Here is a 56603-nt window from a genome sequence, read left to right as displayed (position 1 = left end):
CGCAAAACGGCGGCGATCCATCAGGCTCCAACCGAGCGCCTTCACCGTCTAGGGCATGCCGACATCTCGAAGGATCGCACGCTCGATGAACTCCGCGCTATCAGAAAGGGAATAACACGCCTTCCGGAACCGGAAAAACGCAGCGACGAAGAGATCGTCGGTTTCGATGAACACGGCATTCCGAACTGATGGTCATCGATACATCGGCCATTGTTGCAATCCGGGCGCGACGAGCCGCAGGCGGAACGTCTGGAGAAAGCCTCGTCGCCAACCCTATCCGGTTGCTCCCAGTGACCTGCGTACTCGAAACCCGTATGGTCATGGTCAGTCGGCGCGGCGAACATGCCCTGGCCGAGATCGATCTTTGGCTTTCCAAGATTGGAGCTAAGATCATCCCTGTCGATGTAGAGCTGGTCGATCTGGCGACCCAAGCCTGGCTGACCTATGGGAAGGGCCGACATCCGGCCGGACTTAATTTTGCGGACTGCTTTTCTTACGCACTGGCGAAACGTGCCGATGATGCCCTGCTATTTATCGGCGAAGATTTTAGACAGACGGACATCGAGACGGCTTGATGATAACCGAAGGAACGCTCGTCGAAGGCGTCACGGACATCGCCCCTCCCTTGCCTCACCACCGGCGGCCGTGGCGGGCAATCTACAGGATCTCACCGATCGAGCCCGCGGCTATGTAGAGGCGGTCAGTTCCAAACACAAAAAAGGCCTATGCTTCAGACTGGACGTGGTGTGCGAGATTGGACTCATGGGAGTGCTTCATCTCCGGCCAGAATGTTTCCTCACGTAGTTTCATCAAGTACTCGTCAAGCGGCTAGGGGCCCGAGCTCAAAGGCCAAGAGTGAGCTGAATTTCTTCGCGCGATCCGACGGCGGCGGCCGGCGGGCCAAAATGCCTGCTTCGCAATTGTGTCGGCCTTGATTTGCCGGGAGGGGCAGGCTCCAACACGAATGGAAGACGGTGATATCAGCGACCGCGTCCAACCGCGCAGTTGGCGCAGGCCAAAGACCGCCACACCCTCCCAAGAAAGCTCCAATGATGCGTCGGAGATCACTTACTCACTGCTATATTACAGGTTAGGTTCTGCTAACCTCACACCCACCGGAGGAATTCCGAACTGAGCTTTGAACGCTCGGCTGAAGGCTGCTTCCGATTCGTAACCGACCTTTCTCGCCACATCGCTCACACGCGCATTGGCCTGCCGCATGAACCCATGCGCAAGCGTGAGCCGCCACCGATTGTGGTAGGACAAAGGTGCTTCCTTGACCAGGGCCGAGAACCTTTCGGCGAAACTGGACCTCGACATTCCAACCGCATTCGCGAGATCGGCCACACTCCATTTACGGAACGGTTCGTCATGAATGGCCTTGAGCGCGCGGCTGATGCGAGGATCCGCTAACGCCCCCAGCCATCCGGTATCGCTCGCGTTCCTGGTCTGCGCCCAAGTTCGAATGACGCGGATGATCAGCACGTCGATCAGGCGGGAGATCATGACGGAGGAGCCCGGAAGTACCGTCTGGGCTTCCATCATCATGAAATGCGCCAGTCCCTCGAGCCATCCTCCGGTCTGGCCGCCCGATTTTTCAATATGGATCACGGCCGGCAGCGCCGAGACGACCCAGGGCACGGATGCGCTCTCGAAATGAAAGACCCCGCCGATGGTCTTGGTGTGCTCGCCATTGCCCCCATGGCGCAGTCGCAACTGCTCGGTCGTGAATTGCTCTTGCATCAGGTCGCCGGCATTCGCCGCAATCGCATCACTGCCATCACCCAGGATATGCCCGACGCCGCGCGGCAGCATGACCAGGTCACCGGCAATCGCCCGCACTGGTGCTTCCCCGGCCACCCGAACGATCAGGCTGCCATCCAGAACCACGAAGAAATAGGCCGATCCGGGCTCGAAGCGCAGGGCCCAGGGATGGTTCAGCTCCGCGGAGAACACGAGCTCTCCGCGCAGTCTTACCAAATCGAGCATCTGGGACAGCAGATCGACCCGAGACGCCAGCATGGGGCCGATTCCGGACGATAGGGCATGTCTTGTGGGGTTCCAATCATGGTCATCCATTGCGCCGAGCCGTAGGTTATGGGGGTATTCAGGTACGAATTACGAAACGAAACAAGGCGTTACAGAGAACACCGGGTTCCGTTGGATCAAACAAGTACCGCATGAAGCATTGCAGATTGTCTACCCCGAAATCAACCCGGCCATGCGCCGCAAGTGGAGCCTCCCAATGAAAACCCTTCTTATGTCCGCCCTCATGCTTTCCACCACCATCCTGGGCGCCGCCCCGGCCTTCGCCCAGACCGCTCTGCCCGCACAGACCATCAAGAACATCGTGCTGGTGCATGGCGCCTTCGTCGATGAGACCAGCTGGAGCGGCGTTGCCGCCATCCTCGCCGCCAAGGGCTACAAGGTCACGGCCGTCAAGAACCCGCTGACCTCGCTTGCCGACGATGTGGCCGCAACCAACGCTGTCCTCGATGCGCAGGATGGTCCGGCCGTGCTGGTCGGTCACTCCTGGGGTGGCGTGGTCATCGGGGAAGCCGGCAACAATTCGAAAGTGGCGTCGCTGGTTTATGTTTCGGCCTTCGCGCCGGACAAGGGCGAGACGATTTCTGCGCTGGCAGCGAGTGGCCCGGCCACACCCGGCGTCAAGGCGATCCGGCCCGACGCCAAGGGATATCTCACCATCGACCCCGCCGTCTTCCCAAGCGCCGTCGCCGGCGATCTGCCCAAGGAAATCGGCGCGCACCTGGCGGCACACCAGATGCCGATCAACCACACGGCCTTCGACGCTGCGGCCGAAGTCGCCGCCTGGCACGACAAGCCGAGCTGGTACGTGTTGAGCTCGAAGGATCTGGTTCTCGACCCCCATGCCCAGGCTTTCTTTGCCGAGCGGATCAAGGCCAAGGTGACGACGGTTGACGGCAGCCACGCTTCGCTGGCGTCCCATGCCGCAGAGGTTGCGGCCGTCATTGAGGCTGCAACGGGGGCCAAGTAATCGCGTGCTTCGACGACGCCACCGACGCTTCTGATAACGTCGTCATGTGAATATCGTGTAACCCTGAGCTTCTGAAAAAGGCGATGGGGTACACGACGTTTCGATCCACCACTCATTTATGCAGGGACCACTTGATATCACCGGTTGACGCCGACTTTTCGGGCCGGCGTTCCATGCCGGACGGCTCGATGAAGCAGGACCGTCTTCAACAATACTCATTTCTAGTTCTCCTTAGGCCAATATTGGCCGATGGGAAAACGCGTGAGCTCGGGGATTGACCTGCTTTCCCATCGGCAATGCCCTCGCACTACGCCGCCGCGATCCGTTGAACAAAATCCAGAAAAGCCCGTACCTTTGCAGGCGGCATGTGGCGTGACGGATGATAGGCGTAAAGCGGAAACCGCTCGCCGGACCATTCCGTCAGGATCGTCGTGAGCGCCCCGCTCTCAAGCCACTCGTCGAGACCGATGGCAACGCTCTGGAATATGCCTTGCCCCGCGAGACAGGCCGCAACGGCAGCGGAGGGATCGTCCATGACCAACCGCCCTGCTACCTTGATCTCGATGGCACCGTTATCGCCCTGGAATTCCCAGGTGAACGGTCGCCCGGTCTGCGGGTCGCGAAAGAGGATGCAATCGTGGTGCATCAGGTCGTGGGGCGTGGCTGGAACTCCGTGACGGTCGAGATAGCCTGGGGCGGCGCAGGTCAGCACCGGTACGTCCAGCAGCTTGCGCGTGATCAGCGACGATTCGTCCGGCGGACCAAACCGCACGGCGACATCCGCGCCGCTCATCATTTCTTCGCGATAGTTGCTGGTGGTCAGATCGAGTGTCAGAGCGGGATAGCGCGCCAGAAATTCACCGATCCTTGGCGCCAACACCATGCGCGCGAACCAGGGATCGATCGAAACCCTGAGCCGCCCGCCGACGAATGCCGCCGAACCGGCGGCTTCGGAGGCCGCCTCCTCCAGCCCGGCCAGCAACGGCATTATTCTTGCGTGGAAACGGGCGCCCTCTTCCGTCAGCGTAACCTCACGCGGATTGCGGTCGAACAATCTGACGCCGACGCGTTGTTCGAGCCGCGCTACCGCACGACTGACCCCCGATGGCGTGAGGCCGAGAACATCCGCGGCCCGCACGAAATTGCCCGCTTCCATCACCGCCCCGAAAACGCCGACCCCGGTCAGCAGCCGCGTGTCGAAACTCATGCCCTCTCTCCGTCGCAAGGTCGGTCTTGGCCGACCGTCTCGTCATGATGATTTGAAGTCATCTTATCTTTGATTTTAATGCGCGTGAATCATCTTTCTGCGTCCCGTAGATACTTCCTCAGCGCCCGGCGGCATGTCGGGACCGCGCAAATCTCCGGCCTCGCAGAGAAGGAATTCATCCATGAATGCGATCTCACGCAGAAGCCTGTTGGCGCGCGGCGGCCTCTTGCTGGCAGCCGGTACAGCCGCTGCGAATACGCCGGTTCATGCGCTGGCAGCCAAACCGCAAGCGCGGTCCGGAAATTTCAAACCGATCGATATGGCGATGGAGCAGGCCGTTCGCGACGGGACCGTGGCAGGAGTCGTCGCCACAGCCGCAGGACCGGACGGCGTGATCTACGAAGGGACCTTCGGAAAGGCCAATACAGTTACCGGAGCGACGATGCGCGCCGATACGTTGTTCTGGCTGTTGTCCATGACGAAGGCCTTCACCGCCACGGCCTGCATGCAACTCATCGAGCAGGGCAGGATCGATCCCGAGGACGATGCGGCGAAATATCTGCCGGAACTCGCCAATCCGATGGTGTTGGAGGGTTTCGACGGCGACGGCCAGCCACGCCTGCGGCCGGCCAAGCGTGCCATCAAGGTGCGTCACCTGCTCACCCACACCTCCGGCTATACCTATTCGATCTGGAGCGATGCGCTGACGCGCTACGAGCAGATCACAGGAATGCCGGACATAGCTACCTGCAAAAACGGTGCTTTCCTGGCACCGCTCGAATTCGATCCCGGCGATCGCTGGCAATACGGCATCAGCATGGACTGGGTCGGAAAGCTGGTGGAAGCGGTCAGCGACCAGTCGCTGGAGGTCTATTTCCGCGAGAACATCTTCGCCCCGCTCGGCATGACCGATTCAGGCTTCCTGATCGGCAGCAAGCAGAAGGCCAGGGTCGCCACCTTCCACAACAGGAGCGCGGACGGCGGACTGACACCCGCACCCTTCGAAATGCCACAACGGCCCGAATTCTTCATGGGTGGCGGCGGCGCCTTCAGCACGCCACGCGACTACATGGCCTTCCTGCAGATGCTGCTGAACGGCGGCTCCCACAAGGGCGGGCGCGTGCTGAAGCCGGAAACGGTCGCGTCGATGATGCGAAACCAGATCGGCGATCTCGACGTGCACGCCATGACGACGGCCCAGTCCGGTTATTCGCGCAGCTTCGACCAGTTTCCCGGCGAGCCCCACAAGTGGGGATATTCGTTCGACATCAACACGCTGCCCGGTCCGAACGGTCGGTCGGCGGGCAGCATTTCATGGGCTGGCCTGCTCAACTGCTATTTCTGGCTCGACCCGGTCAGGAAGGTGATCGGTGCCATCTTCACCCAGCTTCTGCCCTTCTACGACGAAAAGGTCGTGAAGCTCTACGGCACATTCGAGCGCCGTCTCTACGACGGCCTCGCCTGATCGATTCCCGACCTCAACACCAGGAGACATATCATGTATGCGATTACAGGAATTACCGGCAAGGTCGGCGGCGCGCTGGCGAAAACCCTGATCGAAGCCGGAGAACCGGTCCGTGCGGTGCTGCGCGATCCCGCCAAGGCGGAAATCTGGCGCAAGCGGGGTTGCGAGATCGCCTTTGCCGACATGGGCGACGCAACGCGGCTTGCCGCCGCGTTCAAGGGCGCCAAGGGCGTCTTCATCCTGCCGCCGTCGGAATTTGATCCGGCGCCCGGCTATCCGGAAGCAGCGAAGCTGAATGAGGTGCTGACGACCGCTCTCCTTGCCGCCCGTCCCGAAAGGGTCGTCTGCCTCTCCACCATCGGCGCCGATGCGGACGTGGACAATCTGTTGAGCCAACGGACGATGCTGGAAGAAGCCCTCGGCGAGCTCGATCTTCCCGTCACCTTCCTGCGGCCCGGCTGGTTCATGGAAAATGCGGCCTGGGACATCGCCTCGGCCCGCGACGAAGGCGTGCTGCACAGCTTCCTCCAGCCTGCCGACAAGACCTTCGCCATGGTCGCGACGCAGGATATCGGCCGGCTTGCCGCAGATCTGATCCGCGAGCGATGGATCGGCAAGCGGGTGGTGGAACTGGAAGGCCCGGCTCGGGTCTCACCCAACGATCTCGCCAATGCCTTCGCGTCGGTGCTCGGGCATCCGGTTCGGGTGGAGATCGTTCCGCGGGCAAGCTGGGAGGACCTGTTCCGTGCCCAGGGTACGCGTCACCCGCAGCCGCGCATGCGTATGCTCGACGGTTTCAGAAGGCTGGATCGACTTCAAGGCCAATAGCGGAAACCGTGTCAGGGGCACGACCTCACTTGCGCAGGTGATCGAAGCGCTGGTCCGGCAGGCGGCGGCGAGCGAGACCGCCTGAGCCCGCCGGGAGGACGGGCGGTGGACGGCTTCTGCCTCTGCCGCCGCGTCCCTCGCAACTCGAAAGGAACGATCATGGAAACGATTGAGACTCACGGTGTCGCTATCCCCCGGTTAGGACTGGGGACTTTCCGGATGCCGGGCGATTCCGCCCGACCGATGGTCGAAAGCGGGCTTGCCCTCGGCTTCCGCCACATCGATACCGCCGCCATGTACGACAATGAGGCCGCCATCGGCGCGGCGCTCGCGGCCTCCGGCATAAACCGCGCTGACCTCTTCGTCACCACCAAGGTCTGGCACGACAAGCTCTCCCCCGATGCCCTGCGCCGGTCCTTCGACACGAGCCTCGACAAGCTTCGCCTCGACCATATCGATCTCTTTCTCGTGCATTGGCCATCGGCGGACATGAACGTGGCTGCGACGCTGGACGCAATCACAAAACTGAAGGAGGAAGGGTTGGCGCGCGCCATCGGCCTCTGCAACTTCAACCTGCCCATGATCCGGCACGCGGTCGAGGAAATCGGCGCCCCCATCGCCGTTCATCAAGTGGAATACCATCCGTTCCTGTCGCAGACGCCGATGCTGGATTACCTTCGCCGCAAGGGTATTGCGATGACCGCCTATGCGCCGCTTGCGCAAGGCCGGGCCGCAAAGGATTCCGTTCTCGCCAGGATCGGTGAGAAGTACAGCGCCACCGCCGCCCAGATCGCCATAGCCTGGCTTCTGGATCAGGAAAACGTCATCGCCATTCCCAAAGCCGCTCGCCCCTCCAGCCAGCGAGCCAATCTCGATGCGCTCAACATTTACCTCGACGAGGAGGACCGCGCGGCGATCGCGGCTCTGCCGAAGAACCTACGCTACGTTGACCCACCTTTTGCTCCAGACTGGGACGCTGCAACGATCTGAAATACAGGTTCTCCAATTTCGAATTCCGCTCAGGATACAACTCGATTCAGCCAAGCAACGTCTGCTTGTTGGAGCCAGGGCTATTGGCGGGAACGACCGAAATGCGGGCGCATAGCAGTCGTTCCACAGATCGGTCTCGATGACGGATTACGAACATCATCCCTCATCGAAAGTCCCGCGTCTTCACCCTGATCTGCTCAATATGACCATAGGGATCGACGATGTCCCGGATCTTCGGCATGCCGCGCCGATCCGGCGCCGGGCTGCCGTGATGGAATTCATCGCCACGGCCATGAGGTAACGGGAAGGCCCCGTCGCGATCGCCCACGCTGGCAAGCTCGACCGCCAGGTCCGTGAGGCGATGAGCGACCAGATGGACCACCTGCCCCTCGCGCTGGATCTTGCCATAGACGCCGACCATGCCGGCGCCGAGAACGACACGGCGGTACTTTTCGAAGGTCTTGACCCAGACCACAAGGTTGGCGATGCCGGTCTCATCCTCGATGGTGATGAACATGACGCCTTTGGCCGAGCCGGGCCGCTGGCGGACCAATACGAGACCGGCGGCTTCGAGCCATTTGCCGTCCCGCGCGTTCATCGCCTCCTCGCATGTGACGATGCGGCGCTTGGCGAGATCTTTCCGCAGGAAAGTCAAAGGGTGTTCGCGCAGGCTCAGACCAACATGGCCGTAGTCCTCGACCACTTCACGGCCCTGGGTCATCGGTTTCAGTTCGACGGCAGGTTCGATTGCCTCCGGGATTACCGCCTGTTCACGAGCTGCTGCGGCGACAAACAGCGGCAAGGGTTCATCCCGTAGCGCTTCGATGGCCCACAATGCGCCGCGACGCGCCAGCTTGAGCGCGGGCTGGAAGGCATCGGCCTCCGCCAGCTTGACCAGGGACGCCGACGGCACGCCGGCGCGTCGCCAGAGGTCATCAACCGACTGAAACGGCTCGTCCTCTCGGGAAGCGACGATGGCGGCGCCGTCCTTGTTGGCCAGGCCTTTCGCCATCCGCATGCCGAGCCGGACGGCAAGCCTCCCCTCCCCCGTCTCTTCGAGCGTGCAGTCCCAGCGCGAGGCATTGACGCAGACCGGCCGAACCTCGACGCCATGCTGCCGGGCGTCGCGGACGATCTGCGCCGGGGCATAGAAGCCCATCGGCTGGGCGTTCAGGAGAGCGGTGCAGAAAACCTCCGGATGCCAGCATTTGAGCCAGGAGGAGGCATAGGCGATCAGGGCGAAACTCGCCGCATGGCTTTCCGGGAAACCGTAGGAGCCGAAACCCTCCAGCTGCGAGAAGGTCTTGAGCGCGAACTCGCGCTCATAGCCCCTGGCAACCATGCCCTCGATGAGCTTGGTTCCGAACTTCGAGACCCCGCCGGTATGTTTGAACGTTGCCATGGCGCGGCGAAGCTGGTCGGCCTCACCGGCGGTAAAACCGGCGCATTCGATCGCCACCCGCATGGCCTGTTCCTGGAAGAGCGGCACGCCAAGCGTCTTGCCGAGCACATTCTGCAGTTCCGGCCTCGGATATTCGACCTTTTCCTTGCCTTCGCGGCGTCGCAGGTAGGGATGCACCATATCGCCCTGGATCGGACCGGGGCGCACGATGGCGACCTCGATGACAAGGTCGTAAAAGGTCTCCGGCTTCAGGCGCGGCAGCATAGACATCTGCGCCCGGCTTTCAATCTGGAAGGTGCCGAGCGTGTCGGCGCGCCGGATCATTGCGTAGGTGCGTGGATCCTCGGCCGGGATGGTTGCGAGATCCATCCTGATGCCCTTGTGCTCTTCAAGCAGGTCGAACCCGCGTTTCATGCAGGAAAGCATGCCCAGCGCCAACACATCCATCTTCATGAATTTCAGAATATCGATATCGTCCTTGTCCCATTCGATGATCTGCCGGCCCGCCATAGCGGCCGGTTCGATGGGAACCAGTTCGTCGAGCCGGTCCTGGGTCAGTACGAAGCCGCCCGGATGCTGGGAATGGTGCCGGGGCGTGCCGATGAGCTGCCGGGAAAGGTCCAGCGCGAGCTTCAGGCGGCGGTCGGTGGCGTTGAGATTGAGCTGCTTGGCATCCTTTTCGCCGATCTCCTCGCTGAAGCCCCAGACGTTCGACGAGAGCATCTTGGTCAGGTCTTCCGGCAGGCCCAAGGCCTTGCCGACGTCGCGGAGTGCACCCTTGGCGCGATAGCAGGTGACGACCGAGCAAAGCGCGGCCCGTTGCCGGCCGTAGGTCTCATAGACCCATTGGATTACCTGCTCCCGGCGCTCGTGCTCGAAATCCACGTCGATGTCCGGCGGTTCCCGTCGTTCCTCCGACACGAAGCGCTCGAACAGCAGGTCGTTGCGGGACGGATCGATCGAGGTGATGCCAAGCACATAACACACTGCTGAATTGGCAGCCGAGCCCCTGCCCTGGCACAGGATATCCTTGGAGCGGGCAAACCGGACAATCGAGTTCACGGTCAGGAAGTATGGCGCATAGTCGAGCTTGGCGATCAGGGCGAGTTCGTGCTTGAGGACGGCTTCCACATCGTCGGGCAGCTCTTCCGGATAGCGGCTGGGGACGGCCTCCCAGACAAGCTTTTCGAGAGCCTGCTGTGCCGTCAGGCCGGGCATCATGATTTCTTCGGGATATTGATAGGCGAGCTGATCGAGCGAAAACTTGCAGCGCCTCGTAATCTCCAGGGTCCGCGCCAGGGCTTCCGGATATCGCCTGAACAGGCGGTGCATCTCCTCCGGCGGCTTCAGATAACGGTCTGCGAAGCGCTGTTTCCGATGGCCGAGCTTGTCGATCGTCGTGTTGTGGCGGATGCAGGTGACGATGTCCTGCAGCATGCGGCGATCGCGGTCATGGTAGAGCACATCATTGGTGACGACCGTCGGCACGCCGGCTTGGGCGGCGAGATTGGAAAGCTGATGCAGCCGCAGTTGGTCGTTGGGCCGCCGTCGCAGCGTCAGAGCCAGATAGGCGCGGTCCGCAAAGTCCGCTTTCAGGCGGCGCAACCGGATGGCGCAGAGATCGTCGGCGAGATCGGGAAGCAGGACGACCAGCAGGCCCTCGCCATAGGCAACCAGGTCATCCCAGCCAAGATCGCATTTGCCCTTGCCCGCCCGGACCTTGCCGATTGACAGCAGGCGGCAGAGCCGGGAATAGGCCGGTCGATCGGTCGGATAGACGAGAACCGAGACATCGTCGCGCAGGTCAAGACGGCAGCCGACGATCAGCTTGATGCCGGTATCCTTCGCCGCCTGATGGGCGCGAACGATACCGGCCAAGCTGTTGTGATCTGTCACAGCCAGAGCCTCGATACCAAGGGCGGCAGCCGTGGCAAACAGCTCGTCGCAGGAACTGGCCCCGCGCAGGAAAGAAAAGTGAGAGGTCATCTGCAGTTCAGCGTATTGAGGCCCATCACTCATCCGAACATCCCCTGGATGAACCAGCTTCCGGAGCCGCTGTCGGCATGTTCGCCATCGCCCTGGCGGTAGATCCAGAACCGCTCGCCGGCCGCATTCTCCACCGAGAAATAGTCTCTGACCGCGACCAGTTCCTTGTCGCGTTTCCACCATTCCCCGAACACTCGTTCCGGCCCATCGGCCCGCTTGACCACATGGCGGATGCCGCGCCAGGTAAACCGCACCGGCGGATGGTCGGGCAGCGGTGCGATGCACTGGATCGGCTCGGGCTGCAGGAAAAGCCGTGACGGCCGCGGCCAGTGCATCGGCCAGCCCACCTCGTCGTCTTCGGCGAGCGGCGGGACCAGCATGAACGACCGTTCCGGGACGTCGCTCTCCACCGCGGCGATGCGATAGATGCGATGGCCGCGATTGGCGATGACATCGACCAGGCCGCTGACATCCGCCACCGACTCTTCGATCAGCGACGAGACCGACTGGACCGCGTCGAGCGGTTCGGCGCGGCTGGCCGACAGGACCAGGATTTCGATGCCAAAGCCGGGGTCGATGGTGTCGATCCGGTCGCAGAGCAGGCGGGTCAGCCGCTGGACGTCGCGCACCGGCTTGGCGGTCCCTGCCCTCACCACCTGCACGCCACTATCGACACGATGACAGAGGAGGTCGAGGCGCCGAACGCCGAGGCCCCGTTCCTCCAGCAGGCCGCAGATGGCCTTCACCAGCTTCCCCACATAACGGGCAATGGTTTCGGCCGCGGAAATCGGCTCGGCGAAGGCGCGGCGCACCTCGATAACCTCAGATGGGCGGATCGGATCAATCGGCTCGACGGCCCTGCAGAGGATCTGGTCGAGCCTTCGGCCGATCTCCGGGCCAAAACGCAGGGCAAGCGGTGCGCGCGGGGTGGCCTCCAGCTCGCGGATCCGCTCGAAGCCGAGTGTGCGCAAGGACGCCACGAGCCCGGCCTCCAGGCGCAGCGCTGCGATAGGTAGATCGAGCACCGCGGCCGGGGTGCCGCCTTCCGATATCACCAGAAACGGATCGGCACGGTATCTGGCGAGCGCATGCGAAGCGCCCCGGCTGTCGGCGATCGCCGCGCGGGCGGCAAAACCCATGGCCCGCAGCCGGTTGATCATGCCGGTGAGCATCAGGGTCTCATTGCCGTGCAGATGGTCGGCGCCGGTTGTTTCGATAACGATCCCGTCCGGCGGATCGACGGCGACGATCGGCGCATAATTGCCGAGGAACCAGAGGGCCAGGCGGTCCAGTTCACGCCGGTCCTCGTCGGGACGCAGGTCTTCGATGAGCAGATTGCTGACCAGCGCCTGTGTCTTGGCAGCCGTCATGCCGACCCGGAGCCCGGCTGCCAGTGCCGCGGCATCTGCGGCCATGATGAGGCGCCGGCCCCCTTCCCGGCCGACCATGACCAGGGGCGTTTCAGCGGTTGGCGCTTGCGGCCCAAGCATCTTGCGATGGCGATCGGTTGGCCAGGTCGGCAGATAGACCGAGACGACCCTGGGCATCGCAGGCTTCGACCACATAATCAGCACTTTCCGCGGCACGACAACGAAGGAGTTCGAGATACCACCGAGGGCGGCCGATACCGGGGACCGGCAAGGGTTCGGAGGGAACGACGGAAATCCGCCATCGCGTCACCGCGGCGGTCGGATGACCGTAGTCGGAAGCCTCCGACTGGCGGCGCCAGCGGCGGATTGCGATGCCGGTCACGCCGGTGGTTTCGGCAGCAAGCTGCAGGCGGCGGGAGCTGGTCATCGTCATGCGGGCGACCTCGCCCACCACGGCGCCGAGCCCGCCGCAGCGCAATCCCTCCTCGAAACAGTCGAGGACGCCTTTTTCATCCAAGGATTCGACCATCAGCACCCGATTGTGGGAAAGCCCGGCCTGTACCAGCCCCGGCATGAACAGGTCCCGCCGCGTCAGGCACCACAGGATCTTGCCGTGTATTCGGGCCGCGATGCCAGCGACAAACAGTGCCGCGGCCGCGCCGTCGAGCGCACCATTGCCGCCCCCGGCAACCTCGTGCAGCGCGCCGAGTGCCAGACCACCGCCCGGCAGGTGCCGGTCGATCGATGCGATCCCGAAGGGAAGCACCTCCCGTTTCCGCAAACCTGAGCCACCGAGGCTTTCGATGCGCTCGCGAAGTTCTTCGATACCAACGTTTGGTGCGCGGTTTTGCATGCTGTTGACGATTCCAAGATGAGACCTTTTCAACGGGCGGGGATGAGACTATGTTCCTCTTTTGTTCTTATTTGTTTAATGAGTCAATCGGCATAAGCGCATGGGCGGCCAAGTGGCTTCCGGATGCTGGCGGGCCGGCCAGGGATTCGAAAGGGAGATCAAAGGCATGGGAAATGAGTTACAGGCCGGGAAAAATTTGGAGCTAAATCCCAGAGCCGATGGCCCACCAGGTTACTCTTCGCGGCATCAAGGCGGCTACGATCGAGGTCGAATGCCGCCGGTGCCATCGACATGGCCTTCTCGACCGGAAGAAGCTGGTGCGTCTTCATGGCTCCATCCCGTCACTTGAGCAGCTGCGCCGGCGCCTGGCGATGGGATGCGAAAGGATTAGTGAGGAAGCGGCCGACCGACCCTGCGAGCTGGCGTTTCCCGGTCTCTTGAAAGTGGCGCAATCGGCTGATTGAGTGGGCCAAGTCCTGAGCGTGCAACCATGATTGAACCACCCTCCTCTGGCGACAGCCGACCGCGCAAGATCATCCATATCGACATGGATGCCTTCTATGCGTCAGTGGAACAGCGGGATAATCCCGAGCTGCGCGGCAAACCGGTGGCGGTCGGGCATGGAGAGGCCCGCGGAGTGGTCGCGGCCGCCAGCTACGAGGCGCGGACATTCGGGGTTCATTCGGCAATGGCGTCTGTCACCGCCAAGCGGAAATGTCCGGAGTTGATCTTCGTGCGGCCCCGTTTCGACGCCTATAAGGCGATCTCGCTGCAGATCAGGGAGATTTTTGCCGAGTACACCCCGCTGATCGAGCCGTTGTCCCTTGACGAAGCCTATCTCGACGTGACCGAGAACTTGAAGGGCATGGTGATCGCGACCGAGATTGCCGAGGAAATCCGTACCAGGATCAAGACGCTTACGGGCCTCAATGCCTCCGCCGGGATTTCCTACAACAAGTTTCTGGCGAAGATGGCGAGCGACTTGAACAAGCCCAATGGGCAAGCGGTAATCACGCCGAAAAACGGCCCGGCATTTGTCGAAGCCCTCCCCGTCAAGAAATTCCACGGTGTCGGCCCGGCGACCGCCGAGCGCATGAAGCGCTACGGCATTGAAACCGGCGCCGATCTGAAGGAGAAATCGCTGGCCTTCCTGCAGGAGCATTTCGGGAAGTCCGGCCCGTATTTCCACGGGATCGCCCGGCGTATCGACAATCGGGAGGTCAAGTCGGACCGCGTGCGCAAGTCTGTGGGTGCGGAAGATACGTTCCGGGACGACATCCATCGCCTAGACGAGGCCATGAACGGGATTGCACCGCTGGTCGACAAGGTCTGGCGATATTGTGAAGCGAACGATATCTGGGCACGGACGGCGACCGTGAAGATCAAATATGCCGACTTCAAGCAGGTCACCCGCAGCCGATCCACCACAATGCCTATCGGCGGTGCGGACGAGCTTGCGAAGCTCTGCAATGTCATCCTGTCAGGCGAGTTTCCGACGCAGAAAGGCGTGCGCCTGCTTGGCGTAACCCTATCATCGCTAGAGAGCAGCAGCAACGATGACGATCGGCAGTTCGCGCTGGATCTTTGAGCAGATCGACCTGTTGAACTCGGCAACACCCAAAGGTAGCGTTGCGCCAATTCCCGACATACAAACGTTGTGGCCCATCGCCAATATTCGCGGCCCAATAACCTCAAGGTCCGGTGCCATGCTGCATTATCCCCGACCTGAAAGATCGGGGACGATGACGTCAGCGGTTTTAACCGCCTACTCCACCTCGGTATCCTCCACCGTGATACCGGACTGAAATGTCAGAAAGCCGGGAATATTGGAGAACCCCTTGACGACCTTACGCAAGCCGAAACTCTGGTCGCGCCACATCAGGTAGACGAAGGGCGATTGCTCCAGTGCCCGATCGACAAATTGGCCATAGATCTTCTCGCGTTCACCCGCCTCGAGCGTGATGCGCCCCTTGTCCAGAAGTTCGTTGATAACCGGGTCGTTGAAATGGGCCGAATTGTTGAGCCGGACCAGTTGCTGACCGCCGTAGAAGAAATTGCTGAGCCAATCGGGATCGGCGATGTCGCCTGCAGTACCCGCGACAAGAAAATCATAATCGCCAGCGTTGTTCTTGGCGATGCGGCCGGACCAGTCCGGAAGATCGAGTTTCGCCTTGATGCCGATCTTGGCGAGCTCCGCCTGCACCGCGACCGCGGTATTGTTATGGAAGCCGTATTGGGCGGTCGACAACAGCCGTGCCTCGAAGCCGTTCGGATAACCCGCTTTCGCCAGCAGTGCCTTAGCCTTGGCAATGTCGTAGCTGAAGTAGTTGGCCTTCTCCTTGGAATAGCCCATGTATCCTTCCGGAACCGCAATTCCGTAGATTGGCGTGCCGCGGCCATTGAAGGCCGTGTTGATGACCGTGGCTCGATCGATGGCGTAAGATACTGCCTGCCGCACCTCCGGCTTGGAAAACGGCTCGAATTTGGTGTTGAACTGCAGCATCATGAAAGGGCCAGTCGTGCTGGCCAGCTTCAGATTGGAATCGGCCTCGATCGAGGCCGCGTCCTTCCACGGAACGTAATCGATGATGTCGACGTCGCTCGATTTCAGCGCATTCACGCGCGTATTTTCGTCGGCATAAAAGACGTAGTGGACGTCATCGAGGTGAGGCTTGCCCTTCTTGTAATATCCCTCGAACTTTTCGACGGTCAATTCGCGACCACGTTCCCAGGTGGAGAACTTGAAAGGCCCGGCGCCAATCGGCGTTGCGTTCGGATCCTTGCCGTGATCTCTGATCCAGGCGGCGGGCACGATGGCCGATTCCGGAAGCGCCAGGTAGTGGATGAGCGGAACGAATGGCTTGGAAAGCGTCAGCTTGACGGTGTTGGCATCGGGCGTATCGATCGCTTTGATAACGCCCAGCTCATTTCGATAAGTGGCCTTGCTGTCCGCCGCGGTGATGCGCTCGATGGACGCTTTCACATCCTGCGCGGTCACCGGCGACCCGTCGTGGAATTTCGCGTTCCGCAACTTGAACGTATAGGTCAGTGCGTCTGTTGAAACTTCATAGGACTGCGCAAGCTCCTGCGACAGCTTTCCGTCAGCGCCATAGTTGACGAGGCCGCGGTGAATGGCGAGCCGGATCGTTCGGGCCGGCGTTCCCGCATTAATGGTGCTGTCGAGCGTGGAAGGCTCACCGGATAGACCGAAGTAGAGAGTACCGCCCTCAGCCGCCAGGGCCTGATGTACCGAAACGCTGGATGCGAGGGCGAAGATAAGCCCGAGAACTGATTTCTTCATGCTGTACCCCTTTTTTGCTTGTGCTTGTTTATTCGTCTTTTCCATGTCGTCTATTCCTCCCTGAGACGTGGATCGAGAATGTCGCGCAACCGGTCGCCCACCACGTTGATGGCGAGCACTGTCAGCGCGAGAAGAAGGGATGGCCAGATCACATACATCGGGTTCTGGCCGAGATAGCCGCGGGCGGTTCCGATCATCTGGCCCCAGGACGGCTCCGGCGGCACAATGCCGAGGCCGAGGAAACTCAGGCCCGATTCAAGGAGAATGGCCGCGGCTACCGTCAGCGTCGCCTGGACGACCAGCGGCGACAGGATATTCGGCAGGATCGCCGTGAAGACGACACGCCGCACCGAGGCTCCCATGGCATGCTCGGCTTCCATGAACTCCTGGCGTGTCACCTGAAGCGTGGCAGAATGAGCAACCCGGGCAAAGTGCGGGATATAGAGCACGCCGATAACGACCGTCAGGCTGAGAACACCGCTTTCCCAGAAACCGACGGCGAGCAGCGCAAGCAGAATTGGTGGAAAGCTCAACATGATGTCGACCGCACGCATGATCAGAAAGGACAACCACGGGCGTCCGTAAGCGCCGGCGATTCCAAGGAGGCTGCCGAACACGGCCGAGATCACCGTGGCGCCGAGCGCTACAATGAGGGTCGGACGGATGCCGATAAGAAGGCGGCTCAGCAGATCGCGGCCGAATTCGTCGGTTCCCAGCCAGTGGCTGGCGGAGCTGCCCTGGTTGACGGCCTGCGGGTTCAGCGTGAATGGGTCGTGGGGCGCGAGCCAGCCGCCGGAGATCGCCATCAGAAGGACGATCGCCAGTACGGCAAGACTTGCGACGAATGCCGGCTGACTGCGAGCGAGGCCAAGGGTGCGGGAGGTCACGTGCGCTTCCTCCTGATGCGCGGGTCGAGCAGGCTATACAGCAGTTCGACCAGCAAATTAATGCCGATGAAAAGCGCAGCAATGGCAAGCATCGCGCCCTGGACCAGCGGATAGTTGCGGGCGGATACCGCGCCCACCAGCAGTGTGCTGAGCCCCGGCCAATTGAACATCGCTTCGACGAGCACCGTGCCACCCATCAGGTTGCCAAGCTGCAGCCCGATGATGGTGACGATCGGGATTGCCGCATTGCGCAGCACGTGCTGCCAGATGACGCGTCGCTCCGACATGCCCTTTGCCCGTAGCGCCCGCACGAAATCCCGTCCAAGGATTTCCAGCATTGACGAGCGCGTCATACGTGCGATCGAGGCGGCAAGGCCGAATCCGAGTGCCAAGGCCGGGAGGGCGAGCTTGCGGAAATGCTCAAGTGCGTTTCGCGAAATGTCCGTATAGCCGCTGGCCGGCAACCAGCCGAGTTTCAGGCTGAAGAACAGAACGAGCATCGTGCCCATGATGTAGACAGGCACAGAAATCCCGATCGTCGCGACTGACGTCAGGATCGTATCACGCAGACTGCCACGTTTGAGGGCAGCGGCAATGCCGAGCGGGACACCGATCAGCGTCGCGACGATGATCGCCGCAAAGGCAAGTTCCAGGGTGCGAGGCAAGTTGGAAAGGACATATCTCGAAACCGGATAGCCGTTGGCGAGCGACACCCCGAAATCCAGACGCAGCGCCCTCCACAGCCAGACGAAATACTGCGACACGACCGGCTGATCCAGGCCAAGCTGGCTGCGCATGGAGGCGACGGCTTCCGGCGAGGGATTGCTGTCGGCGCCGAGCAACAGCAGCACCGGATCACCCGGCATGATGTACATGACCGAGAAGATCAACGTAGCGATCACCAGCAACTGGATTAAGGCCGTCAGAAGCTTTCGTCCAACAAGCAGCAAAGCTCCGGTAACAGAGGCGTTCACGCGCCCCCCTTTCCGACACGGTCCGAACCGATGGTCGGCACCGCATCGAGCAGCATCCGGGTATAGGCTTCCTTGGGATTGGCGAAGATTGCCTTTGCCGAGCCGTATTCGACGATGCGGCCCTTCTGCATGACGGCGACCGTGTCACTGACATGTTCGACCACGGAAAGGTCGTGGGAAATGAAGAGATAGGTCAAGTCGAACTCAACCTGCAGATCCTTGAGCAGGTTGAGCACCTGCGCCTGTACGGAAACGTCGAGAGCCGAGACAGCCTCATCGCAGATCACGAGCGAAGGATTAAGTGCGAGGGCCCGGGCAATGGCAATCCGCTGTCGCTGTCCACCAGAAAACTCATGCGGATATTTCGCCGCAGCCGTAGCCGGCAGGCCGACTGCCTCGAGCAGGCCAGCGACGCGGCGACGACGAACGGTCGCGGTACCTTCGCCGAAGATGACCAACGGCGCTTCGACAAGCTCGGCGACGGTCTTGCGCGGATTGAGGGAGCCATAAGGGTTCTGGAAGACCATGGCGATCTCACGCCGGAACGGCCGCATCTCGCCTTCCGAGAGGCTGGCGATATCTTGTCCCTTGAACAGGATTTCGCCGGCGTCGGGGCGATAGAGCCGCATGACGGCGCGCGAAAGGGTGCTTTTACCGCAACCGGATTCGCCAACCAGCCCAAGCGTCGAGCGCGGCGCTATGCTCAGGCTGACACGGTCCACGGCGCGCATTTCGACCGGCATCGCAAGCGGTGCAGGCTTGATCCAGTAGGATTTGACCAGATCCCTGATCTCGAGCAGCGGTGAAGCGTTCGCGTCCGGTGCTGCCGCGACGTTGCTCGAACGGACGCGCGGCTCGGGTCGGACGCTGAACACGTTGCCAAGCGCGTCACGCTCGATCACCGGCAGGCGGTCATGCTGGCCGCCGGGCGTCGGCATCGAGTCTATCAGTGCCTTGGCATAACCACTCTTGGGATTATTGAAGAGATCGGCGGTGGTCGCCTCCTCTATTTTGTCCCCGGAATACATCACGACGACCCGGTCCGCGACTTCGTAGATAACGCCAAGGTCGTGGGTGATCAGCAGGATAGCCGCCCCCACCTCTTCGTTAAGGCCGCGCAGCAGATCGAGAACCTGTTTCTGCACTGTCACGTCGAGCGCCGTGGTCGGTTCGTCGGCGATGATGATGTGGGGTTTGCAGGCGACCGCCATGGCGATCATGATGCGTTGACATTGGCCGCCGGAAAGCTCGTGCGGATAGGCCCGCATGGCGCGCTCGGGATCAGGAATTTTGACCTTGTCAAGGAGTTCTATCGCCCTCTGGCGGGCCTGCGCCTTGCCAACCGTTTCGTGAAGCCGGATCGCCTCGATGATCTGGTCACCGCAGGTGAAGATCGGGTCGAGGGATGCTATCGGATCCTGGAAGATCATCGCGATATGCCGGCCGCGCAGCTTGCGCAGTTCACCCGATCCGAGTTGAAGCATGTCGGTGCCGTCGACCAGAACTTCGCCGCTCGTGACCACTGCATTCGGCGGGAGCAAGCCCATCACCGCAAGCGAGGTGATCGTCTTGCCGCTACCGCTTTCCCCGACCAGACCGAGTATTTCGCCCGGCCCGATGGTGAAGTCGATATTGCGCACCGCAGACTTCAGTCCGTCGCGGGTCTTGAAAGCAATGGAGAGGTTCCTGACTTCCAGCATCGCGCCTCCGATCAAGCCGTGATTTGCGATTGGATGGGTGCCGGATAGCCGAACGCGCCCTCGATCCGGCAGATCTCGGCGGCAGATTCCGAGCCCTTTTTCATCGCTGCTTGGATGGCCTGCCGCCCCACGTGCTCGCCGCGCTTCCAGCCACCGGCAACCAGCGTTAGCAGCGTCGCGGTGATGAATGCATCGCCTGCGCCGAGCGTGTCGACGACATCGGTGGGTACGGGTGCAACGGACACAAAGTCCTTGCCATTATAGGCAACAGCGCCCTCTGGCCCGAGCGTCGCGAGAGCCAAGCCGCAGCCATGCCCGACCGCCTCGCGCAGCGCTTCCAATGCGCGGTCGCGCCCGACATCCCCTGCCGACAGGGCGGCGAAATCGAGGTGCGGCGTGACCGGCGCGATTAGGTCCTCGACCTGCCAGCGGTAGGAGAAATCATAGGACAGCAGACGGCTGCCATTCTTCAGTAGCGGGAGATGCCGGTTGAGGTGACTGTAGCAACTCGTGTGCACCAGTGCGAAGGCGGAGAGGTAGGCGATGTCGCCTTGGCTTGGCGTGAACGGTTTTTCCCGGGTTACGCCACCTTTATTGGAGAACACGAACTCGCGGTTTCCGTCGACGACACGCACATCCGCGTGGCCGTTTTCGCCTTCGAAAACACGGCTGTGCGTTGCCGGCACGCGAAGCGCTTCAAGCGTTGCCTGAACATGCCGCGCGGCGGCATCGGTGCCGAAAGTACCCAGAAATGCCGCATCGGCCCCAAGCATCTTTGCATAGACAGCAAAGTTCAGGGCATTTCCGCCAGGATACATCTTACCGGTGTTGAGGTAGCGGTCGACAACGTTATCGCCGAGCCCCAGCACCTTGAACGTGTTGAAAGATGTGTCGGGCGTGATCATTATTCGGTCCCCTTCTTTTCATGAAAGACATAGGGTGCGCCGGAGAAAGCGCCCGCCTGCGGCGGCGATGCCGTGCCGAACCACGACGAACTCGCGCGCGGCAGAAACAACCATGCGGGTGGGCGCCTGATCATCAGTAATCGACCTTCCACATGTAGCGGCGAACGGACAGTGGATGTTCGCGCAAGACCGACAGCGTGTGGGCAAACCAGTACCAGGTGACGCCGATCACGAAGGGCGACAGCAGCGGCGAAACGTTTTCGTATCGGCCGGCGTCAAAAGTGATGATCTTGTCGGTGACGCGGCGGGTGAACTTCAGCGCGCGCTGGTCGATCTTGCGGTTCTCGCCATTATCCATCAGGAATACATAAGCCATCTCCGGATCGGCAACTTCAAACGGACCATGGCGGAATTCACCCGAATGGATATCGGATGCATCAAGCCACAGCATTTCGTTGAAGATGCAGATCGAGTACTGATAATTGAGGCCCGAGAGGATACCACTGGAGAGCACGTAGTAGATGTTCTCGTCCTTGTAGCGGCGGGCGAGTTCCATGCCACGCTCGCGCTCGGCATCCTTGATGTCGTGAAGCTTGGTCGGCATCGCTTCGATGTCACGCACCAGTTGCGCGCCGACCGGGTTGCCGAGGTGCTTTAGCAGGTAGGCGGCGAAAAGATAAGCGATCATCGTCTTCGGCATGCCCGGCAGCTCCTTGCTGTAGGGCAGAAGGTAGTCGCAGATTTTTGCCAGACCGCTTTCGTGGCCGGAGGTGAGCGCAACTGTAACCGCGCCGGTGGTCTTGGCCCAGCGGGCAGCAACCACAGTGTCTTCGGTCTCGCCGTTATGCGAGGTAAGAAGCACGACAGCCTTCTCGTTAACAGGCTTGGGGCGGCGCGTTTCAAACTCGGTCGAGTTGATGCGCTCGATGCGCAAGTCGCAATACTTGTCGAGGATGTACTTGATCGGTTCGATGTAAGAATTCGAGCCGCCGGCGCCGACCAGATAGACGGTGTCGATTTCACGCGAAGAGAAGATGTCCTCCACCAGCTTTTCTGCCAGCGGGTTGCCGTCGCGGAAGGTCATCTCCAGGACGCCCTTCAGATAGTCACCTTCGAGGTAATTCGGGTTCGGGGCGGACTTGATCTCTTCGTCGCTTGGCGTCAGGTTTTCGAGAGCCATGATAGTTTTATTCTCCAATCAGTTCAGGCGCGCGACCGAAGCCGCCGCCGCCCGGCGTTTGCAGGAACAGGCTGTCGCCACGGTTCATAGGGATATTGGTGATCGAGATGTCGTATTCGGTCACAGTGCCGTCGGCAGTGCCGAATTTCAGCCGCGCAACCTCGCCCTGTCCGCCGCCAAAGACGCCGTCGGCTGGAGTACGCAGTCCCTCGCAGGATGCGTTGGCCCGTATGCCGTCCGTCATGGCGACGACCTCGCGAACAATGCCCATCCCGCCCGCGGTGTGACCCTTGCCACCCGACCCGTCGGCGAGCGCATAACGACGGACCATCAGCGGATATTCGATTTCGAGCGCTTCGGCCGGCAGGTTCGATGTGTTGGTGATGTGAACCTGAATGCCGTTCATGCCATCGTGATCGAGGCTCGCGCCGGCACCGCCGCCAACCGTTTCCAGATAGACGAAGCTGCCTTCGCGGGTCTTGTGGGGCCCGAAGAAGATCATGGTCGCATTCATGTCGGCAGAAGAGGCGAACACCTTTTCCCGGGGCAGAACATCGGCGAACGCCTGGAAGATGGCGCGCACCACGCGCTGGCAGCTTGTCGAGCGGATGCCGACGGCTGCTGGGAATTTCGGCCGTACCAACGTGCCTTCCTCGGCAATGATGGTGACCGGCGACGCCATGCCTTCATTCGGCGGAAGCGACGGGTCCAGGAGCGCCTTGATGGTGTAATAGCAGGTGGCGTCGAGGGCGGTCTTGGGAATATTGACCGCGCCTCGCGCCTGACTGTCGGTGCCAGTGAAGTCGAAGGTGATCCCCTCGCCTTTCACGTTGATGGCGACCTGGATACGGCAGGGATCGAAACCAATGCCATCGCCGTCGATGAAGGCTTCGCCTTTATAGACGCCGTCCGGCATCTCCTTGATGCGCTTGCGCAGCCGGCTTTCCGAATAGGCGATCAGATCGTCGATCGCCTCCTCGACGGTGGCGATGCCGAACTGGTCGGCAAGGGCCACCAGCTTCCGCTGGCCGATCTCGTTGGTGGCGATCTGTACCTTGAGGTCGAGAATGCGCTCCAGTGGATCGCGGCTGTTGGTGCTGATGAGTTTGACGATCTGCTCATCGAGCACGCCCTCGCGCGCGATCTTCAGCACGGGAATACGCAGGCCTTCCGCGAAGATACTGGTCTGGCTCGGATCACAGGAGCCAGGCACGCCGCCGCCAACGTCGGAATGGTGACCTAGATTGGCGGCGAAGAAGCAAAGGCGGCCTTGATAGAAGACGGGCGTGAGGATGGAGATATCCGGCGTATGCGATCCGCCCGCCAGATAGGGATCGTTGCAGATGAACGCATCGCCCGGCTTGATGTCCTCGAGCCTGTAATTCTCGAGCACAGCCGCTACGCCGCCCTGCAGCGACCCCAAATGAACGGGGATGTGCGATGCCTGGACGACCAGGCGCCCTTTACCATCGAACAGGCCAACGGAGCAGTCCTTGCGCTCCTTGATGTTGGTGGAGAAGGACGAACGAACGAGGCTGAGCCCCATCTCGTCTGTGATCGACATGAACCGGTTGGAGTAGACCTCCATTTCGATTGCGTCGAACTCGCGTGTTGGTTTAACGTGCTGCTGCATCACGCACGGTCCTTCACAAAGCTGAGGATGAGGTTTCCATAGGCGTCGACGACGCCGGTCTGATTGGGAAGCACATAGGCGGTGGAGGTCGGTTCCTCGACAATGGCTGGGCCGACGAATTTTTCCCCCTGCGGCATCAGCGCACGCTTGTAGATTGGCACAGTTTTCCAGCCACCTTCCGGGCCCACATACATGTCGCGCTCGCCAGTCCTGGCATCCGCCATGGTGCCGGAAGCGCTTTCCACCGTCTGCAGCGGCAGACCGGCGTGGCCGATCGCCTGGACACGCAGGTTGACGATCTCGACCGGATGATTGTCCAGCGCATAACCGTAGACGATGCGGTGGGCTTCGGCGAAACGAGCCGCGAAATCCTCCGCACTCGACAGGATGCCTTCGACACGAATTTCGTGGTTCTGGCCTGCATAGCGGGCTTCTGCGATGTGCTGCACCGCGCACTTGTCGTCGGGGATGGTCTCCGCCTCAAGCCATTCCCTGGCCTGTTTTTCAAGGCCCCCGAGGGCTATCGTGATTTCGGTCCAGCCTTCGCCCTGGGCCCGCTTGATCTGGGTTGAGACGAAATCGCGGGTAACGTCCGACAAAAGCACGCCGCGGGCGCACATGGTGCCGGGCGATTCCGGGATGATGACAGTGTCGAGGCCGGTTTCTGCCGCAACCAGCGAGGCATGCAGGGGGCCTGCGCCGCCGAAGGCCATCAGCGCGAACTGCTTGAGATCGTGGCCCTTGTCCATCGACACGGCGCGGATGGCACGCGCCATGTTGGCGACGGCGATCCGGATAATGCCCCAAGCGGTGTCTTCGACGCTGCGGCCGATCTTTTCGGCAACCGCGCTGATCGCACTCAGCGCTGCCTCGCGATTGACCGGCATGGCTCCATCAAGCAGCGCAACCGGGTTCAGGCGTTGGAGGACGATGTTAGCGTCCGTGATCGTTGCATCCGTTCCGCCGTTGCCGTAAGCAGCCGGACCTGGAACCGCCGCCGCGCTCTGCGGGCCGACCTTGAGGCCGCCGGCATCGTCAAGCCAGGCGATGGAGCCTCCGCCTGCCCCGATGACGCTGACGTCGACCATGGCGCAACGGATCGAATATCCGGCCACATCACGGTCGGCCGAATAGGCGGGCTTGCCGCCGGCGATAAGAGCGATGTCGGTGGAAGTGCCTCCCACGTCATAGGTGATGATGTCGGGAAAGGACGCCGCCTTGCCAACGAGCGCTGCTCCGACGACACCGGCCGCAGGCCCCGACAGGCAGGTCCGCACCGGATATTTGCGCGCCGTCTCGGTTGACATCAGGCCGCCATTGGAATGGATGGTATAAGGCCTCGCTTCGATGCCTGCCTGGCGCGAGCGTTTCATGAAGCGATCGAGATAGCCGTCCATGCGTGGCATCAGATAGGCGTTCATCACAGTGGTGGAGATGCGCTCGTATTCACGGAATTCCGGCAGCACGTCGCTCGACAGACTGATGAAGACATCCGGCAGATGCTTGCGGACAATCTCGGCTGCGCGCCGCTCATGGGTGGCATTGCGATACGAATGCAGGAAGCCGATGGCGATGGCGTCGACACCCTCTGCCTTGAAACGCCTTGCAGCGTCTTCCACGCCGGCTTCATCGAGAGGAACGATGACTTCACCGCCGGGACCGAGGCGCTCGGCGACTTCCAGGCGCAGCGGACGCACGACCAGCGGATAGGGCTTGCGGATGCTCATGTCGAACAGGTCGGGGCGGGTCTGGCGCCCGATTTCCAGAACGTCCCGGAAGCCTTCGGTGGTGAGGAGGCCCGTCTTGCCGCCGCGACGCTCGATGACCATGTTGGTCGCGACCGTCGTGCCATGACCGAAATGGACCACGTCGGAGGCCTGCAGGCCGCGCTCGGCAAAGCCGGCAATGCCGATCTCGATCGCCTCGGAAGGATCATGCGGTGTCGAGGACACCTTGAAGTGGCGCATGCCGCCCGTTTCATCGTCGAGTACGGTGAAATCCGTGAAGGTCCCGCCGACATCGATGCCAACCCTGATGTTGCCCATGATAATCTTCGTGCTTTGGGCGTCGGCTTCCGCTTCCGCCTGTCCTGTAATGACCAGCAACCTAGAAAGACATGGCGCATCTTGTAAAATTCAATTATTCGAGCTTTCCATTCCCTTTTGGCATACTCTGGAGATCCATCATGCGCCGGATCAAGTTGCGCCATCTCGACACCCTGGCCGCCTTCATGAAAACAGGCTCGGTCACGGAGGCGGCACTTGTGCTGCATACGACGCAGCCCAACGCGAGCAAGTCGTTGAAGCAGCTTGAGGATTTTGCGGGCGTCAAACTGTTCGAGCGCAGTGCCGGCCGGCTGCGCCCGACGCCCGAGGCAGAGCTGCTTTTCGCGCATGCGACGCGGCTGATGGACGAACTAGTGCTGTTCGAGAACCTGTCTCTCGATCTCACCACCATGTCGCAAGGCTATGTAAATATCGGCATACTTTCAGCGTTCAGCACCGCCCTGATCCCGATGGCTATCGAGCGTTTCAACAATCTATATCCCGGGGTCCAGGTCCAGGTGGACTTGCTCGACTCCGACAAGATCCACACCTATGTCAGCCGCGGGAATTATGATTTCGGCCTGGTGCACCATCCCGAGCATGAGGCCGACCTGATGACGCAGACGCTCAAAACCTCCTCCATGGTCTGCATCATGCCAACCGATCACAACCTCGCAAAACATCGCATCATCCTTGCCAGCGACATCGCCGACCAGCCGTTCGTGACCTATCCGCGCTCGGTTCCGTTTGGCGCGGCGATCTTCCGATCCCTTTCCGACGAAGGCGTTCGGCCTTCGAACAGCCTGATCTCGAACCAGAGCCAGCTTATCCGGCGCCTCGTGGAGAGAGGGCGCGGGGTGGCCCTCGTCGATCATTTCTCGGTTTGGGATGCCAATGAGTTCGACCACATCGCCGTGCGCCAGTTCGAGCCGCGTATTCCGGTCTCGGTGGGAATGATCATCCCCAAACGCCGCCCCCTCTCACTTGCTGCGCAGACTTTCGTTGCCAGCCTCAAGGAAGTTTTGGAGCAAGACCCCCGCGATGGGGCAACGCAATGTTAAAGCGCTAGGGTGAAAAGTCTCGCTCACCGCTATCGCTCACGCGGCGTTCAGGCGTGCGATTTCGTTCCACATTTGCATCGCTGCAGTTCTGAGTTCGCGGTGATGGTCGGATGGAATATCGTGACGTGGAATACGCAAGAGATTGGCAGCGGGGTCATGAATGGAGACGAAACCCTGGAGATGCCGGGCTGATTTGAAACCTTTCATGATCCGCTCTCACCGTCGTGTCGGTTGATGGAATGCGACGGTAATCCTCCTGGAGCGTCAGATGCCGAACGCGGATTGGCTTGATTTCCGGCTCACCTTCTCAGGAACGAGACTGCGCGCAGAACGGGTCAGCCGACCGAGGCTTGCCACCCTGGGAGTCGTAATACCTGCTTGATGATTCCCAGCCGCGGACATGCTTGTCGACTTCAGCTTTTTCGGTTGCTCGGCTGCGGCAAACGCTCGCTGATGAGCCTACACGGGTCGTACGGTGCGGCTTGCGTAGGCGTTGTGGAGGCGCTGTTGGTTCAGAGCATCCTGTTTGGGCGCGATGCCAAAAGCTCTTGAATATTCTCGGCTGAATTGCGACGCGCTCTCGTAGCCGACCTTGTAGGCAGCTTCGGCGACGTTGGCCGCCTGCGTGACCATGAGGCGGCGCGCCTCAAGCAGGCGTAATTGCTTCTGGAACTGGAGCGGCGTCATCGAGGTCAGTGCCTTGAAGTGCTGGTGAAACGACGACGGGCTCATTCGCGCAACATCCGCGAGTTGATCGACGCGCAAAGTGTCCGCGAAGTTGGTGTGCAGCATCGACACGGCCCTTACCACACGTTCGATGTTTGATTCCGGGCACGCGAGTTTGCAGATCTCACCGCCGTGCGGGCCGCTCAACAGCCAATAACAAATCTCGCGCACGATCGAAGGCGCCAGGATCGGAATTGCCTTCGGAGTCGCCAGCAGTCGAACCAGGCGGAGAATACAATCCGCTAGCGGTTGGTCCACTTTGGCGACGAAAGCGCAAGGACCGGTCGTGTCGGACTGCGCTGGTGGTGTATCCAATTGTTCGAGAACTTCGCGCACAGTTGCGACATCGAAGTCGACCATGACGCCGACATAAGGCGTTGCAGCACTGGCCTCAACGATCCTTCCGGTTGCCGGGACCCCGATACTGACGACCAAGCACTCCATGGTTCGATAGTTGAGATGTTCGTCGCCAAACTGCAACTCCTTCGCACCCTCCAGTACCACGCATAGCGACGGCCGGTAGATGTTTCGCATGGGCATCATCGACTGAAACGAGCGGACGATGTTGAAGCCTTCTATGGCCGTCGGGAACAGGCCTTGCCCGCCACCCTGGTCTTCGATGTAGGCCGATACTGCAGAGAGCAATGGCGTATTCAAGCGGGGCTCCGGTTGTTTCACGGGCCACGGCAATACGTGGCGGCTCGCCGGCATCATCGCTTCTCCTGTAGGAATAGGCAAGTTTCTTGAAGGTTCGGGCATTCTAGCCATTGGACACTCCATCTAGCTTAAGGGTGCAACCAAGCGAGGAGTGACCTCAAGATGACAGAAATTGTCGCCCGGTCAATAGACCCTGCAAAGACACGAGCGCCGCCCTCTGTGTCCAACGGGGAACACGTAAAAGGCCTGCGCATGGCCGCAATATGCATCGTCCTTCTGCTGATCAACGCGGTCTCGCAGATCGATCGAATACTGCCGTTCATCCTGGCGGAAAAGATCAAAGCAGACCTGTCGCTGACCGACACCCAGATGGGGCTACTCACTGGTATTGCGTTTGCGGTTTGCTACGCACTACTCTCATTACCGCTTGCCCGTGCGGCAGATCGGGGATCTCCCCGGCTCGTACTGGTGTCCTGCGTCCTGATCTGGAGCGTCATGACGACGCTCGGCGGTTTTGCCGCCAGTTTCATGTTCCTGGCACTCACACGCTTCGGCGTCGCATTCGGCGAGGCCGGTGCGGTTCCCGCAGGCCATGCTCTCATCGTCCGTAAAATTGGCATCGAGCGGCGGGGTCTTGCAATCGGTCTATTCGCAATGGGCATCCCACTCGGCACCATGGTGGGGTTTGCGGCAGGCGGCGCGATTGCAGACGTATTTGGCTGGCGTATCGTTTTGATGGGTGCTGGAGCCATCGGCATCTTGATCGGGTTGTTGACCATTCTTGTTGCCGGCTCCACGCCACCGCTTCCAGGTACAGCTTCTCGCGACGAACCCTTTCTGCGGACCAGCCTTGACATGTTGTCATCCCCGCCGTTCCGCTGGTTGTTCACCGGCGCCGTTTTCCTGGGCTTCGCAGGAGCGCCATTTTATGCCTTCTCCATACCGTTTTTAATTCGCACGTACGGTTTTACAGCGACAGAGGTCGGCGTTTCGTTCGGCATGTTGCAGGGGTTGATGGGGATTATCGGGACTTTGGGCGGTGGACGCTGGTTTGATCACGCCGTTCGTTCAGGCACCGGCAAGGTGCTAGGTCCCCCGGCAATTCTGTTCCTGATTGCCAGTGTCACGACAACTGCGGCGCTCTTTGCACCGACTGGCTGGATGTCCATTGCGCTTTTTGTCCCGGGAATGCTCTCATTTTCGTTCATGTTGCCATGGGGCTTCGGCGCCGCGCATCTGATCGCTGGTCCGGGACGTCAGGCACAGGCGACCAGCCTCGTCATGATTGCATCCGGTCTTGCCGGACCTGCCCTTGGCCCCTTGATCGTCGGCATCGTCAGTGACGCTGCAACAGCAGCTGATATTCCGAACGGTCTCGGGCTGGGCTTGTTGATCGTGCCCCTGGCGAGCGTCCTGACAGGCATTGTTTACCTGATCACAAATCAACGGATCGCGGCTTTGCTTCGCCGTCACTGATCGAAACCAGCGGCGGCATCAGCTGATCAGGCACGGCGCACCGGCCTGCCGCCCCGCGGGATTCACAACCAAACAATCGAACGGAACCAGATCATGAAGTACAACAGACTGGGAAATACGGGCCTTTTCGTCTCGGAGCTCTGCCTGGGCACGATGACATTCGGCGGCAAAGGGATCTGGGCGAATATGGGTAACATTCAACAGGACGGCGCTCAGGCTCTGATCGCCCGCGCACTTGAGCACGGGATCAACTTCATCGATACCGCCGACATCTATTCGAGTGGCACATCGGAAGAGATGATCGGCCAGTCACTTAAAAATCTCGGTGTCCGGCGAGAGGATGTGGTCATCGCGACCAAGGTCTGCGGGCCCATGGGCCATGGGCCCAACGACGCCGGCAATTCCCGGGGTCACATCTTCGATAGCGTCAAAGCCAGTCTGAGACGACTACAGGTCGATCACATCGATCTTTACCAGCTTCATAACGTTGATAACGTAACTCCGATCGAGGAAAGCCTCGCTGCATTGGATGCGCTGGTCCAGCAGGGTCTGGTTCGTTATGTCGGCGTATCGAACTGGTCTGCGTGGCAGATGGCGAGGGCGCTGGGCCACAGCGAACGCCTCCAGATCGCGAAAATCGCGACTTCGCAAAACTATTACACCCTTGCAGGTCGCGATATAGAGCGAGAAATCGTCCCGCTCGTCAGGGCCGAAAAACTTGGCCTTCTGGTCTGGAGCCCGCTTGCAGGCGGCCTGCTGAGCGGCAAGTTTGGCCGCGATAAGCAGGGCGAGGAAGGTAGCCGCCGGACCATTTTCGATTTTCCGCCGGTCGCTATGGATCGAGCTTACGACGTGATCGATGTGATGGAACGCATTGGCGCCGACAGAGGTGTCAGCGTTGCGAGGATTGCGCTGGCATGGCTGCTGCATCAGCCGCATGTCACAAGCGTCATCGTCGGCGCAAAGACGGTCGCGCAACTCGACGACAGCATCGGAGCGTCAGAGATCACGCTGAGTGCGGATGAGGTCGCCGAATTGGAAGCCGTCAGCAGGATCGCTCCTGAATATCCGGCGTGGATGCAGCGAACGCGTGACGTCGCGGCAAGGCCACCACTCGGTAAGCCGATCAACGCCATCGAATAGGCTCGGACCCGGAACCGCCCCATTCCGGGTCCGTGAAAAGGTCGCCTCTCCCCATGGCGACCTTCTGTCCGCCGAAGACGTGGCCAAAACAATGCGCCTTCGGCGGACGATCTTGCCCCACCAGAAACAGAAGGATTTGATGATGTCACGACCGTGGACACTTGACGATATGCCGTCTCAGAAGGGCCGGACAATCCTGATCACCGGAACCGGTGGCCTCGGCTTCGAAGATGCACTTGCGCTGGCCCGAGCCGGTGGCGACGTGATCATCGCAGGACGTAACCCGATGAAGGGTGCTGACGCGGTCCGGCGCATCAAGGAAAAGGCGCCGCAGGCATCGGTTACTCTGGAGATCGTCGACCTCGCCAGCCTCACATCGATCGAGGCGCTTGCAAAACGACTGAAAGAAACACGCGACCATATCGACGTGCTCATCAACAACGCCGGCGTCATGACGCCACCAACGCGCGAGACAACCAAAGACGGTTTCGAACTGCAGTTCGGCACCAACTATCTCGGCCACTTTGCCCTGACGGGCCATCTCCTGCCGCTGCTCAAGCTTGGACAAGCCCCACGCGTCGTCACGCTTTCCAGCATTGCTGTTAGAAGCGCAAGCGCGGCAATCAATTTCGACGACCTCCAAGCGGAACGGCAGTATAAGCCGATGCCCGTCTACACTCAGTCGAAGTTGGCCTGCCTGATGTTTGCCTTCGAGCTGCAACGGCGGAGCGAAGAAGCGGGCTGGGGTATTACCAGTATCGCTGCCCACCCCGGCGTATCGCGCACGGATCTGCTTCACAACGGGCCAGGTCGCCGCAGCGCTCAGGGCCTTCTCAGGTCGTTCATGTGGTTTCTGTTCCAGCCGGTTGCACAAGGCGCGCTGCCGACCTTGTTCGCGGCGACATCTCCAAGCGCCCGAGGCGGTGCCTATTATGGCCCCGATAGACTTGGCGAGACCCGTGGACACCCGACCGAAGCGCAGATCTCACGACAGGCGATGGAGAAGCATGTGGCCCACAGGCTGTGGGAGATTTCTGAAGCACTGACGGGGATTTCCTTCAATGCGCAAGTCTCCCCGCCTGAGCTTCCCGGGCTGAACCCGACGACCATCAGACGGGAGGGGTGAGATATGGACCCGCTCGCAAACCTGGTCGACTGGATTGCGGTATACGGCATATTCGGATTGTTTGCGATCGGGCTGGCAGAGCGCTTCCTGCCTGCCCTTCCCTCCTATGGGGTTCTCGTTGCCATCGGTATTGCGGCCGAGGACGATGTCTGGGCCCTCCACACCGCTGTCATCGCGACGACGGTCGGTAGCTTTCTAGGCGCCCTCGGTCTCTACCTTCTCGTGCGTGCAGTCGGAAAAAAACGGTCTGCAGCGTTTCTCTACTCGGTCGGCGGATGGGTGGGTCTATCGCAACCACGTATCGACTGGACATTGTCCTCCCTGCGGGATCGGGAACGAGCGCTGACGATCCTGTCGCAACTCATTCCCACCGTGCGGTTGATTTCGCCCGTAGCGGCCGGGCTTTTAGGTACGAATACGCTGCGGTTCGTGTCCGGCATAACAGTCGGCATCGTTCTGTGGAACGGCCTGTTCATCGCCGCAGGTTACGTGGCCGTGCTGGCCATTCCCGGCATCAATTCGTCCGCGCTCGCGCTGAAAATACTGGTCCTGCTTATTGTCGCGGAACTACTCACAGCCTTGGTGTGGCGGCTTCAGCGACGGTATTCGATGCGCGTGAATCCGGGAGCCAGCGAGCGATGACGAACAGGACTGCCGATGCCTTTTTGTTTTTTCGGGCGTGGCTTTCCGCTCCCCTCCGTGTCGCCTCGGTTACCCCATCAGGGCGCGCGTTGTCTTCACTCATGACCGCCGAGATATCTGCGCAGACGGGCACAATCATCGAGTTGGGACCTGGAACCGGCGTTTTCACAGAAGCATTGCTGCGGCAAGGTGTTCCTGAAGAAAATCTCGTGCTGGTCGAATACGGTGCGGAGTTTGCCAACCAACTCAGCGATCGCTTTCCAGCCGCAAGAACCATCCAGATGGATGCTGCTCAATTGCGCAAGTTGCCGCTTCACGCCTCAGCGCCTGTAGGCGCTGTCGTGAGTGGCCTTCCTCTTCTGTCGATGCCGGTGCGCAAGGTGCATGCTATCCTGGAGGGGGCGTTCTCGCATCTTCGCCATGGTGGAGCCTTCTACCAATTCACTTACGGTCCACGCTGCCCGATCGCCAGAACCTTGCTCGACCGTCTGGGCCTGAAGGCAACGTATGTCGGTTGGACCCTCGCCAATATTCCGCCCGCTGCCGTCTATCGTATTAGCCGACGAAGACCGCGGAGGGCGCTCGAACCGACGCATCAGGATCTGTTGTTTGAAGGACAGAAAAAAAATCCATCTTGGTGAGCATCAACCCGACCCGGATAGATCTTTTTGTTCTGGTTGAGGCAGTCGGGCTCGGACACCCCTCATGGCCCGACGCTCCATCAGCGCATGACAAAGCTTAAATTTTGAGAAGTGCAAATGCATCAAGCATTTTCCGTCGTTCCGCTTGCCGCTGTTTCGTCGGTGTGCCTTTCGCTGTTGTTCTTCCATCTACATCCTGGACTTGAATGTCGCAGAATTCGTCATCCGTGCAGGCCAGCAAGATCGCACCGCGAGCGCCGACCTCTTAGCGTCGGCCTCGTTCGTGGCCGCAAGCGCTTTTGTTGCCTTAGTCACCTTGATGTTCACCGCTCACACATGAGGTCCCAGAATCGCCAGTGGCCTGACGCTGTACCGCCGAGGATTAGGCATGTTTTTTGTCGGATCGGGTATGTCCGAGCAAGGTCCCACGATCCAGAGTATCTTTGTCAAAAGGATTTAGTCCATGTCTTATACGCTGTCGGTGAATGGCCGATTTCATGATGTTGACGAAGATGGTGAAACCCCGCTTCTGTGGGTGCTTCGCGATCACCTGTCGCTGACGGGCACAAAATACGGCTGTGGCGCATCTCAGTGCGGCGCCTGCACCGTGCATCTCGACGGAAGGCCAGCTCGATCCTGTTCGGTCCCATTACGATCGGCCGTGTCGGCACAGATTTCCACAATCGAAGGCATGGACGGCGCTGAAGCATCAGCTCTTCGCGATGCCTGGGTAGAGCGCGATGTACCGCAATGTGGGTTTTGTCAATCCGGTCAGATCATGAGCGCGATCGCACTGCTGCGGGCGAATAAACAACCTACGGATCAGGACATTGACATTGCGATGAGCGGTAACCTCTGTCGCTGCGCCACCTACACTCGAATTCGCGCGGCCATCCACGATGCGGCGGCAAAGCTCCGTGCGCCGACATGACCCCACCCCCGTCCAAAAAGGGAAGATGGCGTCGCCGGGTCAAAGTCGCTTTTGCGTCGATATTCGGAATGATTTTTGTCGCGGCTGCCGCGGGCCTCGTCTACGCCCTTTATCCGCGTACCATGCCGCAGACACAAACGATTGAGGCCAGACTGCAGCCTGCCGAATTCGATCGTTTGCGCCAGGTTTCAGACTTCAATGCGATTACCGACCCGACCGCGAGGTCTGTGGCACTATTCTTCGAAGCCGGCCGTGTGATCGAGCACCCACGCTGCATGAACTGTCATCCACGAACTGACCGACCCACCCAGACAGAGGCGATGCGCCCGCATACGCCCTGGGTCACACGTGGCGCCGACGGCGGCGGGGCCCCGACGCTTCGTTGCTCAACCTGCCACCAGGCCGAAAACTTTGAGGCGTCAGGTGTACCGGGGAACCACAAGTGGAGACTCGCGCCTATCGAGATGGCCTGGCAGGGCAAGACGCTCGGCGACATTTGCAGGCAGCTTCTGGATCCTGCACGTTCGCACATGACGCGTGAGGAACTGCTTCAGCACATGGCGCAAGATGAACTGGTGGGCTGGGCCTGGCATCCGGGTGCAAACCGCAAGCCCGCACCCGGCACTCAGGAAGCCTTCGGATCATTGATCAAGGCTTGGCTCGATACCGGCGCAGCGTGCCCACAGTGAGTAGGCTCAAGTGAGAGCAAGGACAGCAATAGGAGAATGTCGTGACCGACGCCCCAGACAGGAAGCCACGATTTCGGATGACCCGTCGACGCTTGATTTTGGGTGGATCCATGATCGGTGGCGCTCTCGTGGTAGGCTACGCCGCAACCAACCCGATGCAAGCTATCGGCGCCATCCTGCAAGGTGGCGGCGACGACCCGGAGCCGAGCGCTTTCGGACCATTTATCCGCATCTCCGATGACGGCTGGGTGACTATTGTCAACAAACAGCAGGAACTCGGCCAGGGGATCCACGCAGGGCTCGCCGCGATCGTCGCAGAAGAACTCGATGCGGATTGGGACAAGGTGCGGGTTGTTGACGGGCACAGCAACTTCCGCGCCTACGGCGTGCAAATGACAGCGGGTTCAAATTCGATCGCCTCGAACTGGGATCTTATGCGCAATGCGGGTGCTGCAGCACGCGCTATGTTCGTGGAGGCGGCAGCCGCGCGCTGGAGCGTGCAAGGCAGTGGTATCGTTGTCCGCGACGGTACCCTATCCCATCCTGGCTCGGACCGAACCGCAACCTTCGTCGAGCTTCTGGCCGACGCCTCCCGGCAAACCCCACCCGAGACGCCGATCCTGAAACGCCGAGAGGACTATCGGTTGATCGGCACGGAGCGCGTGCGCCGAAAGGACAGCCTGCCGAAGAGCACAGGTGCCCAGGTCTATACGCAGGATATCCAGCGTCCGGACTTACTCGTCGCAATGGTCGCACATAGTCCCCGCTTCGGTGGAAAGCTTTTGCGCTTCGATGCGTCGGATGCCCTGAAAGTAAAGGGCGTGAGGCATGTATTCGCCATCGAGACGGGTGTCGCCGTCCTTGCCGAGACGACGTTCGCCGCGAAGCGAGGGCGCGACGCACTGCGTATCGAATGGGACGACAGCGAAGCCGAGACGCGTTCGTCTCCCGACCTTGTGGCGTATTTCCGTGACATCGCAGCCGGTCGTACCGATGTGGAGCCGGGTAGTTTTCAGACTAAGGGTGACACGCCGGAAGCGCCTTTTGACGGCGATGTTGTCGAGTTCGCCTTTGATTTCCCTTATCTTGCACATGCGCCGATGGAGGCACTCAATTGCGTCGCCAAGGTCGAGGGCTGGGATGTTGCAATAACATCGGGCGCTCATCTGGTAACAGTCGATCAGGTTCAGGCGGCACTTACTGCTCGGACCGTTCCGGGCCGGGTCGACATCGAGGTGATCCCTGCAGGCGGTTCGTTCGGCCGCCGCGGTGGAATGAGCTCTGACTATGTCGTCGAGTGCGTGCGGATCGCAAAGCGGGTCGAGGGTCGCTCCGTCAAGCTGATCTGGAGCCGCGAGGACGACATGAGGATGGGTTACTTCCGGCCAATGTCACATCATCGGGTATGGGTTCAGGTAGGCTCGGACGGGTTTCCCGAGCGCTGGCGCGTCCATTCGGTTTGCCAGAACTTGCTTCCCCTCGCCCCGAATTTTACGGCGACCGAGGGTATCGCAGACTCGCCTAATCTTTCCACCGCGACAACTGTCGATGGCAAGATTTTCACGCCAGCGTTCCCAGTCACTGTCGGGTTTTGGCGCTCGGTCGGCAATTCGCATACCGCAATGGTGATGGAGCACATCGTGGATCTGCTGGCGCGCCGGGCGGGTAAGGACCCAGTTTCCTACCGTCGTTTTCTATATCAGAAGGCTGGCGATACGCGTCGGCTGGCGGTACTGGACGAGCTTTACGCCAGGGCCGCCTGGGGTACCCCACTCGAAGCGGGATGGGCTCGAGGCCTGGCGATCCACCAGGCGTTCGGAACGATTGTTGGCCAGGTCGCGGAAGTCCGGCTACTCGAGGGCCGGCCAATCGTGCGTCGTGTTGTGGCCGTCGTTGATTGTGGTATCGCGGTTGCGACGGATCAGATCGCGGCTCAGATGGAAGGAAGTATCGGTTTTGGCCTGTCCGCTGCTTTTTACGGCGAGATCACGCTCAAGGATGGACTTGTGCAACAGACAAACTTTGACCGATATCCAGTCTTGCGAATGAACGAGATGCCCGCTGTCGAAACCTATATTCTCGCGTCTGACAACAAGCCGACTGGAATGGGTGAGCCGGGAGTGGCGCCGATCGCGCCAGCGGTGGCGAATGCCATGCTCGCCTTATCTGGCACGCCGACACAGCGCCTGCCATTCCTCAATGGCGCAATGAATGCCGGCTTTTCGATTTCCTGACGGGAACGCGAACTTCGCGCGCCCAGCTACGGCCGGTGCACATTAAGCCATTGCTAAGTGGAGCTAATCAGTCCGCGCGATATTTGCGGGCTAATCCTCCCGGCTGGCCTGACTTACGTTGAAAGGAATATGCGGTTTCGGTTTAGGCCGGAACGGATGACGCCAGCATTGTTGCAATCCAACAGGAGACGAAATCCACATGTCAGACACGCACGATAGGCAGCCTCTGGAGGTCACCCGGCGGCAGGTTTTAGAGGCTGGAACGATTGTCTCGGTGTCCGGGTTGCTGCCGGTAGCTGCGCAAGCCCAAGCGCCCAGTCCGCAGCCAGCACCGGAAAACGGCGCGACAGTTCAGGTGAGCTTCCATGTCAACGGCCAGCCGAGTGCACTGGAAATTGATGCGCGGGCATCCTTGCTGGATATGCTGCGCGAGCGACTGGGCATGGTCGGTGCGAAAAAAGGATGCGACCATGGCCAATGCGGCGCCTGCACTGTCCACATAGACGGGCGCAGGGTCGCCTCCTGTCTGACGCTTGCCGCCAAAGTCGATGGCCGTGATGTCACGACCATCGAAGGTATCGGCCGCGCGGACGCTCTACATCCCATGCAGCAGGCCTTCATTGACCACGACGCCCTGCAATGCGGCTACTGCACGCCCGGCCAGATCATGGCGGCAATCGCCTGCGTCAAGGAAGGTCATGCGTCTACGCCCGAGGAGATCCGGGAATATATGAGCGGCAACATCTGTCGATGCGGAGCTTATGTCGGCATTGTCGCCGCGATCGAGCAGGCAGCTCCCCTGATTGAGCGGAGCTGAACATGAGATCGTTATCCTACATCCGCGCCAAAACTGTCAGCGAAGCGACCGAAGCCTTTGTGGCGGCAGGCGAAGGTGCTCGCTATATCGCTGGCGGAACCACTCTCTACGACCTGATGAAGCTGGGTGTTGAGCGCCCCGCGCACCTGATCGATATCGCCTCTCTTGCGGGAAGCGACCGGATCGAGACCAGCGGCGACGTTCTGTTCTTTGGTGCCGGAGCCCGCATGGCCGATGTTGCCGAAGATGGCGTCGTGCGCCGTGACTACCCGGTTCTGGCGGAGAGCCTCTCGAAAGCCGCCTCTCAGCAGCTGCGCAACATGGCGAGCGTCGGCGGCAACCTCCTGCAGCGCACCCGTTGTCCCTATTTCAGGAACGGCGCAATCGGTGCCTATCCCTGCAACAAGCGAGAGCCCGGCTCCGGATGCGCGGCGATCGGCGGGCTTGATCGCGGCCAGGCAGTGCTCGGGGTCAGTGACGCTTGCACAGCCGCGTCGCCTGGTGACTGGCCCGTCGCGTTGACGGCGATGGACGCGACAGTGGAGATCCAAGGTCCGGCGGGGCCACGATCAGTTCCGATCGCCGAATTTTACCGATTGCCTGGTGATACGCCCCATCTCGAATTCGCGATCGAAGCCGGCGAGATCGTCACCGGGATATCAGTTCCGAAGACGGAGGCCGGCCGAAACTCGACCTACCTCAAAGTGCGTGATCGCGAGTCCTATGCTTTCGCCCTCGCGTCGGCAGCCGTGGCGCTGGCGATGGATGGGGATCATGTTCGGCACGCGCATATTGCACTTGGCGGCGTTGCCACCCGGCCTTGGCGGGCACGCGAGGCGGAGGAGCTTCTGACGGGCCGGTCTATCGAACCGGACATTGCGCTGGCTGCAGGGAAAGCGGCATTCGCCGAAGCCCGACCCGGTGCGCACAACGCATTCAAGATCGAACTCGGTGCTCGCACCCTTGCCGACGCCATCATGACAGCTGGAAGGAAGATGCAATGACGCAGGAACGGACTGCTGACCGCCCGCGGGTCGATGCTTATGAAAAAGTGCTCGGCCGGGCGCTATACGCCGCAGACCAGCCGATCGCGGGCCTGCTTCATGCGATGACGGTTCCAGCGACGATCGCCAAGGGACGTATTGAAGCGATTGACATGACTGCCGCACAGAATGTGCGGGGGGTGGTGCGCATTTTCACACATGAAGATTTCTCGCAGATCAAGACGACTCCTGCCGCTCGCGGTGCCTATGGTCAGCCCGGCAAGGGCCATCAGCCGATGACGAGCCCGGTCGTGCGCCACCGAGGCGAACCGGTCGCCCTGGTTGTTGCCGAAACGTTGGAAGCCGCTATCGAGGGCGCGGAAGCCGTCAAGGTCCGCTATGCCTCGGAGCCATTTAGCGCTCGCATGGAAGACGACCTTGCCAGCCCCGAGGCCGAACCCGATCGCCAGCTCTCCTCCGGTGATGCGGAAGCAGCCTTCGCTACCGCCGATCATCGTGTCGATGTCGAATATCTGCATCCCCAGCAGCATCATAATCCGATCGAGTTGATCTCGACGACCGCCGCATTCGAGGATGGTGAACTCAGGATCTACGAAGGAACGCAGGCGGCGTCAGCCTTCGCCGGCGGCCTTGCCGGCATGATGGGAATGGACCCGACGCGCCTGCGTGGCGTGAGCCCCTATACCGGCGGAGGATTTGGGCAGAAGAACGGAATTCAAGAGCAGAGTGTGCTCGTTGCAAGTGCCGCCGTCCTGCTGCGCCGGCCGGTGAAACTCGTGATGTCGCGCAGTCAGTTGTTTCATACCGCATCCTATCGCCCAAGAAGCCGCCACCGCGTTCGGCTGGGGGCGGATGAACAAGGGCGCCTGCTGGCCGGGCTTTATGAAACGGTCCAGCAGAACGGCCGGTATGATGGATTTGCTTGTGACCACGGGGCCAATCCTCCGCGCATGTATGGCTATGGTGCCTGGCGGGGAAGTGACCGCATCGTCCGGGTCGATACCCAGACCCCAGGCCATCAGCGTGCTCCCCATGAGCATCCCTCAAGCTACGCCACCGAATGCGCCATGGATGAGCTTGCCGAAGCTGTCGGAATGGATCCCGTTGAGCTTCGCCTTGCAAACGACGCTCAAAGTGATCCAATCACCGGCAAGCCTTTTTCGTCACGCCATCTCGCGGACTGTCTGAGGCGCGGTGCCGAATTGTTCGGCTGGAGCCGACGGATGCGCGAGCCGGGCGCGTTGGTCGCGGACAATGGCGACCTCATAGGCCTCGGCGTCGCATGCGGGAGTTACAAGGCATCGATGACGGCCGCCGTAACAACGCTTCGTCTTTTCGCAAGCGGACGATGCGACATCGCAACCTCCGGTCACGAGATGGGACAAGGCATCCGTAGCGTCATCGCCGCGGAGCTTATCGAGATTCTCGGCGTGGACCCGACCAAGCTCGATGTTCGCATCGGCGATACCGGCCATGCGCCGCAACATATAACCGCAGGCTCCTGGGGAACGGGAAGCGCTGCGCCGGCAGCCCGAGGCGCTGCCTTGAAACTGCGCGATGAGCTAAGCCTTCTGACCGGTGCACCGTTGTCGGAAGAGCCGGTTCATGTCCAGCTTGCGCGGACCCGCCGCCCCTCCTTGGAAGTTACAGTCAATACGATCCCGCTCGGCAAGGACGCACAGGTCATCGAGCAATTGCGCAGAGGCATTCCATCCACCACCGGACCGGAATATCCCGACTTTATGGCCTTCAGCTGGATCGCCCATTTTGCTGAAGTTCACGTGGAGACGTCAACCGGGCGCGTGCGTGTGAAACGCGTCGTCAGCGTGGCCGATTGCGGCCGGGTCATGAACCGGCGCACAGCGGAAAGCCAGGTAAGGGGCGGTGTCGTCTGGGGCATTGGCGCAGCACTCCGGGAGGCCGGTGAAACAGACCCTCGCTTCGGCGGCGTGCTCAACAATGATCTTGCCGAATATGTCGTGCCGGTCAACGCCGACATCGGCGCAATCGACGTCGATTTCATCGACCAGCCGGACTTCAAGCTCAACATGTCCGGCGTAAAGGGTCTTGGCGAAGTCGCCATGGTCGGAGCGGCTGCAGCCGTTGTCAATGCCGTCTACAATGCGACCGGCAGACGTGTGCGACATCTACCCATCAGGATTGAAGACTTGCTGTAAAGCAGGTCTCAACGGCAAGGCATGCGAGACGAAGAAGGGGCAAACGATGCCCTTTCCTGTGCGCAGACACGCGGGCGAAGAGAGGCGCGACCTCACAGATTTGAAATGCGCGTCTGTCTCACCGCTCATCGAGTCATGGTGCGGATTGGCTGCAGTACCGCCTCTTCCAGGGCCGACATCCGGATTGGATCGGCAACGGCGTAGGCGGGGTCGGCGATCATCTCGACGAAGGCTGTCCGTCTTGGGTAGCGCACGAGCGCCACCGCGTCCCAGGATTGACCGGGTTCGGCGCACAACGCGGTCGCCCCATCGCCGGCGAAGATGATTTCCGCGCCATACCGGCTTATGATCGGGCCGGCCATGGCGAGATAGTCGAAGTAGCGCTGCCTGCCGCCGTCAGCCTTGAACCGAAGCAGGTTGAGCATGACAACCGGCTGGTCATCGTCTTCGGCAACGAAACGCTCGATATCGGCGGGAGTGACTTTGATCATCGGTATCTCCGGTGAAATGGGCCTCAGGCCTCGTGAAATTCCCCGGCAAATTATGCTAGGTTTTTCGAGCCCTCCATAACGCCAACACCAGAAGACTTTATCGACCGTACAGAAATGGATCCCTTCCTCGATCTTATCCGACTGCTGCGGCCGCGTGCCGCTCTTCTGGGCCGCGGCATGGACGCCGCCGGCGATTGGGGACTGAGTTTTCCGGCACGGGGAGACCTGTTGTTTTTCTGGATAGAAGACGGCACATGCCAGTTGATACGACCTGATTACGAGCCGATTTGGCTGGAAACGGGCGACTTCGTGCTGCTGCGGACAACACTTTCCTTTACGCTGACCTCAAAGAAAGAATTAGAGCCGTTGGACAGCGTCGCGGCGGTGGCCGCCAAAAAGGAGGGACGGTTGAAGCTGGGCTCCGGTCAGGAAAGATCGGTTTCGGTTCACATGGGCAAATTCCTGTTTTCGACAGCCAACGAGGATCTCCTGACTGGGCTTCTCCCGCCCATCGTTCAGGTCCCCTCTCGTTCACCCAAACTTCACCGGCTTCACTACCTGCTCACGTTGATGGAATCCGAAGGCCGCGATCCCGGACCGACTAGCGAGTTCATCATCGTCCGTCTCGTTGAGCTGGCGTTGGTCGAAATTCTCAGGACGCCCACTTTGGATTTTCCGGAAACTGGTACGCCCGCTAACCGCGGCCTGCTTGCCGGCCTTCGAGACCCCGTCGTGGCCAAAGCAATTCGTGCCATGCACGAGAACGCCGGGCAAGAATGGACGGTCGATTCTCTGGCGAGGCTTTGCGGTGTCTCACGATCCGCCTTCGCCACGCGCTTTCGTGACATCGTCGGCATCGGTCCGATCTCGTACCTGTTACGGTGGCGCATGGCGCTTGCCAAGGAGGCGCTCAAGTTCGGAACGGCAAGGATGGAGGAAATCGCCTTTTCAATTGGCTACAAGTCGGCGAGTGCGTTCAGTACTGCCTTCGCACGCGCTGTCGGATGCTCGCCGAGCCGCTTCGCGGAAAGCTCGTCCCGCACCCCCTAAAGGGAAGACCCTTGAGCCTGCTAAAGTTCTGGTCGGTTTTCACAGCAAAGGGTCAAGCCTTGCTTTGCATGCCGTGATCGATGTTGCCGGTGATATTGTCCCAGCCGGAAAGCGCGATTTCCGCCACAGCATGCAATTCGTCGCGATCCGCTCCATCGCGGGCGCGGATAGCCATGCCGCTTTGGACGGTCTGCACGAACCTTGCCAAATTGGTCGTGTCTGCCGCGGCCATAAGGTCACCGTCGCTCTTCGCTCTGTCGAAGCGCGCCTTGAGGAGATCGAAACCGCCTGCACGGGTCGCTCTCATGAGTTCGCTCAGTTCGGAGTGTCCTTCGCTGCCAACAGTGGCGAGCGTCGCCATGCAGCCATGCGGCAGATTGCAATCTCCACCGGTCATGGCGATCGCGGAATCCTGAAGAAATGCCAGCGCTGCGTCTCTCGCGGTCGGAGCAGCTCTGAAGCGGGTCCAGACCAAACCTTCGTAGGTCGTGTAATAGTATTTGAGCGCTTCCGCATAGAGTTCATCTTTCGAACCGAAGGCAGCATAAAGGCTCTTGGTTCCGATCCCCATCGCTTCCGTCAGGTCGGCGATCGAGGTTGCCTCGTATCCCTTAATCCAGAACAGTCTTGTCGCGGCGGCAAGCGCAGCTTGCGCGTCGAATTCCCGCGGCCGGCCGCGTGAGCGCGGGGTCGGTTCTGAATGGCCGGAGCAGGTCGAAACATCATTTTGCATCGACCACTGCATAAATCCATTGACGGCAATTTGCAATGGCGCTAACGATTTATGCATCGATCACTGCATAAAGGAAGCGATGATGGAATTGCTTGGAAAACGTGCGTTGGTAAACGGTGGCTCCCGGGGTATAGGGGCCGCGATCGCGATTGCGCTCGCCGAGAATGGCGCAGATGTCGCGTTTACCTATCAGCGCTCGGCGGACAGGGCCGCATCGGTGGTTCAGACCATCGAGGAAAAGGGCCGGCGCGGGCTGGCCATTCAAGCCGACAGTGCCGACCCGAACGCCATCCGCCGCGCCGTCAGCCAGACTGTCGGTGCACTCGGAGGGCTTGATATCCTGGTCAACAGTGCGGGCATCGGAACCGCTGGCATGACTGCGGATCTGGCCCTCGCCGACCTGCAGGCCATGCTTGATGTCAACGTTCGCGCGCCCGTCCTGTTCGCACAGGCGGCAATCCCACATCTCTCATCGGGGAGCCGGATCATCTCTATCGGCTCCTCGCTGGCTGAGCGTGTGCCTTTCCCGGGTGTGACGGCGTATGCCATGTCGAAGTCGGCGCTTCTGTCGTTCACCCGAGGCCTTTCGCGCGAGCTCGGGCCCCAAGGCATCACCGTCAATCTCGTCCTCCCCGGGTCGACCGACACGGACATGAATCCGGCCAATGGCGAGAATGCAGATTATCAGCGGAGCCTCACGTCGCTCGGCCGTTTTGGTGAGCCCCGTGAAATCGCCAGCGTGGTGGCGTTCCTGGCGGGTCCCATCGCAAGTCTGATTACCGGCGCAGTTCTCAATGTGGACGCAGGTTTCAATGCCTGATCCGGTTGCCAGGAAGACATCGGGTCGGAGGAAGTAGCTCCGGCCCCTCAGTCGAACGGCACCCGGCACGTCTCAGACCAATGCCGGCGCTTACGAATGATCGACCATTTCGCCGGCTTGGGCGATGCTCCGCCGATATTGCAGGCGCGCTGCAGATCTACTTTTCCGTCGCGCTTTCGGCGGGACTTCGAGCTTCGAATCAGACTGCCTTTACTGCGACTGCGCTTTCAGCGGCCGCAAGAGTGGTTTCTTCTCCTGACCGAGGCCGCCAACTTAGGACCGCTACCGTTGTCATTGCGGTCGCTCCACCTCCACTGCACGCTCGTTCGCATTCCCTGCAAGTCAGTCGACGAAGCGATCAGCCTCAAGCAAGCCGCCGATGTGATGTTCAGGGGCAGAACAACTCAAGGAACCGATACGATGATCGTTGCAGGTAACTCCAGGATCCCCCTGCCTCTGCAATCGACCTCCCGTTCTTCCGGACAAGAAACGGTCCGGGAAGCACGGGAAGGAAAAGCAGGTGGAAATCTCCCCTCAGTCTCTCTTGATCCTCGATACGGTTCGAAGCTTGCAGACGCTCTGTGGTCGATGGAAAGCAATGGCGTTGTGTTGGACCAGAAGCCGAATCGCATCGCTCTCAACGAGGACGAGAAACCCGATGCGGCTGACGAATTCCTGAAAGTATCTAAAATGACACCGGCAGAAAAGATCCGCTATTTTTTCCTCAAGGACCGAGAGCTTAGTGAGGACAAGCTGGCTGCAATGAGCCAAAAAGATCGAGAGGCGATCGAACAGCAAATCAAAGATGTTATCCTTCAGCAACTCGGGCTGGAAGACGAAGACGGCAAGCCTGGCGACGCCCCTAAACCCTCGCCAGAAGGGGATCCGGTACCCTTGGATGCAATGCTGTGATGCCGGCAGGTTGAGCTTGTTCAATCGCTTGAACGGCCAACGAATGACTAATTGCGGCGCTGCAGTCGATAGTCATTGATCATCAATCCGCGCAAACACTCTCGCTGAAGAGTTGCCTTCCGGGTCATGTGCTTTAGGAAGGCAAAGAGCCACCCCTGACAGCTGGCTTGAACGACCTGGCTGTGAATATTTCGCAAATTTGGTTGGAAAGGTCCGCAGGTGGCAACAGACGGATCGATTTTCTTCGACCCGTGGCAAGCTCCATTTTCAGTAACGGCCGCAAGACCCAGTGCTCTCCGGCGGCTTTCCTTCAGTCAGATGACGAAATCAAACCGTCCGAACCTTCCGTCACCCGTTTGCTTCATGTCGAGGAGCAGTGCCTCGTGAAACAGCCAGTCTCCGGCGTTTCTGCTGTCCCCGGGGAAATAAAGTTGCGTCGTCAGAACTCGTCCACCCAACCGCTGGACCTTGAAATGAAAATGACGCGTTCGGCCGGGATAAAGTGCAGGCACGATGGTGTTGAACCACCAGCGGCCTTGAGCGTCGGTGAACTGGTGGCCCCGCAGGCGGAAACCCACGCTGTCGTAGTCGCCGTTTTCGTCCGCATGCCAAACCTCGACGAGGCTTCCAGGCAGGGGCCGGCAGCGACTGTCGAAGACAAACCCCGCGACAGTGATCCGCTCGCCACCGGGCGCGGAGGGATAGAGATCGCGTTCGAGCGGGGAGTTAGGCCTGAAGAAGGGGCCGGCTTCCCGTTCAAGCGTCTGTTCGTCTCCATCGTCGCATGCAAGGGTCAAGGGCAGTTCGGGAGCGGGCTGCGCAAAGGCCTTCATTGTCGCCACGCCGATAAAGGGTGGCGCCAGAAAGGCCTTCAGAAGCGAGCGTCTGGTGGAAGGCAAGGTCGGTCTCCCGTCTGTTAAGCGGTGTCGAATTGGAGCAAGGCGACCTTACCGCAGGCGCTGCGCGGCGTTTGCCTGTGCCTCACGGATCAGGCCGGAATACATAGTCTCTTTGCCCGGATACCATGGCATCGTCCCAATTGAGCCGAAGCGGGGGATCGTTTCCATATGTGCGACCATGCGGGCTCGCATCCGCTCGTCAGGAAGCGGGCCTGTCATCGCCTGGACATTGTCGCTCATGTGGTCGGGGTTGGAGGTGCCACAGAGTACGCTTGTGACGGCCGGATGCGCCATGACCCATTTCAGGAAGAACTGCGCCCAGCTCGTCGCGCCGAACTCCTCGGCGAAACCGGGAAGCGGCTGTCCTTCGACGATTTTCATAAGGCGCGCCTTTTCGAGCGGCAGGTTGATGAGCACGCCGACGCCTTTGTCGGCAGCCGCCGGAAGCAGGCGGCGCTCGGCATCCCGGTTGAAGATCGAGTAGTTCGTCTGGATAAAATCGACGCCGTCGCGTTGGACGATCGCCAGTAGCTGGTCCTGCGCCGTCGACTCGTGGTGGGTCACGCCGACATGGCGTATGAGGCCTTCTTTCTTCCATGCCTTCATCAGCGGAATGACGACCGGCGCATTGATGATGCTGTGGCATTGCATGAGATTGATCGTTTCACGCCATGTTCGCATGCGCGATTGCCGGAAGCTTTCAACGGCGTGGCTTTCGTCTCCGAGATACTCTCCTGTCGACCAGACCTTGTTGGCGAGGAACATCTCCTCGGAGCCTTCGAACTCACCCATGAACTGGCCGACACTTACCTCGGCCGAGCCGTACAGCGGCGAGGTATCGACCACGCGACCGCCCGCAGCGACGTACCGCTCGAAGACCTGACGGAGAGCGTCACGGCGATCACCGGGCTTCAGGTCGAAGGTAAGGAAGGTGCCAAGCCCAAGCGCCGTGACCCGTTCGCCGGTCCGCGGCAACGTACGAGTCAACACATCCGCCGTTGATCCAGAGGCTGGCAACGCCGTATTCGTTTCCCGGGTCTGCGCCGTAGCGTGGGTGGCAAGGGCCAACCCTGTTGCCGCCGCGCCTAGCGTGCCGAGGAAGCCGCGTCTATTGATATTCGACTGGTTCATAGGTGTCTCCTGTTGAACGTCAGAACTGCCAGTTGGCGGGTACCCAAGCGTAGCCGCCGTCGGTCTTCAGCATCCGGCCGAGACCGGGGAATGGATAGTGGAAGCCAAGCACGGGCATGCGCTCGGCAGCCGCCCTGTCGAAGATGCGCCGGCGGGAGGAAAGGGCCGTCTCCTTGTCGCGGTCCGGACCCGGAAGCCAGGGCCTGTCGACGTTGACGACGGGGTGATAGGCAAGGTCTGCCGTCAGCAGCAACTGGTCGCTTCCCGAGTGGACTAGGAAGGTGGCCATGCCCGGCGTGTGGCCGGATGCGACGATCGTCGTAAGACCCGGCACGATCTCGGCGCCGGCTTCATAAAGCTCGACATCGCTCATGAACGGCGAGAGGCTGTTTTTGATATTTGCGGCGAAGCGCTGACGAAATTCCTCCGGCACCGGCATGTAGGAGAGATCCGGATCGGTGCGGATGAAGAAATCCCAGTCGGCCTTTGGGACGAAGACCGTGGCGCGGGGAAACGCTTTGCCGCCGTCTGCGGTTCTCAAGTTACCGACATGGTCGGGATGAGTGTGGGAGATGACGATCGTGTCGATGTCCGTAGAATCGAGGCCGATCGCCGCGAGGTTATCGAAAATACGGCCGCCGTTCGGACCCATGGTCTTGCCGGCTCCTGCCTCGATGAGTATCCGCCGACCGCCTGTTTCGATCAGCAGCGTGTTGAGGTTGAGCGTCATGTGGTCGGTCGGCAGAAATGCTTGTCGCAGGACCTCCTGAAGCTCGGCCTCCGGAGCGTTGCTTGCATAGACGCGAGGCGGGCCACCAATCACACCATCGCTCAACACGGTTGCGCTGATGTCGCCGACGCGGAAACGGTAGTGACCGGCATTGCCGCTCAGCGCGGACGTGCCCTGTGCGTTGGCCCTGCCAGAGCCACCCAGACTTGGGATGAGCATGCTTGATGCGCCTGCGACGGCGGACAGCATGATGGCACGTCGGTTGAGAGTGAAGGCATTCATCGGTCTTCCCTTCTTCATTGGGCGCGCTGCTTTGTCTCTTTCCTCGATCGGATATGACCGACGAGAGAAAGTTTCCAGAGCGCAACACTTAGGTTGGCGCGATCATGACATGGAGCGATTGATCTGATAACCTGCGGTAAGTTTATCAGCTTGATTAGAGAAACTTCCCAATGGACCCAATTCGCCTGGATAGCTTCGATGTCTTCGTTGCCATCGTGCGCTGTGGCGGTTTCCGCGCAGCTGCGCACGAGCGGGGGATCTCATCATCGGCCTTAAGCCAAACAATGAACGCTCTGGAGGAGGCTCTGGGTATTCGGCTTCTTAATCGAACGACGAGGAGCGTGTCCCCGACGGAGGCAGGACAACGTCTTCTCGAACGTCTGGCACCGGCGTTGAGCGACATCAGGCTCGCAATCGCGGAAGTCGATGAATTGCGTGATAGCCCGTCTGGAACGCTCAGGATCAACGCGCCGGCACCGGCCGTCGATCATGTTCTCTGCCCGCTGGTGTTCGACTTCATGGACACCTATCCCGAGGTGAAGATCGAGATGATCAGCGATGCCGCCGTCATCGATATCGTGGAACAGGGTTTCGATGCCGGCGTCAGGTTCGGCAAGCAGCTGGCCCAGGACATGATCGCGCTCCCGCTCGGACCCGCGCTTCGTTATGCAATCGTAGCTTCGCCCGACTATATCAAGAGGTGCGGAGAGCCACAGACGCCGCACGAACTCGTTGATCACGACTGTATAAGACGCCGTTTCCCTGGTGGCACGCTCGTCACTTGGCGCTTTGACGAGGGAACCGAAGAGATCGAGGTCACTCCAACTGGACGCTTGACGGTGAGTTCTGCACACAACGAACTGCAAGCTGCACTGGCGGGCAGAGGAATCGCCCATGTCTTCGATGACTACGCCAAGCCGTATATCCAAACCGGCCGACTGGTGGAACTTCTCGGCGAATGGAGCCCCACCTTGCCGCACTGGTTTCTATACTACCCCAGCCGCCGCCTCCCGAGCGCAGCCATGCGTGCGTTTCTCGATTACATGAGGAGTTACGACTGGAGGGCGAAGGATGCCCTCGACCTAAAGCGATTTGACCAGCAGCTTGCGTAGAAGCAGATCGGAGCTTCTTTTAAATCCGGCGTTGTTCGGCCGCATCGAACTCGAGACGCGACGCTTCGATGTCTTGGACGATCGCCGTCCATGAGCCCGTTGATGTGATCGGCATGCAGATGGGAAATCGCAACGATCGTCACGTCGGACGACGCATAGCCCGATGCCGCGATGCGGCTCGCCAGTTGCCCGGTTCCAAACGCCCTGCCCTCCGGCCCGTTGCCGGTATCGAAAAGGATGAGGTCTTTCCCCGTGTTAAGGAGCACCGGGTTGAATTGCCCGATCATTCGATCCGATGGCAAAAAATTGGCTTTCATCAGGGATGCGACCTCCAATTCACTTCGATCAGCGCCGAAGGTCGGATGCGGCCCATCGAACACGCGCATGCCGTCGAGTATGACAGTGATCTCGAACTCGCCCAGCATGAAGCGGTAAAAACCGGCGTTGCCGATTTCCGATTTCGCCGGAGCGGCCGCGACGGCGGCGCGTGTCATAATTTGAGGCGTTGAAAGCGCCAGCGCTGTTACGGCGGCCCCTGCCTTGAACATGGAACGACGATTGAAGAGCATGGCTTTCCTCCTCCAGATAGCTTCCATTCTTGGTCGTGGTCGAGGACCGGGAGCTCGTCGGCAACAGGTCGACACCGTGTCCGAACGCTCACCTGTCAGGCCTCATTTGACGCGCCGGAATTCGATCCTGATTCTGGTGCCGTCCGGTCTCCGGAAATTTTCGGTCATACGATCGCCATCAACGACAAGCGTGAGATCATCACGTGTTCGCACGCTGCCAATCCAGTTCGGAAAAGTCGCGCCTTCGACACGGTTTCCGCTGAATTCGCCCTTCTCATCAACGGTGTAGGTTCCGAAAAACCCGATACTGCGTGACATGGCCATGCGATTTTCATCATCCGTTCCCTCACCACGGGCATTGGAAGCAAACCGAGGAATGTCGGCGTCGGTGAGAACTTCCACGAAGTGCATGTCGGGGGTGAAGACGAGAAGACCGTTGGGTTTCTCTCCATAGGCGGAGATATTTTTTCCACCGGGATCGATCGTCGCCGACATCATCCGCCACGTGCCTACCACCTGATTTTTTGCGGCGGTCTGCGCGAAGGCAGAAGACGAAATGCTGAGGGCAAGGACCAATATAGCTGGTCGAATGGACATGTTTTTTCCTTCCTGTTCATGAGGTGTGTGTTTCCGCCGCTGCTGCGGTTCACGGATCCTGCCGATCGGCGGAATTCGCCACTCCACGCTGCGCCTCAAGGGCAGACAGGCGTGCGGAAAGCGCCTGTGAGATAGATGAATAGGCCGTGCTACCCAGCGCAAGCCGCAGTGGCGGTGTCTTGCTCTCGGCGGCTGAAATGATTGCGGCTACGGTGCGCGCCGCATCTCCCTTGATCTCGAAGCTTCCGTCGCTGATCGCACGGCGAACGGCGCCCGCAGGGGTTTCATCGTAGGCATCCATCGGTATCGCACGGACGAGATTGGCTCCGAAATTCGTGCCGGTCGGTCCAGGTTCGGCGATGATAAAGTCAATACCGAAAGGCGCCACTTCCTGTGCCACGGCTTCGACGAAGCCCTCGATCCCCCACTTGGTCGCGTGATAGAGGCTGAAGCCCGGATAGGCGATCTGCCCTCCTTCGGACGAGACCTGGACGATCCGTCCACCGCCTTGGCTTCGAAAAAGGGGAAGTGCTGCACGGATCAGATGGATGGATCCGGCAAGATTGGTGGCGATCTGCCGGCCGATCTCTTCATTCGTGAGCTCTTCCGCAGCACCGAACAGGCCGTAGCCGGCATTGCTGATGATTACGTCGATCCGGTCGTGCCGTTGGAACGCGTCCTTAACGGTCGAGGCAATGCTCTCTGGTTCGGCCAGATCGAGCTGAACGATATCGAGACGATCGCCGTATTCCTGCGCGAGTTTCGCCAACGCCCCTGGGCTGCGGATCGTTGCGGCCACCTTGTGTCCCTGGGTGAGCAGCTGTTGCGTCATCTCGAGACCAAGCCCTGAGGAAGCGCCGGTGATGAACCAAGTCTTTGGCATGTGAACTCCTGTTTTGTCCATGCGAATGTAAAACATCAACATTGGTGATATAAGATCTTCAATTTGAGATGAGATGGTGAGGATAGTTCACGAATGGTACGCCCTAGTTTGAATGATCTCGCGGCCTTTGCGGCGGTAGCCAGTCACCAGAGCTTTCGCAGAGCGGCCGATGTCATGGGCGTTTCGCGCTCGGCTCTCAGCCACGCCATCATCGGACTGGAGGCAAAACTGGACGTGCGGCTCTTCAACCGGACGACACGCAGCGTGTCGCTGACCCAGGCCGGTGCCCGCCTGCTCGCACGCCTCGATCCGGTCCTTCAGGAACTCGATCACGCGCTCGATACTTTGTCGGAGGAGCGCGGCACCCCGAGCGGCACACTGCGGATTAATGCAAACAAGAGCGGCGCGCGCATTCTCCTCGCAGAGGTCGTGCCGCGCTTTCTCGATCTCTACCCCGACGTCGAGCTTGATCTTGTTTCGGAAGGCCGGCTCGTCGACATCGTCGAACAGGGCTTCGATGCCGGGATACGCCTGATGGAAACCGTCCCGAAAGACATGGTCGCGGTGAAGTTCGGTGGCGACGTGCGTTTCATAGCCGTGGCAGCGCCCGCCTATCTTGACGGGAAAGCAAGACCGCATATGCCCGACGATCTCTATGCGCATTGCTGTATCCGCCAACGTTTGCCGAGCGGAAAGCGCTATCGCTGGGAGTTCTCAAAACGCGGCGCCGAAGTCGTGATCGATGTACCCGGCAACCTCACACTCGATGACAATGATCTTCTCGTGCAGGCGGCGGCGGAGGGGCGCGGTATTGCCTATGTCCCGGAATACTTCGCCCAGCCGTTTCTGGGGTCCGGTCAGCTGGTGTCCGTGCTTGATGACTGGTGCCCGCCAACACCAGGCCTGGCCCTCTATTACCCGCGCAGCCGGCATGTGGCGTCCCCGTTACGGGCCTTCATCGACGTCTTGCGAGAGGCGGACAGGTCGCGATGACGGGACGGCGGAAAATTGCGTCCGCCCTGTCAGATGGTTTCGGGAAGACCGGCGGCATCCTACGGCTTTGAGCTGTTCCCTCATCGCGGAAGCTCGCTCGGTATGTTAGGGCGTCACCGGCTTGCGCCGCAAGATCATGCCACCATGGTGCAGTGTGTTGGCATCGACGAAATCGCCATCGGCCGTGAAGCCCGTGTCGTCCCAGTACTCAATATGCGTTCCGTCGACTTCGTAGCGCCCTTCATAGGCTCGCTTGCGCTGGCCGCGTGCCTCGACATAGCGTCCATTCGGTAGAAGTTCATGGCGAACACGGTTGTCGTCGGTGACCACATGCCAGCATATGGATGGTTCGGCTGCAAGTTGGCCTCCTGTGCCTCTGCGGATTGAAATGAAAGCGTGGCGGTGATGATTGCCGCAAGTGCCTGTCGCATCGTCTGGCTCCAATATGCGTTACTGGGTTTAGGGGAGATCGCGCATATGCGCTCGGTGCCGGCTTCGGCAGACACTCAGGTGTGCCGAAGCCTCGGGCGTCGGTCATTGGGAACGTGGGGCGTTATTGTCAACGACCTGCTGATAGGCAACGAGGTCCAGGAAGGCTTCCGCATTGACGACGAGGCCATCCTTCATCTTGAAGATCCAGACAAACTGGTTGCGATAAGGGGCACCCGACGTCGTGGTCGCCGTCCCGTCGAAGCGGATGATGATGGTGTCGCCGTCGGCAAAGATGTCGTGCACCTCGGGCACCACCGGCGACGCAAGGCGGCTGGTCAGAGGGCGCGATGCCTGTTCGATAAAATCCTTCTGGTTGCGATAGGTGCCGGCGACCGGCCCGGAGCCATGGATCGTCCAGACGACGTCGGGAGCGAGAAGTTCCGCGAAGACATAGGTGCCGCCACGCCATTTTTCGAAGGCGGCTTCAACGATAGCCTTATTCCGCCGTTCGATCGCAGAATTGTCCGGAGCCTGCACCTGTGTCGCTGCGGTGTTGGCAATGGCCGGGAACGGCAAGGCGGGCGACATCAATGCCAGTGTGATCAGTGCCGTTCGGCTAGCGCCTTCGACCCGCTGGCGTGTCGGAAGAATGGTCATGGTATCGGTCCTTTCCTGTTGCTGAGAGCTTTCTGAGACCCATCGACCGGCAATGACGCTGCGGGCACCGTCGATAGGCGTCACGTGGTTTGAGCGGTCAGTCGCGGCGTTCGACCGCGGCGGCGCCGAAGATCAGTTTCTGGACGAGGGGACGTGCGTGAAGCGAGCCGGAAAGATGGGGTTGGCGCGCTGTCCCGGTTCAGACGGTCCACCTGTTCCGGCGTGAGCACGAGATCCTGAGCAGCGAGATTGTCCTCCGCCTGGGCGAGCGTGCGGGCACCGACAATGGGCGAGACGACGGTCGGATTGGCCAGCGTCCACGCAAGCGCCACCCGTGACGGCGTGGAACCGACCTCTTCAGCGAGGGCCTTCGCCTCCTCGGCAATTTCGATCGCCCGTTCGTCCAGATGCCCGGGCGAGGCGATGACTGTGTAATTTACCGACGTGTCAACGAAGTTGCCGCCCCGGTCGACAAAGAGATCAAAAATGCGGCGGACCTCATCGCCGTCTGGGCCCCATCCCCAGCCCGAACCGAAGGTCATCGTTCCGAGGCTCAAAGGCGAAGCGCGCAAGCCCGACCGTCCAAGAAGCTTGTAGTCATCAAGCGTCATATCGCTGTCTCCGGGTTGTAGGATCCAAAGTAGACGCGCCAAGGAGAGCGAACAACTTGCCCAATGATGACCACTATGGTAACTGGTTCTAACCAATGGCGATCGATCTGAATGGCATCTCTGTCTTCCTGGCAGTCGCCGAAGCGCGGAACTTTCGCGTGGCCGCGGCGAATTTGGGCGTCACGAGGCCCGCCGTAAGCCAGACCATCCGGCGTCTCGAAGATCGGCTGGGAGTGGCGCTCGTCCAGCGCACCACGCGCAGTGTCAGTCTCACAGAGGCCGGCGAGCGACTGTATCAGCGGGTGGCGCCGGCTATTTCCGAAGTCGGACTGGCGCTCGACGCCACGGCGGACCGCGACAGCGCACCGAGCGGACTGTTGAGGCTGGCAGTGTCATCCATCGCCGAGCAGTTCATCTCAGGGCCGCTTATCGCGCGTTTCGCGGACACATTTCCCGCCGTTCAGGTCGACGTGACCGTCACGGACGAGGAATTCGACATTGTCGCAGAAGGCTATGATGCGGGGGTACGTTTAGGCGAAGTCATCGATCAGGACATGATTGCCGTTCCGGTCTCAGGCGACCAGCGCCAGGGCGCTTTCGCTGCACCGTCCTATATTGATCGTTTCGGCAAGCCCGAACATCCTTCAGAACTCTCTGCCCATCGGTGTATCGGCTGGCGTCCAGCGCCACAAAGTGCGCCCTACCGATGGGAATTCGGCCAGCATGGGCGTGAGTTTGACGTGTCTGTCGACCCCCAGATCACCACCAACGACATGTGGCTCATGATCAGAACCGCATGTGCTGGCGGCGGCATCACCTTCGGGATGGAGGACACCTTCAAGCCCTATGTCAAATCTGGTCAATTGGTCCCTCTCCTTCAGGAGTATTGCCCTCCGTTTGCCGGCTTTTTTCTTTATTACCCCAGCCGGCGCAATCTGGCTCCGAAACTTCGGGCACTCGTCGATCACGTGAAGCGCTGGCGATAGCGCAGCCCATGACATCACTCTCGTGACGCATAACTACCGGGCGCAGCCAGGTCCGATGCTGACGCCCTGAGGACCACGTTGCCTTAAGGCCACTGCCTTATCGTGGACAGTCGCCCGGATTGCCCACGCTATTGCACCACCTTCGGTGAAGACGTCCGTTATCTTCTGGCGGTCTGAGATAACCTAACCCAGAACCTATCGCGGCGAGCCTTGACATTCGTTCGGTACCTTGCGATTATCGTATGGTAGCGAACGAATTGCAGGGGTTTTTCTATGCGGGATCAGGCGGACACCAAAAATCCTTCCGTGGGTGCATGGACGAAGCGGTGTTACTTCGCGGGTCGGGCCCTTATGGACGAGCGCCTGCGGCCTTTCGATCTGGGTTCCACGCAATGGTACGTTCTCTGGTATCTCGCCAACCACGGGCCGTCCGTCCAGCGCGACCTGGGCCGCGCACTCGAACTCGAACGCGCGACCTTGAGCGGAATCATCACCACGCTGGTCCGAAAGGATCTGATCGCGCAGACGGCGAGCGGAGACGATCAGCGTCAACGTGTGCTCGCGTTGACAACTGCCGGCGAGGCCCTGTGGCGCAGGCTTCCTGATCTTTCTTTCATTCACGACGCTGCGTTCGGCGGGATCGACGAGGCCGATCTCGCCACAACCATCCGCGTCCTCAAATCAGCGACCGAACGACTGCAGAACCTGTTGCGAAAGGATTGAGCAAATGACCGTATTGATCACCGGAGCCTCCGGGCTCGTCGGCGAGCGACTATTGCCGCGGCTGGTGGAGGCCGGCTTCGCCTGCCGCATCCTGCTCCGGGCGGGCAAGGGCGGCCCCGACGGAATAAAAGCCGTGACGGGCGACATTCTCGACCCATCAACCCTGACGAACGCCGTCGAAGGAGTTTCCGCTATCGTGCACCTCGCCGCCGTCTTTCGCACGCAGGACACCAATCTCATCTGGAAGAGCAACCTCAACGGGACACGCAACCTGATTGCCGCCGTGAAGACCCATGCTTCCGACGCGCGCTTCATCATGTCGAGCACCAGCCATGTCTACAATAAGGACAATCCACATCCGGGAAGGGAGGACGACCCGGTCGATCCACAGCACGCCTATCCGGCAAGCAAGGTGGCCGCGGAGAAGGAACTGCGCGAAAGCGGACTGAACTGGTCGATTCTTCGTTTTCCCTTCGTTTATGGCGATGGAGACGGACATCTCGAATCTCTTTCCAAGCACGTGAGCACTTGGCATCCGGCGCAGCGCATGAGCACGATCCACCATCGCGATATCGCGCAGGCAGTCACGCTGGCGCTAGAGGGTACTTTAGATCGGCGCATCGTGAACGTGGCCGACGAGGCGCCCTCCTCCATCTACGAACTGGCGGGCATTGTGGGGAAGCGGTTGGTCTCAAATTCCGAGCCTCTTGTAGATCCATGGCACCTCCATGTCGATACGTCTCTCGCCCGCGGCCTGGGGTTTCAACCCAGCATAAGGACTGTGTACCAGGCTTGGCAGGAGGGTCTTTGGTAGGAGAATCGCAGAACTGGTGGCGGAGCTTGGCATTTGGGGCCGGAAGGGTCTGTGGCTTTCTCGGTGCGCATGACTGGTTGTTTTTGTGTCAGGTCTTGAAGGGATCCGAACT

Annotated in this window: 51 protein-coding genes and 3 pseudogenes (1 of these 54 running past the window's edge); 27 read left to right on the top strand and 27 right to left on the bottom strand. The window is 60.4% G+C overall.

Annotated elements, in window-relative coordinates:
• Both GQ59_RS25980 and GQ59_RS25975 read left to right on the top strand, forming a co-directional pair.
• Nucleotides 1-189, top strand: partial view of a type II toxin-antitoxin system VapB family antitoxin gene (locus tag GQ59_RS25980; RefSeq protein WP_244448070.1) — the 3' portion only. Its footprint begins 78 nt before the window's first position; the window shows 189 of its 267 coding nt (coding positions 79-267); its start codon lies beyond the left edge, outside the window; it ends in the stop codon at nucleotides 187-189.
• Entirely contained in the window at nucleotides 189-575 is a 387-nt protein-coding gene (locus tag GQ59_RS25975; RefSeq protein WP_037086878.1) for a type II toxin-antitoxin system VapC family toxin, read from the top strand. Before GQ59_RS25980 ends, GQ59_RS25975 begins: the two co-directional genes overlap by 1 nt.
• Nucleotides 576-1083: 508 nt before the next feature.
• Here GQ59_RS25975 and GQ59_RS25970 read toward each other — a convergent pair.
• Nucleotides 1084-2022, bottom strand: a complete 939-nt coding sequence (locus tag GQ59_RS25970; RefSeq protein WP_244448069.1) for an AraC family transcriptional regulator — start codon at nucleotides 2020-2022, stop codon at nucleotides 1084-1086.
• A 223-nt stretch (nucleotides 2023-2245) separates the two neighbouring features.
• Here GQ59_RS25970 and GQ59_RS25965 point away from each other — a divergent pair, with 223 nt between their 5' ends.
• Entirely contained in the window at nucleotides 2246-3016 is a 771-nt protein-coding gene (locus GQ59_RS25965; protein WP_037086872.1) for an alpha/beta fold hydrolase, read from the top strand.
• 307 nt (nucleotides 3017-3323) lie between these two features.
• On the opposite strand, the gene GQ59_RS25960 is transcribed toward GQ59_RS25965, so the two are convergent.
• Complete coding sequence (locus GQ59_RS25960) at nucleotides 3324-4223, bottom strand: LysR family transcriptional regulator (RefSeq protein WP_037086869.1); 900 nt, start codon at nucleotides 4221-4223, stop codon at nucleotides 3324-3326.
• Between the two features lie 181 nt (nucleotides 4224-4404).
• On the opposite strand from GQ59_RS25960, the gene GQ59_RS25955 reads away from it, so the two are divergent.
• The 3 genes and pseudogenes from GQ59_RS25955 (at nucleotide 4405) to GQ59_RS25945 (ending at nucleotide 7506) form a co-directional block, all read left to right on the top strand.
• Nucleotides 4405-5688, top strand: a complete 1284-nt coding sequence (locus GQ59_RS25955; protein ID WP_037086868.1) for a serine hydrolase domain-containing protein — start codon at nucleotides 4405-4407, stop codon at nucleotides 5686-5688.
• 33 nt (nucleotides 5689-5721) lie between these two features.
• Nucleotides 5722-6601, top strand: a pseudogene (locus GQ59_RS25950) (NmrA family NAD(P)-binding protein).
• Between the two features lie 74 nt (nucleotides 6602-6675).
• A complete protein-coding gene (locus GQ59_RS25945; protein WP_037086866.1) occupies nucleotides 6676-7506 on the top strand; it encodes an aldo/keto reductase in 831 nt (276 codons plus the stop codon).
• A gap of 163 nt (nucleotides 7507-7669) precedes the next feature.
• Here the strand turns inward: GQ59_RS25945 and GQ59_RS25940 are convergent, their stop codons facing one another.
• The 4 genes from GQ59_RS25940 to GQ59_RS32420 all read right to left on the bottom strand — a co-directional run bounded on the left by GQ59_RS25940 (nucleotide 7670) and on the right by GQ59_RS32420 (nucleotide 13446).
• Complete coding sequence (locus GQ59_RS25940) at nucleotides 7670-10927, bottom strand: error-prone DNA polymerase (protein ID WP_037086863.1); 3258 nt, start codon at nucleotides 10925-10927, stop codon at nucleotides 7670-7672.
• The gene (locus GQ59_RS25935; protein WP_084683296.1) at nucleotides 10924-12441 is read right to left on the bottom strand and encodes a Y-family DNA polymerase; all 1518 of its coding nucleotides are present in this window, start codon (nucleotides 12439-12441) and stop codon (nucleotides 10924-10926) included. The genes GQ59_RS25940 and GQ59_RS25935 overlap by 4 nt, the downstream gene beginning before the upstream one ends.
• Entirely contained in the window at nucleotides 12356-13117 is a 762-nt protein-coding gene (locus GQ59_RS25930) for an ImuA family protein (RefSeq protein WP_037086857.1), read from the bottom strand. The genes GQ59_RS25935 and GQ59_RS25930 overlap by 86 nt, the downstream gene beginning before the upstream one ends.
• Nucleotides 13118-13275: 158 nt before the next feature.
• Nucleotides 13276-13446 carry a hypothetical protein gene (locus tag GQ59_RS32420; RefSeq protein ID WP_156376365.1) on the bottom strand — a complete coding sequence of 57 codons (171 nt, stop codon included), beginning with the start codon at nucleotides 13444-13446 and terminating at the stop codon, nucleotides 13276-13278.
• A gap of 161 nt (nucleotides 13447-13607) precedes the next feature.
• Between GQ59_RS32420 and dinB the strand changes: the two genes are divergently transcribed.
• Nucleotides 13608-14705 carry a DNA polymerase IV gene (gene dinB, locus GQ59_RS25920; protein ID WP_037086852.1) on the top strand — a complete coding sequence of 366 codons (1098 nt, stop codon included), beginning with the start codon at nucleotides 13608-13610 and terminating at the stop codon, nucleotides 14703-14705.
• 177 nt (nucleotides 14706-14882) lie between these two features.
• Here the strand turns inward: dinB and GQ59_RS25915 are convergent, their stop codons facing one another.
• The 8 genes from GQ59_RS25915 to GQ59_RS25880 all read right to left on the bottom strand — a co-directional run bounded on the left by GQ59_RS25915 (nucleotide 14883) and on the right by GQ59_RS25880 (nucleotide 25742).
• Entirely contained in the window at nucleotides 14883-16418 is a 1536-nt protein-coding gene (locus GQ59_RS25915; protein ID WP_244448068.1) for an ABC transporter substrate-binding protein, read from the bottom strand.
• A gap of 50 nt (nucleotides 16419-16468) precedes the next feature.
• Entirely contained in the window at nucleotides 16469-17305 is an 837-nt protein-coding gene (locus GQ59_RS25910; protein WP_037086847.1) for an ABC transporter permease, read from the bottom strand.
• On the bottom strand, nucleotides 17302-18279 hold the full coding sequence (locus GQ59_RS25905; RefSeq protein ID WP_051904215.1) for an ABC transporter permease: 978 nt from the start codon (nucleotides 18277-18279) through the stop codon (nucleotides 17302-17304). Before GQ59_RS25905 ends, GQ59_RS25910 begins: the two co-directional genes overlap by 4 nt.
• A complete protein-coding gene (locus tag GQ59_RS25900) occupies nucleotides 18276-19979 on the bottom strand; it encodes an ABC transporter ATP-binding protein (RefSeq protein ID WP_037086831.1) in 1704 nt (567 codons plus the stop codon). Before GQ59_RS25900 ends, GQ59_RS25905 begins: the two co-directional genes overlap by 4 nt.
• An 11-nt stretch (nucleotides 19980-19990) precedes the next feature.
• A complete protein-coding gene (locus GQ59_RS25895) occupies nucleotides 19991-20884 on the bottom strand; it encodes a fructoselysine 6-kinase (RefSeq protein WP_037086830.1) in 894 nt (297 codons plus the stop codon).
• Between the two features lie 133 nt (nucleotides 20885-21017).
• On the bottom strand, nucleotides 21018-22064 hold the full coding sequence (locus tag GQ59_RS25890) for an SIS domain-containing protein (RefSeq protein ID WP_037086829.1): 1047 nt from the start codon (nucleotides 22062-22064) through the stop codon (nucleotides 21018-21020).
• A 7-nt stretch (nucleotides 22065-22071) separates the two neighbouring features.
• A complete protein-coding gene (locus GQ59_RS25885) occupies nucleotides 22072-23697 on the bottom strand; it encodes a hydantoinase B/oxoprolinase family protein (RefSeq protein ID WP_037086828.1) in 1626 nt (541 codons plus the stop codon).
• Nucleotides 23697-25742 carry a hydantoinase/oxoprolinase family protein gene (locus GQ59_RS25880; protein WP_037086827.1) on the bottom strand — a complete coding sequence of 682 codons (2046 nt, stop codon included), beginning with the start codon at nucleotides 25740-25742 and terminating at the stop codon, nucleotides 23697-23699. Before GQ59_RS25880 ends, GQ59_RS25885 begins: the two co-directional genes overlap by 1 nt.
• A 140-nt stretch (nucleotides 25743-25882) precedes the next feature.
• Here GQ59_RS25880 and GQ59_RS25875 point away from each other — a divergent pair, with 140 nt between their 5' ends.
• A complete protein-coding gene (locus GQ59_RS25875) occupies nucleotides 25883-26803 on the top strand; it encodes a LysR family transcriptional regulator (RefSeq protein ID WP_037086824.1) in 921 nt (306 codons plus the stop codon).
• Between the two features lie 36 nt (nucleotides 26804-26839).
• Here the strand turns inward: GQ59_RS25875 and GQ59_RS31420 are convergent.
• Both GQ59_RS31420 and GQ59_RS25870 read right to left on the bottom strand, forming a co-directional pair.
• Nucleotides 26840-27040, bottom strand: a pseudogene (locus GQ59_RS31420) (IS6 family transposase); the annotation flags it as partial.
• A 222-nt stretch (nucleotides 27041-27262) separates the two neighbouring features.
• Nucleotides 27263-28186 (bottom strand): AraC family transcriptional regulator, encoded by a 924-nt coding sequence (locus GQ59_RS25870; protein ID WP_152564463.1) that lies wholly within the window; start codon nucleotides 28184-28186, stop codon nucleotides 27263-27265.
• Between the two features lie 162 nt (nucleotides 28187-28348).
• On the opposite strand from GQ59_RS25870, the gene GQ59_RS25865 reads away from it, so the two are divergent.
• The 11 genes from GQ59_RS25865 (at nucleotide 28349) to GQ59_RS25820 (ending at nucleotide 41066) form a co-directional block, all read left to right on the top strand.
• Nucleotides 28349-29662, top strand: coding sequence for an MFS transporter (locus GQ59_RS25865; RefSeq protein ID WP_037086822.1), 1314 nt, complete (start codon nucleotides 28349-28351; stop codon nucleotides 29660-29662).
• 93 nt (nucleotides 29663-29755) lie between these two features.
• Nucleotides 29756-30805 (top strand): aldo/keto reductase, encoded by a 1050-nt coding sequence (locus tag GQ59_RS25860; protein ID WP_037086820.1) that lies wholly within the window; start codon nucleotides 29756-29758, stop codon nucleotides 30803-30805.
• 142 nt (nucleotides 30806-30947) lie between these two features.
• Nucleotides 30948-31931 (top strand): SDR family oxidoreductase, encoded by a 984-nt coding sequence (locus GQ59_RS25855; RefSeq protein WP_037086928.1) that lies wholly within the window; start codon nucleotides 30948-30950, stop codon nucleotides 31929-31931.
• A 3-nt stretch (nucleotides 31932-31934) separates the two neighbouring features.
• A complete protein-coding gene (locus tag GQ59_RS25850; protein WP_037086817.1) occupies nucleotides 31935-32573 on the top strand; it encodes a DedA family protein in 639 nt (212 codons plus the stop codon).
• Nucleotides 32570-33214 (top strand): class I SAM-dependent methyltransferase, encoded by a 645-nt coding sequence (locus tag GQ59_RS25845; protein WP_037086815.1) that lies wholly within the window; start codon nucleotides 32570-32572, stop codon nucleotides 33212-33214. The genes GQ59_RS25850 and GQ59_RS25845 overlap by 4 nt, the downstream gene beginning before the upstream one ends.
• 463 nt (nucleotides 33215-33677) lie before the next feature.
• Entirely contained in the window at nucleotides 33678-34145 is a 468-nt protein-coding gene (locus GQ59_RS31415; RefSeq protein WP_084683294.1) for a (2Fe-2S)-binding protein, read from the top strand.
• Between the two features lie 68 nt (nucleotides 34146-34213).
• Complete coding sequence (locus GQ59_RS25840; protein ID WP_244448067.1) at nucleotides 34214-34834, top strand: Isoquinoline 1-oxidoreductase subunit; 621 nt, start codon at nucleotides 34214-34216, stop codon at nucleotides 34832-34834.
• Between the two features lie 41 nt (nucleotides 34835-34875).
• Complete coding sequence (locus GQ59_RS25835; protein WP_037086811.1) at nucleotides 34876-37068, top strand: xanthine dehydrogenase family protein molybdopterin-binding subunit; 2193 nt, start codon at nucleotides 34876-34878, stop codon at nucleotides 37066-37068.
• A gap of 199 nt (nucleotides 37069-37267) precedes the next feature.
• Nucleotides 37268-37885, top strand: coding sequence for a (2Fe-2S)-binding protein (locus GQ59_RS25830; RefSeq protein ID WP_037086809.1), 618 nt, complete (start codon nucleotides 37268-37270; stop codon nucleotides 37883-37885).
• Between the two features lie 2 nt (nucleotides 37886-37887).
• A complete protein-coding gene (locus GQ59_RS25825; RefSeq protein ID WP_037086807.1) occupies nucleotides 37888-38889 on the top strand; it encodes an FAD binding domain-containing protein in 1002 nt (333 codons plus the stop codon).
• Nucleotides 38886-41066, top strand: coding sequence for a xanthine dehydrogenase family protein molybdopterin-binding subunit (locus tag GQ59_RS25820; protein ID WP_037086804.1), 2181 nt, complete (start codon nucleotides 38886-38888; stop codon nucleotides 41064-41066). Before GQ59_RS25825 ends, GQ59_RS25820 begins: the two co-directional genes overlap by 4 nt.
• 125 nt (nucleotides 41067-41191) lie before the next feature.
• Here the strand turns inward: GQ59_RS25820 and GQ59_RS25815 are convergent, their stop codons facing one another.
• Nucleotides 41192-41557: a DUF1330 domain-containing protein gene (locus GQ59_RS25815; RefSeq protein ID WP_084683293.1), complete on the bottom strand. Its 366-nt coding sequence runs from the start codon at nucleotides 41555-41557 to the stop codon at nucleotides 41192-41194.
• 114 nt (nucleotides 41558-41671) lie between these two features.
• Between GQ59_RS25815 and GQ59_RS25810 the strand changes: the two genes are divergently transcribed.
• Nucleotides 41672-42607 (top strand): AraC family transcriptional regulator, encoded by a 936-nt coding sequence (locus tag GQ59_RS25810; RefSeq protein WP_037086800.1) that lies wholly within the window; start codon nucleotides 41672-41674, stop codon nucleotides 42605-42607.
• Between the two features lie 52 nt (nucleotides 42608-42659).
• On the opposite strand, the gene GQ59_RS25805 is transcribed toward GQ59_RS25810, so the two are convergent.
• Nucleotides 42660-43340 carry a TetR/AcrR family transcriptional regulator gene (locus tag GQ59_RS25805; RefSeq protein ID WP_244448066.1) on the bottom strand — a complete coding sequence of 227 codons (681 nt, stop codon included), beginning with the start codon at nucleotides 43338-43340 and terminating at the stop codon, nucleotides 42660-42662.
• Between the two features lie 79 nt (nucleotides 43341-43419).
• On the opposite strand from GQ59_RS25805, the gene GQ59_RS25800 reads away from it, so the two are divergent.
• Entirely contained in the window at nucleotides 43420-44160 is a 741-nt protein-coding gene (locus GQ59_RS25800; protein WP_037086794.1) for an SDR family NAD(P)-dependent oxidoreductase, read from the top strand.
• 96 nt (nucleotides 44161-44256) lie between these two features.
• Nucleotides 44257-45072 carry a hypothetical protein gene (locus GQ59_RS25795; protein WP_037086791.1) on the top strand — a complete coding sequence of 272 codons (816 nt, stop codon included), beginning with the start codon at nucleotides 44257-44259 and terminating at the stop codon, nucleotides 45070-45072.
• Nucleotides 45073-45386: 314 nt separating this feature from the next.
• On the opposite strand, the gene GQ59_RS25790 is transcribed toward GQ59_RS25795, so the two are convergent.
• Genes GQ59_RS25790 through GQ59_RS25780 form a run of 3 tightly spaced genes read right to left on the bottom strand, consistent with a single transcriptional unit; the run spans nucleotide 45387 to nucleotide 48114 of the window.
• Nucleotides 45387-45971 carry a dioxygenase family protein gene (locus GQ59_RS25790; RefSeq protein WP_037086788.1) on the bottom strand — a complete coding sequence of 195 codons (585 nt, stop codon included), beginning with the start codon at nucleotides 45969-45971 and terminating at the stop codon, nucleotides 45387-45389.
• Between the two features lie 48 nt (nucleotides 45972-46019).
• Nucleotides 46020-47102 carry an aldo/keto reductase gene (locus tag GQ59_RS25785; protein ID WP_037086786.1) on the bottom strand — a complete coding sequence of 361 codons (1083 nt, stop codon included), beginning with the start codon at nucleotides 47100-47102 and terminating at the stop codon, nucleotides 46020-46022.
• 19 nt (nucleotides 47103-47121) lie between these two features.
• Nucleotides 47122-48114, bottom strand: coding sequence for an MBL fold metallo-hydrolase (locus GQ59_RS25780; RefSeq protein ID WP_037086925.1), 993 nt, complete (start codon nucleotides 48112-48114; stop codon nucleotides 47122-47124).
• A gap of 170 nt (nucleotides 48115-48284) precedes the next feature.
• Between GQ59_RS25780 and GQ59_RS25775 the strand changes: the two genes are divergently transcribed.
• On the top strand, nucleotides 48285-49226 hold the full coding sequence (locus GQ59_RS25775; RefSeq protein ID WP_037086784.1) for a LysR family transcriptional regulator: 942 nt from the start codon (nucleotides 48285-48287) through the stop codon (nucleotides 49224-49226).
• On the opposite strand, the gene GQ59_RS25770 is transcribed toward GQ59_RS25775, so the two are convergent.
• The 3 genes from GQ59_RS25770 to GQ59_RS25760 form a co-directional block, all read right to left on the bottom strand.
• Nucleotides 49166-49795 carry an MBL fold metallo-hydrolase gene (locus GQ59_RS25770; protein ID WP_037086782.1) on the bottom strand — a complete coding sequence of 210 codons (630 nt, stop codon included), beginning with the start codon at nucleotides 49793-49795 and terminating at the stop codon, nucleotides 49166-49168. The two genes, GQ59_RS25775 and GQ59_RS25770, sit on opposite strands and share 61 nt — an antisense overlap.
• A 102-nt stretch (nucleotides 49796-49897) precedes the next feature.
• The gene (locus GQ59_RS25765; RefSeq protein WP_037086779.1) at nucleotides 49898-50392 is read right to left on the bottom strand and encodes a lipocalin-like domain-containing protein; all 495 of its coding nucleotides are present in this window, start codon (nucleotides 50390-50392) and stop codon (nucleotides 49898-49900) included.
• A gap of 49 nt (nucleotides 50393-50441) precedes the next feature.
• Nucleotides 50442-51275 (bottom strand): SDR family oxidoreductase, encoded by an 834-nt coding sequence (locus GQ59_RS25760; RefSeq protein WP_037086777.1) that lies wholly within the window; start codon nucleotides 51273-51275, stop codon nucleotides 50442-50444.
• A 93-nt stretch (nucleotides 51276-51368) separates the two neighbouring features.
• Here GQ59_RS25760 and GQ59_RS25755 point away from each other — a divergent pair, with 93 nt between their 5' ends.
• The gene (locus tag GQ59_RS25755; protein WP_037086774.1) at nucleotides 51369-52268 is read left to right on the top strand and encodes a LysR family transcriptional regulator; all 900 of its coding nucleotides are present in this window, start codon (nucleotides 51369-51371) and stop codon (nucleotides 52266-52268) included.
• 105 nt (nucleotides 52269-52373) lie between these two features.
• Here GQ59_RS25755 and GQ59_RS25750 read toward each other — a convergent pair.
• From GQ59_RS25750 to GQ59_RS25740, 3 genes and pseudogenes are all read right to left on the bottom strand, one after another.
• Nucleotides 52374-52699, bottom strand: a pseudogene (locus GQ59_RS25750) (Atu4866 domain-containing protein).
• Nucleotides 52700-52802: 103 nt separating this feature from the next.
• A complete protein-coding gene (locus tag GQ59_RS25745; RefSeq protein WP_037086772.1) occupies nucleotides 52803-53357 on the bottom strand; it encodes a nuclear transport factor 2 family protein in 555 nt (184 codons plus the stop codon).
• Nucleotides 53358-53437: 80 nt separating this feature from the next.
• Nucleotides 53438-53968, bottom strand: a complete 531-nt coding sequence (locus tag GQ59_RS25740; RefSeq protein WP_051904213.1) for an aldo/keto reductase — start codon at nucleotides 53966-53968, stop codon at nucleotides 53438-53440.
• Between the two features lie 95 nt (nucleotides 53969-54063).
• On the opposite strand from GQ59_RS25740, the gene GQ59_RS25735 reads away from it, so the two are divergent.
• The 3 genes from GQ59_RS25735 to GQ59_RS25725 all read left to right on the top strand — a co-directional run bounded on the left by GQ59_RS25735 (nucleotide 54064) and on the right by GQ59_RS25725 (nucleotide 56491).
• Nucleotides 54064-54954: a LysR family transcriptional regulator gene (locus GQ59_RS25735; protein WP_037086769.1), complete on the top strand. Its 891-nt coding sequence runs from the start codon at nucleotides 54064-54066 to the stop codon at nucleotides 54952-54954.
• A 351-nt stretch (nucleotides 54955-55305) separates the two neighbouring features.
• Nucleotides 55306-55677: a MarR family winged helix-turn-helix transcriptional regulator gene (locus GQ59_RS25730; protein WP_244448065.1), complete on the top strand. Its 372-nt coding sequence runs from the start codon at nucleotides 55306-55308 to the stop codon at nucleotides 55675-55677.
• Nucleotides 55678-55681: 4 nt separating this feature from the next.
• The gene (locus tag GQ59_RS25725; RefSeq protein WP_037086764.1) at nucleotides 55682-56491 is read left to right on the top strand and encodes an NAD-dependent epimerase/dehydratase family protein; all 810 of its coding nucleotides are present in this window, start codon (nucleotides 55682-55684) and stop codon (nucleotides 56489-56491) included.
• Nucleotides 56492-56603: the final 112 nt, after the last annotated feature.

Origin of the sequence: Neorhizobium vignae (genome assembly GCF_000732195.1) — a bacterium.
Taxonomy (GTDB): domain Bacteria; phylum Pseudomonadota; class Alphaproteobacteria; order Rhizobiales; family Rhizobiaceae; genus Neorhizobium; species Neorhizobium vignae.
This window is presented reverse-complemented; position numbering and strand designations above follow the sequence as displayed.

What these genes read in the sequence shown, in the direction of transcription:
- GQ59_RS25880 (WP_037086827.1), bottom strand. Translation starts at nt 25,742, where the DNA reads ATGGGCAACATCAGGGTTGGCATCGATGTCGGCGGGACCTTCACGGAT.
- GQ59_RS25725 (WP_037086764.1), top strand. Translation starts at nt 55,682, where the DNA reads ATGACCGTATTGATCACCGGAGCCTCCGGGCTCGTCGGCGAGCGACTA.
- GQ59_RS25955 (WP_037086868.1), top strand. Translation starts at nt 4,405, where the DNA reads ATGAATGCGATCTCACGCAGAAGCCTGTTGGCGCGCGGCGGCCTCTTG.
- GQ59_RS25915 (WP_244448068.1), bottom strand. Translation starts at nt 16,418, where the DNA reads ATGAAGAAATCAGTTCTCGGGCTTATCTTCGCCCTCGCATCCAGCGTT.
- GQ59_RS25865 (WP_037086822.1), top strand. Translation starts at nt 28,349, where the DNA reads ATGACAGAAATTGTCGCCCGGTCAATAGACCCTGCAAAGACACGAGCG.
- GQ59_RS25830 (WP_037086809.1), top strand. Translation starts at nt 37,268, where the DNA reads ATGTCAGACACGCACGATAGGCAGCCTCTGGAGGTCACCCGGCGGCAG.
- GQ59_RS25930 (WP_037086857.1), bottom strand. Translation starts at nt 13,117, where the DNA reads ATGCAAAACCGCGCACCAAACGTTGGTATCGAAGAACTTCGCGAGCGC.
- GQ59_RS25970 (WP_244448069.1), bottom strand. Translation starts at nt 2,022, where the DNA reads ATGCTGGCGTCTCGGGTCGATCTGCTGTCCCAGATGCTCGATTTGGTA.
- GQ59_RS25795 (WP_037086791.1), top strand. Translation starts at nt 44,257, where the DNA reads ATGATCGACCATTTCGCCGGCTTGGGCGATGCTCCGCCGATATTGCAG.
- GQ59_RS25900 (WP_037086831.1), bottom strand. Translation starts at nt 19,979, where the DNA reads ATGCTGGAAGTCAGGAACCTCTCCATTGCTTTCAAGACCCGCGACGGA.
- GQ59_RS25730 (WP_244448065.1), top strand. Translation starts at nt 55,306, where the DNA reads ATGGACGAGCGCCTGCGGCCTTTCGATCTGGGTTCCACGCAATGGTAC.
- GQ59_RS25895 (WP_037086830.1), bottom strand. Translation starts at nt 20,884, where the DNA reads ATGATCACGCCCGACACATCTTTCAACACGTTCAAGGTGCTGGGGCTC.
- GQ59_RS25745 (WP_037086772.1), bottom strand. Translation starts at nt 53,357, where the DNA reads ATGACCATTCTTCCGACACGCCAGCGGGTCGAAGGCGCTAGCCGAACG.
- GQ59_RS31415 (WP_084683294.1), top strand. Translation starts at nt 33,678, where the DNA reads ATGTCTTATACGCTGTCGGTGAATGGCCGATTTCATGATGTTGACGAA.
- GQ59_RS25825 (WP_037086807.1), top strand. Translation starts at nt 37,888, where the DNA reads ATGAGATCGTTATCCTACATCCGCGCCAAAACTGTCAGCGAAGCGACC.
- GQ59_RS25800 (WP_037086794.1), top strand. Translation starts at nt 43,420, where the DNA reads ATGATGGAATTGCTTGGAAAACGTGCGTTGGTAAACGGTGGCTCCCGG.
- GQ59_RS25945 (WP_037086866.1), top strand. Translation starts at nt 6,676, where the DNA reads ATGGAAACGATTGAGACTCACGGTGTCGCTATCCCCCGGTTAGGACTG.
- GQ59_RS25890 (WP_037086829.1), bottom strand. Translation starts at nt 22,064, where the DNA reads ATGGCTCTCGAAAACCTGACGCCAAGCGACGAAGAGATCAAGTCCGCC.
- GQ59_RS25820 (WP_037086804.1), top strand. Translation starts at nt 38,886, where the DNA reads ATGACGCAGGAACGGACTGCTGACCGCCCGCGGGTCGATGCTTATGAA.
- GQ59_RS25735 (WP_037086769.1), top strand. Translation starts at nt 54,064, where the DNA reads ATGGCGATCGATCTGAATGGCATCTCTGTCTTCCTGGCAGTCGCCGAA.
- GQ59_RS25775 (WP_037086784.1), top strand. Translation starts at nt 48,285, where the DNA reads ATGGACCCAATTCGCCTGGATAGCTTCGATGTCTTCGTTGCCATCGTG.
- GQ59_RS25960 (WP_037086869.1), bottom strand. Translation starts at nt 4,223, where the DNA reads ATGAGTTTCGACACGCGGCTGCTGACCGGGGTCGGCGTTTTCGGGGCG.
- GQ59_RS25780 (WP_037086925.1), bottom strand. Translation starts at nt 48,114, where the DNA reads ATGAATGCCTTCACTCTCAACCGACGTGCCATCATGCTGTCCGCCGTC.
- GQ59_RS25965 (WP_037086872.1), top strand. Translation starts at nt 2,246, where the DNA reads ATGAAAACCCTTCTTATGTCCGCCCTCATGCTTTCCACCACCATCCTG.
- GQ59_RS25770 (WP_037086782.1), bottom strand. Translation starts at nt 49,795, where the DNA reads ATGCTCTTCAATCGTCGTTCCATGTTCAAGGCAGGGGCCGCCGTAACA.
- GQ59_RS25935 (WP_084683296.1), bottom strand. Translation starts at nt 12,441, where the DNA reads ATGCCCAGGGTCGTCTCGGTCTATCTGCCGACCTGGCCAACCGATCGC.
- GQ59_RS25975 (WP_037086878.1), top strand. Translation starts at nt 189, where the DNA reads ATGGTCATCGATACATCGGCCATTGTTGCAATCCGGGCGCGACGAGCC.
- GQ59_RS25855 (WP_037086928.1), top strand. Translation starts at nt 30,948, where the DNA reads ATGTCACGACCGTGGACACTTGACGATATGCCGTCTCAGAAGGGCCGG.
- GQ59_RS25810 (WP_037086800.1), top strand. Translation starts at nt 41,672, where the DNA reads ATGGATCCCTTCCTCGATCTTATCCGACTGCTGCGGCCGCGTGCCGCT.
- GQ59_RS25860 (WP_037086820.1), top strand. Translation starts at nt 29,756, where the DNA reads ATGAAGTACAACAGACTGGGAAATACGGGCCTTTTCGTCTCGGAGCTC.
- GQ59_RS25760 (WP_037086777.1), bottom strand. Translation starts at nt 51,275, where the DNA reads ATGCCAAAGACTTGGTTCATCACCGGCGCTTCCTCAGGGCTTGGTCTC.
- GQ59_RS25875 (WP_037086824.1), top strand. Translation starts at nt 25,883, where the DNA reads ATGCGCCGGATCAAGTTGCGCCATCTCGACACCCTGGCCGCCTTCATG.
- GQ59_RS25840 (WP_244448067.1), top strand. Translation starts at nt 34,214, where the DNA reads ATGATTTTTGTCGCGGCTGCCGCGGGCCTCGTCTACGCCCTTTATCCG.
- dinB (WP_037086852.1), top strand. Translation starts at nt 13,608, where the DNA reads ATGATTGAACCACCCTCCTCTGGCGACAGCCGACCGCGCAAGATCATC.
- GQ59_RS32420 (WP_156376365.1), bottom strand. Translation starts at nt 13,446, where the DNA reads ATGAAGACGCACCAGCTTCTTCCGGTCGAGAAGGCCATGTCGATGGCA.
- GQ59_RS25885 (WP_037086828.1), bottom strand. Translation starts at nt 23,697, where the DNA reads ATGCAGCAGCACGTTAAACCAACACGCGAGTTCGACGCAATCGAAATG.
- GQ59_RS25805 (WP_244448066.1), bottom strand. Translation starts at nt 43,340, where the DNA reads ATGCAAAATGATGTTTCGACCTGCTCCGGCCATTCAGAACCGACCCCG.
- GQ59_RS25850 (WP_037086817.1), top strand. Translation starts at nt 31,935, where the DNA reads ATGGACCCGCTCGCAAACCTGGTCGACTGGATTGCGGTATACGGCATA.
- GQ59_RS25845 (WP_037086815.1), top strand. Translation starts at nt 32,570, where the DNA reads ATGACGAACAGGACTGCCGATGCCTTTTTGTTTTTTCGGGCGTGGCTT.
- GQ59_RS25765 (WP_037086779.1), bottom strand. Translation starts at nt 50,392, where the DNA reads ATGTCCATTCGACCAGCTATATTGGTCCTTGCCCTCAGCATTTCGTCT.
- GQ59_RS25755 (WP_037086774.1), top strand. Translation starts at nt 51,369, where the DNA reads ATGGTACGCCCTAGTTTGAATGATCTCGCGGCCTTTGCGGCGGTAGCC.
- GQ59_RS25940 (WP_037086863.1), bottom strand. Translation starts at nt 10,927, where the DNA reads ATGAGTGATGGGCCTCAATACGCTGAACTGCAGATGACCTCTCACTTT.
- GQ59_RS25785 (WP_037086786.1), bottom strand. Translation starts at nt 47,102, where the DNA reads ATGAACCAGTCGAATATCAATAGACGCGGCTTCCTCGGCACGCTAGGC.
- GQ59_RS25740 (WP_051904213.1), bottom strand. Translation starts at nt 53,968, where the DNA reads ATGACGCTTGATGACTACAAGCTTCTTGGACGGTCGGGCTTGCGCGCT.
- GQ59_RS25815 (WP_084683293.1), bottom strand. Translation starts at nt 41,557, where the DNA reads ATGATCAAAGTCACTCCCGCCGATATCGAGCGTTTCGTTGCCGAAGAC.